Source organism: Burkholderia sp. A9 (assembly GCF_000801975.1).
Window position 1 is genome coordinate 230,687 of the sequence record NZ_JSZN01000007.1, and the last position, 56,528, is coordinate 287,214.

Genomic DNA, 56,528 nt, shown 5'->3' on the forward strand with positions numbered 1-56,528 from the left:
AGCGACGCGAGCTGCAGGCGCTGCGCGGCGATCTGCTGTTCGTACTGCACGCTGCCCTCGAGGTAGACCTTCGCCTCGTCGCTCGCGTTGATCGAGCCGGACGTGCGCTGATACTGCGTCAGCGCCGCTTCCGCGCGTTCGAGGTCGGCCTTCAGGCGCGGCTCCTCGCCCTTCAGGAAGTCGAGCATCTTGGTCGCTTCGGCCTGCTTCGCGATCACGTGCTGGTTCAGGTACGACTGTGCGAGCGCGTTCGCGATCGCGGCAGTCTGGTCCGGGTCCTTGCCTTCGAGCGAGATCTGGACGACGCCCGTCTGCTTGCCCTGCTCCGTCACCTGAATGCCCGCCTGGAAACCGGCGATCGCATCGAGATCGTTGTAGCGGACCACCGTAAACTGCGTGCCCGGACGCGCGACGAGCTTCTTCACGAGCATCGTCACGCCGCCGCTCTGCTCCGCTTCGCCGACGTGGCCCGACAGCAGGCGGCTGCCGTTCTGGTCGACGAGCGTGTAGGTGTCGTTCGGGCCGGCCGTCAGCGTCATCTTCTTGCCCTCGAGCGCGGGCACGACGTTGACCGTGTCGATGTCGGCGATTTCACCGCCCCATGCGTACGACTTCAGGCCGAGCCAGGCGCGCGACGGCTCGCCGGGCGTCGCGACGCGCGCGGCCAGGCTGCCGAGCAGCGGCATCGTCTTCGGCACGACCGAGAAGTTCAGCTTGAACTGCTCGACGACCGGCGCGACGACACCGCGGCTCTTGATGATCTCGATTTCCGCATCGGTCGGCGCCTGCTGCGGACCGCTGTTGATCATCGCGCCCGTCTGCGTCTGCGTGAGCGCCTGCGACGTGTTGTCGTTGCCCTCGACCCGCACGTGCACGTCGGCCTGGTAGACCGGCTTCGCGATGAAGCAGTAGAGACCGGCGAGTGCGATGACGGTCACCGCAATGCCGAGCAACAGCCAGATGTCGTCCATGATCACCTGGAGCAGCTGGCCGAGGACGACGTCCTCTTCCTCGGTTTTCGCGGTCAGATCCGCGTAGGAGTGTTTCGCTTGCGTGTTCACCATTCGTTCCCGCTTGAGTGGTGCCGGGGCGGACGCGCCGCCCCGGCGGGCTATCAGCGCGTGATTTGACGCATGAAGAAGATCGTCTGGATCGTCGGCAACACCTGCTGCAGCACACGGTTGAACTGCACCGAGCTGGCCGTGCTGACGTAGACGACGTCGAGCGGCTGAAGCGGGAAGCGGCTCGACAGCATCAGCGCATCCGGCTGCGTCATGTCGAGACGGAACACTTCCGGCTTCGTCGGGTTGTCATGCATCCCGCGCATCACGTAGATCTTGCGCGGGTTCGCATCGGTGTCGAGGATGCCGCCGCCGGACGTCAGCGCATCGGCGAGGGTCAGCTTGCCCTTGAGCATCGGCACGGTGACCGGCGTCTTGACCTCGCCCATGATGAACACGCGGCTGTCGCTGCGGTCCGGCACGTTGATGATGTCGCCCGGCTGCAGCATCACGTTCTGCTTCACTTCGCCGCGATCGAGCACGCCGTTCGCGTCGAGCGTGTAGAGCTTGCCTTCGCGCGTCAGGCGCACGCGCTGCAGGTCGGCCTCGTTGGTCGAGCCGCCCGAGCGCGAGATCGCGTCGACGAGCGTCAGCGGCACGTCGCTCACCGCGAGCGGGCCCGGCTGCTTCACCTCGCCCGTCACCTGCACCTTCTGGCTGCGGAATGACAGCACGCGCACGTCGAGCTGCGGATTCTTCACGTAGCGCGACAGGGTGGACGCCATCTGTTCACGGATCTGTGCAACCGTCTTGCCCGCCACACGGATGCGGCCGACGAACGGGAAGAAGATCGTGCCGTCGGCGGCCACGGTCTGGCCGTACGGATCGGCCTGGCCCGGCAGCGCGGTCGTATACGGCTGCTGCAGCGCGCCGGCGACCGACTGCGTCGTATTGCCGCCGCTCGAGAACGACTGGCCCTGCGGCGTCGTCAGCTCGGGGTGGTCCCACACCGTGACACCGAGGATGTCCTGCGGGCCGACGCGGTACACGTACTGCGACGGATCGGCGTAGCGGCCAGGCGGCAGCGGGTGCTCGACCTGCTGCTTCTGCAGCTGATCCATCACAAGCTTGGCGTCGATGTAATGAACCGGATAGGTTTCGGGCTGACCTTGCCGGCCTTCGTCCTTCAGGTTCGACGAGTCGAGATAGTTGCCGGGCGCGGTCGCGCAGGCCGACAGGAATGTCGTCAACGCGACGGCGAGCGCCAGCGGGCGCATGGGACGTTTCAGCATAGTTTTTGCAGCCATCCTTGAACCAGACGTTCGATCAGTGAGTAGCTCTCGCGATAGTCGGCCACGGGGCCGCCATGCGGATCAGCGATCTCGGCGTCCTCCCACTTGCCCAGCAGGTGGACCTTGCCGCGCGCGAACGGATCGACCGTTTCGACGGCCTTGATCTGTTCGCGCTCGCTGACGAGAATCAGGTCGGCGTCGCGCACGATCCGGCGCGACAGCCGCCGCGAGCGGTGGGGCGTCGCATCGACGCCGCGCTCGGCGAGCAGTTGCCGCATCACCGGATCGATGCCGTCGCCGTCGTTCGCACGAACGCCGGCGGAGTGGAACGTCACGCGCGGGCCGCCGCGCGACGCCGCGTGCGACTTGAACAGCATTTCCGCCGCCGGGCTGCGGCAGACGTTCGCGTGACAGACGATCAGGATGTTCCGGAACATGGCTTCTCGAATCGGGTTACGGGTAACGGTGACGCGCGGATTACGCGTTCGCGCGCACGGCGCCCGGCACGCGGGCGGCGACGGCCTGGCGCGAGCCAGGGCGACCGATCGGGTGGTATTCGATGCCCTGCTCGCTCATCGTCTCCGGCTCGTACAGGTTGCGGCCGTCGAAGATCACCGGCGACTTCCACTGCCGGCCGAGCGCGACGAAATCGGGGCTCTTGAATGCCTTCCATTCGGTGACGATCACCAGCGCGTCGGCATCGCGCGCGGCCTGCGCCTCGTCGTCGACGAAGCTGAGGCGCTCGAGCCAGCTCGGTTGATTCGCGAGATCGAGCGCGAGCACGCGGCGCGCTTCCTGCTGCGCGACCGGGTCGTACGCCGCGATGCGCGCGCCGCGCGACAGCAGTTCGGCGATCAGCTCGCGGCTCGGCGCTTCGCGCATGTCGTCGGTGTTCGGCTTGAACGCGAGACCCCAGATGCCGAACGTGCGGCCCGTCAGGTCCTCGCCGAAGCGCGCGATGATCTTGTCGGCCAGCACGCGCTTCTGGTTCGCGTTGACCGCCGACACGGCCTGCAGGATCTGCAGCGCCTGGCCGTGCTCGTCGGCGGTGCGGATCAGCGCCTCGACGTCCTTCGGGAAGCACGAGCCGCCGTAGCCGCAGCCGGCATACAGGAAGTGATAGCCGATGCGCGGATCGGAACCGATCCCGCGGCGCACGGCCTCGATATCCGCGCCGAAGCGGTCGGCCAGGTTCGCGAGCTCGTTCATGAACGAGATGCGCGTCGCGAGCATCGCGTTCGCCGCATACTTCGTGAATTCGGCCGAGCGCACGTCCATGTACAGCGTGCGTTCGTGATTGCGGTTGAACGGCGCGTAGAGCTTCTTCATCAGTTCGCGCGCGCGCTCGCCGGGGACGTCGTCGTCGCAGCCGATCACGATGCGGTCCGGCCGCGTGAAATCGTCGACCGCCGCGCCTTCCTTCAGGAATTCCGGATTCGACACGACCGAGAACATCTGGTCGGCACCGCGCTTCGCGAGTTCCTCGGCCACGGCCGCGCGCACGCGCTCGGCCGTGCCGACCGGCACCGTCGACTTGTCGACGATCACCTTGAAGCCCTTCATGTAGCGGCCGATGTTGCGGGCCGCCGCGAGCACGTATTGCAGGTCGGCGGAGCCGTCCTCGTCGGGCGGCGTGCCGACCGCGATGAACTGCACGTCGCCGTGCGCGACCGCGGCCTCGATGTCGGTCGAGAAGCGCAGACGGCCCGCCGCGCGGTTGCGCGCGATCACTTCCTTGAGGCCCGGCTCGTGGATCGGCACGCCGCCGTTGTTCAGGACGTCGATCTTTGCCTGGTCGACGTCGAGACAGAACACGTCGTGCCCGATGTCGGCGAGACAAGCGCCGGTGACAAGACCTACGTAACCGCTGCCGATGATAGTCAGATTCATGATGTGTCGGACCTCTTGACTAGTGATTCGAAATTCGTAAAAACCGGAGTGACTGCGCGGCGCGGTGTCTCAAGAAAACAGCGGGCCACCCCACGTTCCCCGCCCCGCATGAAGTCCCCTTGGGGGATGCCCCGTCGGGGGCCTGGCGCACCGCGACAGGCTAGTAAGCGTTGCTGCCGGTGAAGCCTTTCCAGAGTGTCAGCACGACGATCTTGATGTCGAGCCAGAACGACCAGTTCTGCATGTAGTACAGATCGAGCTTCACGCGTCCCATCATCTTCTCGATCTGGTCGGTCTCGCCGCGAAAGCCGTTGATCTGCGCCCACCCGGTGATGCCCGGCTTGATCCGGTAGCGGAACATGTAGCCCTTCACCAGATCCTTGTAGATGTCGTCGTGCGCGAGCGCATGAGGCCGCGGGCCGACGACCGACATCTCGCCCTTCAGCACGTTGATGAACTGCGGCAGTTCATCGAGGCTCGAGCGGCGCAGAAAGCGGCCGACCGGCGTCACGCGCGTGTCGTTCCTGGTCGCCTGCGTGACGTGCCCGGCCGCTTCCTGATGCACCTTCATCGAGCGAAACTTGTAGATCTCGAACTCGTGCCCGTCGATGCCCTTGCGCTTCTGGCGGAAGAACACCGGCCCGCGCGACGTGAACTTGATCAGGCATGCGATCAGCAGCATCAGCGGCGCAAGCATCGTGAGCGCAGCGAGCGCGAACAGCCGGTCGAACACGAACTTCGGCAGGATCCGCACATCGGTGATCGGCGACGCTGCGAGGTTGATCGCCGGCACGCCGAGCAGCTCGACCACTTCCTGGTTGAAGAACGACAGCGTGCGCACGTCCGGAATGAAGCGGATATTCACGAAGTCGTGGCGGAACACCGTCACGATCTGGTGAATCCGGCGCTCTTCCGTGATCGGCAGCGTGAGCCACAGCTCGCTGATTGCCCGGCTGCGCACCAGCCACACCAGCGATTCGAACTGGCGCTCGATGCGCACGTCGTCGAGCGCGACTTCGCCCGGCACGTCGCTTTCGTCGTACACGCATGCCGGCTTGAAGCCCGCTTCCGGGCGCGCCCGCATCTGCGCGATCAGCCGCCGCGCCGCCGGCGTGCCGCCGACGATCGCCACTGCCTTCAGGTTGTAGCCGCCACGGCGCAGTTGTCGCAGCACGACGTGCACGCAGGCCTTCGAGCCGACGAGCAGCACCATCGTCACGAGCGCCCAGTAACCCAGCCACAGCCGCGACAGGTCGCCCGACTGGTGAAAGCTGAAGCTCATCAGGATGCCCGCGAGCTCGACCACGAGCCACGCGAACGCGACGCGGCCCACCAGCCCGACGAGACGCTTGCCGCGCCACGACTGGTAAATGCCGATGGCCGGAAAGAACACGACGACGAGCAGGCAGTCGAACAACACCGTCGTGCGCTGCAGGTCGTTGAGCCAGATGCTGCCGCCGTGCAGCGCGGCGGCGATCAGCGCCCCCATCACGACCATCGCGATATCGATGACTCTCGCCAGCACGCTCAACATGTCTGCTTCCTCTTTGAACAGGCGTTTGCCGAACAGCTCCTTGTGCAGCCCGTGCCGCACATTCGATTCAAACGTTGCATGACGCTATTGAAGCGGTAAGAAAATCCGCCCTCAAGTGCACAAGTATTTCGAAAAATAATCGGAAATTCTTGCCGCGATATTCCCGAATTAAATCGGCACGTTTTCCCGAATCGACCGTGAATCGGGAAGTTTTCGGAAACTTTACGGATTCCGCCAGCCCTTTACGGGATGGGGCTCCATGGCGATTCGCCGAATTATTTTTTATTTTTTTATTTGCATCCTCCGCTATCGCGGAAAATTTTCCCGGATACGGATTCAACAAACGTGCCCAACAAATATCGGCCAATGAGCCCGGTTTTATTGTCGATTTACTTCATGCTACAAACAGGCACTGACTTCAATCGAGGAGAGTGTCATCATGAATGCTCCGGCCGTGGTAGCCGATACCCGCCCTTCTTCTTCCGCCGCAACCGACGCCGGCACGCGCGTCGCAGTGCAGCCGGTGATCCTTGCCGGCGGTTCGGGCACACGTCTGTGGCCGATGTCGCGCGAACACTATCCGAAGCAGCTGATCGGCCTGCTCGGCGATCTTTCGCTGCTGCAATCCACCGCGCTGCGGCTCGACGGTCTTGCGACCGGCCATCCGCTGAACGACGACGTGCTGATCGTGTGCGGTGAGGATCACCGCTTCACGACCGCGGAACAATTGCGCCTGACGGGCAAGCGTGCATCGATCATGCTCGAGCCGCTCGGCCGCGACACCGCGCCCGCGCTGACGCTGGCCGCGCTGCGGATCGTCGCCGGCGGCGGCGATGCCGTGATGACCGTGATGCCGGCCGACCACGCGGTAGCCGACCTGCCGCGCTTTCACGCGGCCGTCGCGGCCGGCGTGCAGTGCGCGGCCCAGGGCAAGATCGCGACGATGGGCATCGTGCCGGGCCGCGCCGAAACGGGCTACGGCTACATCCGCGTCGGCGCGCCGCTCGGCGATGCCGCGACCGGCAACCTCGACGTGCGCCGCCTCGACCGCTTCGTCGAGAAGCCGCATCTCGAACTCGCGCAGCAGTACGTCGCATCCGGCGAATACTGGTGGAACAGCGGCATCTTCATCGTGCGCGCATCGGTGTGGCTGAACGCGATCCGCCAGCTCGAACCCGAGATCTACACCGCCTGCGCGCAGGCTGTCGCACAGGGCAAGGAAGACGGCGACTTCTTCCGCGTCGATCGCGACGCATTCGCCGCGTCGCCGTCGAACTCGATCGACTACGCGGTGATGGAACCGCTCGCGAGCCTGCCGCAGCTGTGCGAAAGCGTCGTCGTGCCGCTCGACGCCGGCTGGTCGGACGTCGGCTCGTGGGACGCGATCTGGCAGATCCTGCCGAAGGACGATGCCGAGAACGTCGGCCGCGGCCACGTGCTGTTCGAAAACGCCGAATCGACTTTCGCGCATTCGGAAAGCCGGCTCGTCGCGTGCGTCGGCACGCAGAATCTCGTCGTGGTCGAAACGCCTGACGCCGTGCTCGTCGCCGACAAATCCCGCGTGCAGGACGTGAAGAAAATCGTCGGCCGCATCAAGGCCCAGCGCGGCGCGGAAGCGACCGATCACCGCAAGGTCCATCGTCCGTGGGGCCATTACGACTCGGTCGACATGGGTGAGCGCTTCCAGGTGAAACGCATCGTCGTGAAGCCAGGTGCGCGACTGTCGCTGCAGATGCATCATCACCGCGCCGAACACTGGATCGTCGTGCGCGGCACCGCGCGCATCACGCGCGGCGAGGAAACCTTCCTGCTGTCCGAAAACGAATCGACGTACATCCCGCTCGGCGTATCGCACCGTCTCGAGAACCCGGGCAAGATGCCGCTCGAGCTGATCGAAGTGCAGTCGGGCGCGTATCTCGGCGAGGACGACATCGTCCGCTTCGACGATACCTACGGACGCGAATGACGCAATGCCTGCCGGGCGCGCCGTCTCGACGGTGCGCCCGGCATCACGGGCATGCGGAGGCAAAAAAATAACGCGCGGGCGCCGTGACACACGACGGCCCGCGCGTTTTCGTTGGGACGACGATCAACCTACGCGGTACGCGTACTCGCGACGATCCGACTGAACCGGGTCGTTGCGGCTCTCGGTCAGCACGCCCGCGCGACGCTCCGCGATGAAACGCTTGATGTCCGACTCCGCACGCGCCAGCGCGGACAAGCCGGCCAGCACCTCGCTTTGCGGCGCACGCACCGGCTCGTCGCTCGCGCCATGGCGATCGATCCACTGACGTGCCCAGTCGAGCGCGTACTGCTCCGCTTCTTCCGCGTCGGTGAAGCGCGGGCCGATCAGGCCCGAGCGCTCGACGCGCCGGTCGTCCTGCATGATCTCGGCCCACGCGCGAAACATCAGGTTCTGCACCGGCTGCGCGCTGCCGTAGACCGTATAGCCGCGATATTCGTCGACTTGCGGTTCGGCCGATCCGAAGCTCGCGGCAGACGGACGCCCATGGCGCAGCCCCGCTGGCTGCGCGCCGGGCACGGCGAACGACGCACCGGACGATTCGTCCGTGTCGACGCTCGACATCGGCGCCAGCGCCGCGCCCTCGCCCTGCCAAACGTTTGCCTGGGCGACCGGCAATTGCCACGATTCGGGGTTCTGCCAGAACACGCCGCGCAGACGGTCATTGTCGGGCACGGGCTCGGCACGGCACACCGGCGCCACCGGCACGGGCGGCGGCGGAACGTACGCGAACGTGCGCCCGCTGAACTGGGTCAGCACGTCGATCATCTGCAGCAGCGTGCCGTTCGCCAGCCACTCTTCGTAGCGACGACGGCACGTCGGCCCGGACGGATAGCGTCCGGGCAGTTTGGACCACGCTTCACCGGTCGTCAGGATCCAGAGAACCGCATTGGCAACAACGCGCGGTTCGGCTCGCGGACGGCCTCGACGGTTCAGCCGGATCGGTTCATCGGCGATCAGCGTTGAAAGACGAAACCACTCTTCATCGTTAAGCTCATCGAAGAACATAGTAGATCTCTCCACACAGCCAGGCCGGGGCTGCGATTGTCGGCGCCGCCGTCACGCATCGCGTCACGGGGCGGCCCGGTTGCACATTATGGTTATCCGCTTGTTGTGCATGCCGATGCAGCACCGCACTTTCACGGTGCCGCCATTCCCGGCAATGGCGCACAAATCACGGTCTCACTCCAATGTGGGAATTTTTGTGCACGAAGCATACCATCCTCAGGGTTTATCTCAATATGACAATGACTTAATGTTACGCACTGAAACATCCTGCCATGGATGCGCAATCTATTTACGCTTGAATTTTTTTACGCGATCGTTATGCCCAGCGCCGGGAAGCCCCGTCTGGCGGGGCTTCCCGGAGTGCACCCGTACCCGACTGAAGGGCTTCTGAAGGCGTTCCGACCCTGCCCGGTAACAATCCCGAGAATGGTTGCCTAAAATCGGTAAATCAGGGGAAATTTGGTAACAAGATATTCACGGATCGGTAAATCATTCAAATTCGGCACAACCGGATTATCTCCATGCACAATCTTTTTATTGTTTCTCTGCGGGTGATGAAAGCAAACTGACGTGCAGTGCACATTGTTTCCCGGCATGCAAGCGCTGATGGGTTTGTTACATCCTCGCGGTGCGCGGCCGGCACGGCACGCCCGCGCCGCCCGGACGGCCTGGTTTCGGGTCGGACCCGCAGCCCACGCGTGCCGCGTGCACCCGGCGTGCGATGCGAACCGCGGAATGGGCGACGTGCGGCCCGCCTCAGCGCAGATCGCCGGCCAGCGACGCGGCTACGTCCGCCGCCACGCGCTGCGGCGGCAGCGCATAGGCCGGATGGTCGCAGCCGATCGACAGCGCCGCGCCATCCTTGAGCGCCGCGCGCATCGGCCCGCTCAATTCGAAGCGCACGAAGTGCACGGCCGAGGTCTTCTCCGCGTTGTCGCGGTCGAGATCCTCGTCGGCGATCGCATAGACGTCCGGATGCCCGTCGACCCGCAGGTACACGCGATCCTCCACGCCGATCAATCGCGCGAGCGCCGCACGCCGTTCGGCCTCGTGCTCGTACTCGATCTGCAGCGTCGCCTTCAGGTTGGTGCCGTCGGGCACGAGTGGCAGATAGGCCTCCAGCTCGCCCTCGATGCCCGCCTCGTCGAAGATCTTCTCGATGTGGAGCATCTCCTGGATCTGGTAGCGGATCGTGGTCTCGTCCTCGAACAGGAAGCGCAGATGGTTGCCGAGCGCCACCGCGCGGCGGCGCTTGTACGCGACGAGCCGTGTATGTTCGGTCGTGCGGATCTTGGCGTACGCTTCGAGGGTCAGCAGCGAGTCGCGGGTCAGCGTCATGGGATGTCCTCGGATGTCGTCGATGTCTTCGGGGCGCGGCCGGTTCAGATGCCGTACGCGCGGCGCAGCAGCGTCAGCGGATGCGCAAGCGGCGCGGCGGGCAACCCCTTCTCGTCGATGCCCTGCGCGATGTGATGGCCGGCGAGCGCGCAATCCGACGACACGAAATCCGGCTTCGGCTCCGCCATCGCCTTGAACACGGGTGCGCCGATCCGCATCGCGTCCGCATGGAACCCCTTCTTCACGCCGAACGTGCCCGCGTGCCCCGAACAGCGCTCGACGACCTTCACGCGCGTATCGGGCACGAGCGACAGCGCGTCGGCCGTCTTGCGGCCGATGTTCTGCACGCGCGCGTGGCACGGCACGTGATACGACACCGTGCCGAGGCCGTTCTTGAAATCGGTCTTCAACAAGCCGTCGCGATGCCGCGCGATCACGTATTCGAACGGATCCCAGAAGGCATCGGCCACTGCGCGCACGGCGGCGTCGCCGGGGAACATCAGCGGCAGCTCGCTCTTGTACATCAGCACGCAGCTCGGGATCGCGCCGATCAGCGCATAGCCTTCGCGCGCATAGCGCTCCAGCACCGGCATGTTGACGGCCTTCTTCGCGGCGACGCCCGCGAGGTTGCCCTGCTCGAGCAGCGGCATCCCGCAGCACGCTTCGCGCGTGACGAGCTCGTACGGGATCTCGTTGTGCGCGAGGATCGCGAGCAGGTCGTGGCCGATGCCCGGCTCGTTGAAATTCACGTAGCAGGTCGCATAGATCGCGACCTTGCCGGGCGTGCGTTCGCCGTCGCGTACCGGCGGGCCGTCCGAGCGCTTCGCCGCGCGCCTGAACTTGCGCGGCGCGAACTCCGGCAGCCATGCGGTGCGATCGACACCCAGTACCGCTTCGAGCGCGTGACGCGCGGGCGGCGTGCGATTCACCGCGTTCACCGTCTGCGTGACGATCGGGATGCCCGCGAAATGGCCGAGCGCATCGGTATTCGACAGCACCTTGTCGCTCAGCGGCGCTTCGCCGCGCTGGTAGCGCGCGGCCTTCGCGCGCAGCATCAGGTGCGGGAAGTCGACGTTCCAGGCATGCGGCGGCACGTACGGACACTTCGTCATGTAGCAGAGGTCGCACAGATAGCACTGGTCGACGACCTTGCCGAACGCATCCTTCGGCACTTCCTCGATGTCGCCCATCGGCGTGTCGTCGACGAGATCGAACAGCGCGGGAAACGCGCCGCACAGCGACACGCAGCGCCGGCACCCGGCGCAGATGTCGAACACGCGCGTCATTTCCGCGTCGATCGCCGCCTGGTCGTAGAACGTATCGGACTGCCAGTCGAGCGGATGCCGGGTCGGGGCTTCGAGACTGCCTTCCTTGTGGGGCATGGGGCGCTCCAGCGTGGCGCGCATGCGCGCGGGCACGCCGCCCGCGCGATGCGGGCAGCGATCAGCGAACGGCCTGCCGCGCGAAACGCCCGGCCGGGCCGTGCGGCCTTGACGGGGCCGCGTCAGTCGACCAGTGCGTCCAGCGCCTTCGTATAGCGGTTCGCGTGGCTGCGCTCGGCCTTCGCGAGCGTCTCGAACCAGTTCGCGATTTCGTCGAAGCCTTCGTCGCGCGCCGTCTTCGCCATGCCCGGATACATGTCGGTGTATTCGTGCGTTTCGCCGGCAATCGCCGATTCGAGGTTCAGCCGGGACGACCCGAACGGCAAGCCCGTCGCCGGATCGCCGACGGCTTCGAGGTATTCGAGGTGGCCGTGCGCATGGCCCGTTTCGCCTTCGGCAGTCGAGCGGAACAGCGCGGCGACGTCGTTCTGGCCTTCGACGTCGGCCTTCGAAGCGAAATACAGATAGCGCCGGTTCGCTTGCGATTCGCCCGCGAATGCGAACTTCAGATTCTCTTCGGTCTTGCTGCCCTTGAGTTGAGCCATTTGCGCCTCCGTTCGAGTCGGCGCGGCCGCGTGTGAAGCCGGGCCGAGGATATATGTGGGGAACGATGCGTTTGCCGGACGCGCACGCATCGTGCTCTTTAATCTAGGCGCTGGCGTTCGCATCCCCCAATAGGCTTTTTCAATCCGCGCGATAGCGGCGGGCGGGAATGGGTTCGCGGGTTCGCGGGCTGGACGAACGGTGAACGGTGGCATGGCTGCGTTGCGCGGAACGTTCAGCGCTCACCGTTCGGCGCCACGCGCGGCTGGCTCACACCGCACGCCCGCGCCCGGCGTCACGCATCCGTCGCCCGCTTGAGCAGCAATTCCCTTTCGCGTTCGTTACGGGTCAATTCCGCCGCGCGCCGGAATTCGGCCTTCGCCTCGTCGGCACGGCCGAGCTTCGCGAGCAGGTCGCCGCGCACGCTCGGCAGCCAGTGATAGCGCGCCAGCGCGGGATCATCGCGCAGCTCATCGACGAGCTCGAGCGCGGCGGCCGGCCCGAACGCCATGCCCACCGCCACCGCGCGGTTCAGTTCGACGACCGGCGACGGCGCGACTTCGGCGAGCGCGTCATACAGCGCGACGATCTGCGCCCAGTCGGTGTCCGACGCGTGCCGCGCACGCGCATGGCAGGCCGCCAGCGCGGCCTGCAGCGCATACGGCCCGCGCACGCCGCCGAGCTGCGTCGCCCGCTCGAGCGCCGCAAGGCCGCGCCGGATCAGCAGCGGATCCCAGCGGCTGCGGTCCTGGTCGAGCAGCAGCACGGGGCGCCCCTGCGCATCGGTACGCGCATGCATGCGCGACGCCTGCAACTCCATCAACGCGACGAGCCCGAGCACTTCGCTTTCGTCCGGCGCGAGCCCGGCCAGCACACGGCCGAGGCGCAGCGCCTCGTCGCACAGCGCCGGGCGCGTCCAGTCGTCGCCCGCGGTCGCCGCATGGCCTTCGTTGAAGATCAGGTAGACCACTTCGAGCACCGACGCGAGCCGCGCGGGCCGCGCATCGATGGCCGGCACCTCGAACGGCACGCGCGCCGCCGTGAGCGTGCGCTTCGCGCGCACGATGCGCTGCGCGATGGTCGGCTCCGGCGCGAGGAACGCCCGCGCGATCTCGCCCGTGGTCAGCCCGCCGAGCAGCCGCAGGGTCAGCGCGACGCGCGCATCGGTCGACAGCACCGGATGGCACGACGTGAAGATCAGCCGCAGCAGGTCGTCGCCGATGTCGTCGTCGCGTGCCTCGGCGAGCGCATCCACGATGTCGGGGACGACATGCGCTTCGAGCGCGTCCATTTCATGACCGAGCTGGTCGCGCTTGGCCGCATGCAGCGACTCCTGCCGGACCCGGTCGAGCGCGCGACGCTTCACGGCCGTCATCAGCCACGCGGCCGGGTTGTCCGGCACGCCGTCGACGGGCCAGTGCTCGAGCGCGGCGACGAGCGTGTCCTGCGCAAGCTCCTCGGCCACGCCGACGTCGCGCACCACGCGCGCGGCGCGCGCGATGATCTTCGGTGCCTCGATGCGCCAGACGGCCTCGATCGCACGATGAGTCGCCTCGCGCGTCACGACGCCGGCCCCTGCGTGGCGGCTTGCTGCTCCACGCAGATCAGCCCCCATTCGTGGCCGTCCGGGTCGGCAAAATCATGGCTGTACATGCCCGGATACGCCTGTGGCTGACGCGGCACGGTGCCGCCGGCCGCGCGCGCTTTCGCGACGACCGCGTCGACCTCGGCACGGCTGTCGCACGACAGGCACGGCAGCACCTGCACGTGCGTCGCCGGTTCGACCACGGTCTTGCCGGTGAAGGTCTGGAAGAACGGCCGTACGAGCAGCATCGCGAAAATGGCGTCGCTGATCCGGATGCAGGCGCCCTGCCCCGTCGTGTAGGCCGGCACGACCTCGTAGCCGAGCCCGACGTAGAACGCCGTCGCGCGCGGCAGGTCGGCCACGGGCAGGTTGACGAAGATCATCTGGTGCATGAGGTCGCTCCCGGTGACGACGGGCTCAGCCGGCGTGGCCGCGCCCGACGTTGAGTTCGCGGAACCGCTCGACCGCGTCGCTGGGCGTCAGGTCGTCCAGCTCGAACAGCGGACGCACCTCGATCTCGCAGTCCATCTCCGCGCCGAACGGTGCGGGGAACCGCCGCGTCCATTCGAGTGCCTCGTCGCGCGAGCGCACCTGGATCAGCGTGTAGCCGGCAATCAGTTCCTTGGTTTCCGCGAACGGGCCATCGACCACCGTGCCCTTGCCGCCCGTGTACCGCACGCGCCAGCCGCGCGCGCTCGGCCGCAGGCCGTTCGCGTCGAGCAGCACGCCGGCCTTGGCCAGTTCCTCGTGATAGACCGTCATCGCCTCGACCAGCCGGTTGTCCGGCAATGCATCGGATTCGCTGACGGCGTTCGCACGGATCATGATCATGAATCGCATTGCTCACTCCTTGTCGTCGGTGGAAAGGGGCATCCGTTCATCGGCGCCTTATCCGGACGACGGGCGGCAGACTGCCGGATCGACGCGCGGCGCGAAGAACCCGGGTAAATACCTAAAAGCCGCATTCACAGGAAGCACGGGCCGAGCGCGCGCACCTCGACCGTGCACCATTGCGCGGCCGGGCACTGGCGCGCGATCTCGATCGCTTCGTCGCGCGTGTCGACGTCGACGATGAAGAAGCCGCCGACCATCTCCTTCGCCTCGGCGAACGGGCCGTCGACGAGGCGCGTCTCGCCGTCGCGCACCTGCACGCGCGTCGCGCGTTCGGAGCGCTCCAGCGACTCGACGCCGCGCAGCACGCCGCGCGCTTTCAGCGTCTCGGCGAAATCGACCATCCGCGCGTAAAGCGCCTGCCCGTCTTCGAGCGTGCGTTCGGCGCGCTGGCCGGTCGGTTCGACAATCAACAGCATGTAGGACATGGAACTCTCCGGTGAGGGCCGTGCGCGACAGCGTCGCAAGCGTCGGCCGGAATGATGCGTCAGGTGCGCAGCGTAACAGCCCCGGCCGGTCGTGCCGTCATCGTTGGCCATCCGGCACTGGCCGAACGGCCATTTCGATCGCAGCGCGCGATTTTGCCGTCAAGATGCTTTCCCGAACCTTCGGATTTTCTTCCTGTGGACCGTTCCATGTCACGCCTGCTGCCGCACCTGGCCTTCGCCGCATCGCTTGCCTTTCCCGTCACGCCTGTCGCCGCCGCACTGCCGGTCAGTGTGCACTGCGGCGGCGCAACCCTGCCGATCGCCGACATCCGGCACCCGGGCGGCACGTCACCGCTGGCCGGGCAGACCACGTCGATCGAAGCGGTCGTCACCGCGGCATTCGGCGGCCCCGACGGCTTCGGCGGCTTCTTCGTCCAGCAGGCGGACGCGCAGCGGCGGCAGCGGCCGGGCGTCCCGGAAGGCCTGTTCGTCTACGCGCCGCGCGCACACGCGAGCGCCGGTGATCTCGTGCACATCACGGGCAGGATCGAGCAGAAGTACGGCCGGACGCAGCTCGCGCTGTCGGGGCACGTCGCCGTCTGCGCGCGCGGCCAGACGGTCACGCCGGCAGAGCTCGTACTGCCGGTCGCCAGCGAGTCCGTGTTCGCCGCGCATGAAGGCATGCGCGTGCGGTTTCCGCAAACGCTGACGGTCAGCGATACCTCCGCACTCGGCCGCTACGGCAGCATCGCGCTCAGCCACGGCCGGTCGTACGTGCCGACTCATGTGGTCCCGCCGGCCGAGGCCGCTGCGCAGGCGGCGGCCAATGCGCGCAACCGCATCGTGCTCGACGACGGTTCGAGTCGCGTGAACCCCGCGATCGTCCGCTATCCGCCACCCGCACTCGGCGCCGCCAACACGCTACGCGCGGGCTACACGGTACGCGGCGTCGACGGCGTGCTCGAACAGCGCTACGGCTCGTGGCGAGTGCAGCCCGTAGCGACCGCGGCGCCGGTCTTCGAGGCCGCGTCGAATCCCCGCGCCGATGCGCCGGCACGCCATGCGCGGGCCGACGTGCGGGTCGTATCGTTCAACGTATTCAATTATTTCAACGGCGACGGCAGCGGCGGCGGCTTCGACGATCCGGCCAACCGCGGCGCGAAGACACCCGCCGCATTCGCGCGGCAGGAAACGAAGATCGTCGCCGCGCTGCGTGCGCTGCGCGCCGACGTGATCGGCCTGATGGAGATCGCAAACAACGGCCATGGCCCAACCAGCGCCGTGCAACGGCTCGCGGCCCGGCTCGGCGGCGGCTGGCGCGCGGTCGACCCCGGCACCGCGCGGCTCGGCCGCGACGCGATCGCGGTCGCGCTGCTGTATGACAGCCGGACGATCGAGCCCGTCGGGCGCGCGGCGAGCGTCGCGCTCGAGGGTCCGAACCGCCCGCCGCTCGCGCAGACGTTTCGTCGCATCGGCGGCACCCGCGCGTTCACGGTCACGGTCAACCATCTGAAATCGAAGAACTGCCCGCGCGCGACCGGCCCGGATCTCGACCAGTCGGATGGCCAGGGCTGCTGGAACGCGACGCGCACGCGCGCGGCCGAACGCGTCGCCGCGTGGCTCGCCACGTCCCCGACCGGCGCCGCGGCCGATGGCGTGCTGCTGATCGGCGACCTGAACAGCTACGCGAACGAGGATCCGCTGCGCGCGCTCGCGTCGCGCGGCTACGCGAACCTCATCGCCCGCTTCCTCGGCCATGCCGGGTACAGCTACGTATTTCGCGGCGAAGCAGGCAACCTCGACCACGCACTCGCGACGTCGCCGCTCGCCGCGCGCGTGAAGGCGGTGCATGTGTGGCACATCAACGCCGACGAGCCGGTTGCCCTGCAATCCGTGCCCGATTACAAAACCCCGGCGCAACGGGCAGCGTATTACGCACCCGACGCATACCGTTCGTCGGATCACGATCCGCTCGTCATCGACCTTGCGCTGGCGGAAGACGGCTCATGAGCCCCTGCGGGCACAAACCCTGCTCCACCAAGCACGGCGATTGGTGCAATTGCATCAACACCCCGCGTGCAACGGCACTATTTACCTGGCGGCCCGGGCGACGCCATATTTACCGGACACTCGCTTCATGCAATTGCCCGCCTCGCTTCATTGCGATTTTTTTCAATGGCCGTGCGGCCCCGTGCGGCGGGGCTTCCCGGGAAGCCTGCCGACGAATTGAAAATTTGTCTCGAAACTCAATTGGATGATGTGAATCACACTGGATGCTGGGATTCGTCTTATCTTCAAATTGGCCTGTAAATCAAATCGAAGGAGGATAAACACCATGGCGCTCACCGACTCGATCGAACACAAGCTGGATCGCGGCCTGTCCGACATCCGTCGCACCGGCCGGCGCGTGGGACGCACGACGCGCTCCGCGGTCCGCGATCTGCATGCGGACGTCACCGACGATCTGCGCGGGCTGGTCGACGAACTCGAAGATCTGCTGAAGAACGATGGCGACGGCGATATCGCCGCGCTGCGCAAGCGCGTGCAGTCGCGGCTCGACGAAGCCCGCAGCACGCTCGACCACGCGTCGGGCACTGCGACCGCCCGGCTGCGCGATTCGGCCGAACGCGTATCGCAAGCCGTGCACGACAACCCGTGGCAGACCGCCGGCGTCGTAGCTGGCCTCGCGTTCGCCGTGGGCCTGCTCCTTGCCCGCCGTTGAACGGGGCTGCCCGCACCGCCGCCCGCCCCGCCCGTCCTCAATCCGACAACGAAGGAGAATCGCCATGCAAAAGTCCCTCGCACTGAAAGCAGCCGCCGCCGTCATGCTCGGCAGCCTCGCGCTTGCCGGCTGCACCACCACCCCCGACAAACCGGACAATGCAGCGGCCAGCGCGTCGAAGCGCCAGTCGATCGACGCGAGCGTGAATGCAACGCTGTCGCGCCTCTATTCGACGGTCCCGGGTTCGCGCGAACTCGTCGCGAAATCGCGCGGCGTGCTGGTGTTCCCGACCGTGCTGCAGGCCGGCTTCATCGTCGGCGGCCAGTCCGGCAACGGCGCGCTGCGCGTCGGCGGCAGCACCGTCGGCTACTACAACACGTCGTCGCTGTCGGTCGGCCTGCAGGCCGGCGCGCAATCGAAAGCGATCGTGTTCCTGTTCATGACGCAGGATGCACTCGACTCGTTCCGCAAGTCCGACGGCTGGGCGGCCGGCGCAGACGCGTCGGTCGCGGTCGTGAAGGTCGGCGCGAACGGCGCGCTCGACACCACGACGGCCACCGCGCCGGTCGAGGTGCTGGTCCTGACCAACGCGGGCCTGATGGGCGACCTGTCGGTGAACGGCACCAAGGTCTCCAAGCTCAACATCTGACGATCCGGCGCGGCAGCGTCGCGTCCGCCCCCCCGGCAACGCCGCGGCCCCGCCGCGGCGTTTTCGCGTGCGCCGCGTGCAGCGGCTATGATGGCGGCACCTTTGCGGGCATACTGCCCATCGGGCCGCCCCTGCGGCGCGCCGCGAACCCGTGACGTTCGCGAGCCGATCGCGCCCGAGGCAACGAGATTCAATCAAACCAGGCATCAATCTGCGCGAACCATCCATGGATAGCGGACACGATCACCAAAAATTCTTCTATTTCCTGCTGTTCGCGGTCACCGTCGGACTGTGCTGGATTCTCGCGCCGTTCTCCGGTGCCGTCTTCTGGGGCACCATTCTCGCCATCCTGTTCCAGCCCGTGCAGCGCTGGCTCGCCGCGCGCTTCGGCAAGCGGCGCAATCTGGCCGCGCTCGTGACGATGTCGCTCATCATCCTGATCGTGATCCTGCCGCTCGTGTTCGTCATGGCGACGCTCGTACAGGAAATCGCATACGTGTACCAGGAACTGAAGAGCGCGCAGCCGAATTATTCGCAGTACTTCCACGACATCATTCACGCGCTGCCGACGTCGATCCAGAACCTGCTGCAGAAATACGGGCTGACCAACATCCCGGGCATCCAGAAGAAACTGACCGACGGCGCCGCGCAGATCAGCCAGTTCGCCGCGGCGCAGGCGCTCAGCATCGGCCAGAACACGTTCCAGTTCGTCGTCAGCTTCGGCGTGATGTTGTACATGGTGTTCTTCCTGCTGCGCGACGGCGGCGAGATCGGCCGCCGCGTGCGCCGCGCGATGCCGCTCGACGAAGAGCACAAGAACCTGCTGCTGGCGAAGTTCACGACGGTCGTGCGTGCGACCGTGAAGGGCAACATCGCGGTCGCGCTCGTGCAGGGCGCGCTCGGCGGCCTGATCTTCTGGATCCTCGGGATCGAGGGCGTCGTGCTGTGGGGCGCGCTGATGGCGTTCCTGTCGCTGCTGCCGGCGATCGGTGCAAGCCTCGTGTGGGTACCCGCCGCACTCTACTTCCTCGCGATCGGCGCGGTCTGGAAATGCGTGATCCTCGTCGCGTTCTGCGTCGGCGTGATCGGCCTCGTCGACAACCTGCTGCGCCCGATCCTCGTCGGCAAGGACACGAAGATGCCCGACTGGGTCGTGCTGATCTCGACACTCGGCGGGATGGCGCTGTTCGGCATCAACGGCTTCGTGATCGGGCCGCTCGTCGCCGCGCTGTTCATGGCGAGCTGGGACATCTACGCTCGCTCCGAACAGGGCGAATGACGCGGCGCGTCACGGATGACGAATCCTGATCACGACGGGCGCCACGGCGCGCGTCGTCATTTCCGGCACTGCCACCGTCATCACGCCGCCATACGGGCCGACACGATGCGCACGATCCGGGTCCAGCGGCACGCTGCGATCGTCGCGCGCATCGCGCCATGTCGCACGAACCTCCGCCTCCGCGGTCCGCGCAAGCGGCTGGCCGTCCAGCCCCACGAGCGCCACATGCGCGCCGGCCAAGCGCCGGCCATGCGCATCGAACCGGAGCGTCGCCGCCGTCGCGCTGGCTGACGCGTCGATCGACGGCGCATCGAATGTCACGTCGTACAGATCGACGAGTGCGCCGGTGAATCGCATGACGCCACCTGCATTCGCCTGCCCAGCCGCGCCGGCGCCCGACATCGCGCACGCGATGCCGATCCCCGTTGCGACGATCCTCAGCCGGTTGGCAACGCGTCGCATCGTTCGATCACACACCAACGCCGATGCTTCCTGCCCAGCTTTCATTCGCATGTTTCGCCTCCCTTCTCGCCGCGCAAATAAAAACGGCGGCGTGACGCACATGTCACGCCGCCGGTTGCTGGCGATTACTTTAAGGAGAGCGGCCGGAACAATATATGGGACAAGTCCTAAATCGATGTCCGCCTGTTCGAACTCAAGGCGCGCGAACGCTGCCGCTCACGCATCCGGATCGACGCGCAGCACGAGCTTGCCGCGATGGTCGCCGTCGAACAGGCGATTCAGCACGTCGGGGGCGTTTTCAAGCCCGTCGGCGACCGTTTCCTCGGCCTTGAGCCGGCCGTCGCGCAGCCATCCGGCAAGCGTCTGCACCGCTTCGCGGCTCTTGCGATAGTCGAGGATGAGGAAGCCGCGCATCGTGATCCGCTTCGAGATCAGCACGCCGACGTCGTCCGCCGCGCGCCCGCTGTTGTAGTTCGAGATCACGCCGCACAGCGCGACGCGCCCGCCGATCACCATGCGCGACAGCACTGCGCGCATCACTTCGCCGCCGACGTTCTCGAAGTTCACGTGCACGCCGTCCGGCGTCGCCGCCTTCAGCTGCTGACGGAAATCGTCGGCCTTGTAGTCGACCGCCGCGTCGAAGCCGAGCGTCTCGGTCAGGTAGCGGCACTTGTCCGCGCCGCCCGCGATGCCCACCACCCGCGCGCCGTGGATCTTGCCGATCTGGCCGGCGATCGAGCCGACCGACCCGGCCGCCGCCGACACGACGAGCGTCTCGCCGGGCTGCACCGGCGCGATGTCGGTCAGCCCGTAGTACGCGGTCAGGCCGCTCATCCCGCACGCGCCGAGCAGCGTCGGCAGCGGCAGGCCCGACTGCGCAGGCAACTTCACGAGTTGCGCAGCCTGGTCGGCCGGTACGACCGCGTAATCCTGCCAGCCGACGAGCCCCTGCACGAGATCGCCCGGCGCGAACCCCGCATGACGCGACACGATCACGCGCCCGATGCCGAGCGCGCGCATCACCTCGCCGATCGCGACGGGCGGCAGGTATTGCGGCACGTCGCTCATCCACACGCGATTGGTCGGGTCCATCGACAGATACAGCACGCGCACGAGCACTTCGCCGTCGGCGAGCGCCGGCACGGGCGTTTCGACGAGCGAAAAGTGTTCACGACCGACCCGCCCTTCCGGGCGGGTCTTCAGCAGCAGCTGGCGGTTCACGGGTGTCGACACGATGTTCTCCTCCGGTTGTGGTTGTCGATGCGCGTCAGACCGCGCACATGCCGCCGTCGATCACGAGTTCGGCGGCCGTCACGAAGCGGCTTTCGTCGGATGCCAGATAGACGGCCGCATGCGCGACGTCGTCCGGGTCGCCGAGCCGGCGCAGCGGAATGCCGCGCGCGAGCTTGCGCGTCGCATCGCGTTCGCCGAGCGACTGGAACAGCGGCTCGACGATTCCCGTGCGGATGAACGCCGGGTGAATCGAGTTGCAGCGCACGTCGAGTTCGCGGCGCGCGCAGTCGATCGCGACCGACTTCGTCAGCGACGCGACCGCGGCCTTCGACGCGTTGTACGCGGTGAAATCCGGCTCGACCTTGAACGCGGCCACCGACGAGATATTGATGATCGACGCCGGGCGGCTTGCGCCCAGGTACGGCAGCGCATGCTTGCAGCCGAGCACGATGCTCTCGACGTTGATCGCCATCACGCGGCGCCACTCGTCGATTTCGATCTGCGCGGGCGCGCCGATCGACCCGACGCCCGCGTTGTTGACGAGCACCGACAGCGCACCCATCGCTTCGTTCGCCTGCGCGAGCAGCGCCTGCCAGCGCGCTTCGTCGCGCACGTCCTGCGTGGCCGCGAACGCGACCGGTGCCGCCTGTCCGGCATTGAGTTCGTGCGCGAACGCGTCGAGCACGGCCGCGTCGGCGATGTCGGTCAGGAACACGCGCGCGCCCTGCTCGACCATCCGGCGCGCGATCGCGCGGCCGAGGCCGCCGGCGGCGCCCGTGATATATGCGCACTTGCCTGCGAGGCGCGGGGAAACGACTGTCATGGAACCTGCTCCTATCGTGAATCGTCGTTGCGGACCGGTGCCGCGACGGCGGTTGCCGCATGCCGGCCGACGCGGGGTTTGCGCGAGTATAGCGAGCCGGCCGCACCGCGCCGGACCAATCAGGCCGGCGACCGCTGCCGGACCCGATCGAACGAGCGCCAGCGTACGCGAATGCCGCCAATCGATGAAATGAATATTCTTAATGCCCGGTCATAGACTCAGCTGATGACCTTCGCATCCGCGGTTGACGCAGCGACGCGGCACGGCCGATCCCGCGGATCAAGCCTGCGGCGTATCGATTCGACCAAAGCTGGGCGCCGGCGGGTGCCGGGGACGGGAAACAACCGGACTGAGGCACGCCATGGCCGCCGTGCGACGACCGCTTGCTCGATCGGGGCGCCGATGCCCCGGGGCGCGCAATCGTCAGAATCCGTCGCCGGACCCGCGCACGAACGCGCAGAACTGCGGGGAATGCGTGTCGATCATCTGCTGGAACGGCGCGCGATGCCCGTATGCGATGCCGGACACGAGAAGCAGGCAGACGGCCGCAATGCGCGGCGAGAACGCGCGCTTGCGGGCGCGGTCGTACGCGTGCAGGAACACCAGCGCGACCAGCGCGCCGAGCAGCCAGCCGACGACGACTTCCGGAGTCGTGTGCGAATGGTCGAACACCCGCGCGACGGCCGTCACCGCGCCGACGGCGAGACCGGCCGCCACGCCCGGCGCCTTCCCCGGGCGGAATGCGTGCCACAGCATCGACAGCGTGACCGTCCACACGGACGTCGACAGCATCGTATGGCCGCTGATCACGCGAAAATCGAACTGCGGGATCTCGACGCCGCAGCCCGCGTAGAGGATCTTGGTGGCCCCGACCAGGCTCATGCCGGCCGCGAGCAGCACGATCCAGCGCACCGCGAGCCGCCAGTTGGACAGCGCGAGCCAGACCGCGCACGTCAGTGCGACCGGCAGGGTCAGCGCGGCATCGCCGATGTTGCTGATTTCACTCCACATAACGGACTTCGAACGGCTAGCGAAAGGCCGCAGTTTAACGCAAGCGCGCCACGGGCCCGTTTCAGCCTGTGACAGGCTGTATCAGCCCACGACACCCGTGATCAGCAGCAGGTTCGTGCCGGTGATGGCGGCGAACAGCGTCCACGCGGCCAGCTGCATCCTGCGGCCGATCGCGTGCTCGCCCATCAGGTTGCGATCGCTGACCGACCGGATCAGCGGCCACATCGCGAACGGCAGCTGCAGGCTCAGCAGCACCTGGCTCCAGACGAGCAGTTGCCCGACCGAGCCTTCGCCGAGCCACAGCACGCCGATCAGCGCCGGCACCAGCGCCAGCCCGCGCGTGATCAACCGGCGCTGGTAGCACGGGATCTTCGTGTGCAGGAAGCCGTCCATGATCACCTGGCCGGCGATCGTGCCGGTCAGCGTCGAGCTTTGCCCCGACGCGAGCAGCGCGATCCCGAACAGCAGCGCGGCCGCGCCGCCGGCGATCGGCGTGATCAGCCGGTACGCCTGTTCGATGTCGGTGACGTTGTGCTGGCCGGTCGCATGGAACGCGGCCCCCGCGACGACCAGGATCGCCGCATTGACGAGCATCGCGACGAACAGCGACACGCAGGTATCGATGCGCACCAGCGCGAGCGTGTCGCGGACCATGCCGCGCGCGCCGCCGACGACCTGCCGCGTCTGCACGACCGACGAATGCAGATACAGGTTGTGCGGCATGATCGTCGCGCCGACGATGCCGAGCGCGAGCACGATCGCGTCCTTGCGGTCATGGCCCGGATCGCCCGGCATGAGCCCCTTCGCGACCGCGTGCCAGTCGGGCGGCGTGATCGCGACCTGCGCGACGAAGCAGAACGCCATCGTCGCGATCAGCCCGAGCACGATCGCCTCGATCTGCCGGACGCCCTTGCCCTGCAACCCGAGTACGATCACCGTGTCGAGCGCGGTCAGCACGATCCCCCACGCGAGCGGCACGCCGAGCAGCAGCTTGAACGCGAGCGCGCAGCCAAGCACTTCGGCGATATCGCACGCGATGATCGACACCTCGGCGGTGACCCACTGCACGACGCGGCCGAAGCGGCCATAACGGTCGTAGCTGGCCTGCGCGAGATCCTTGCCCGCGACGAGGCCGAGCCGCGCGGCGAGCATTTGCAGGAAGATCGCGGCGAGGCTCGAGAACGCGACGACCCACAGCAGCGAATAGCCGAATTGCGAGCCCGCCTGGATGTCGGTGGCCCAGTTGCCGGGATCCATATAGCCGATCGCGACCAGCAGGCCCGGGCCGAAGAAGCGCTTGAGCTTCAGCCAGCGCGACGCGCCGGCGTCGATCCTGATGCTGCCCTTTACTTCCGACGGGCAGAAGGGGGCGGTGGCGGTGGTGGGGAGCAGGGGCATGGAAACCGGGGATCGTGATCGCGACACGGTGATTTTACGGTCATCCGTCCCATTTTCTCCCGTGCCTCGGTGCGCACGCCCCGGCTGGCCCGCTCGCCGTCGGCTTTCGCCGGCCGCGGCGCGGCCTGCGGATCGGGCGACCCCGCGCCGTTCGTCAGGATCCGCTCGCGCTCGGCGACGCGAAATTCGGTCGGCGACATCAGCAGGCGCTGCCGAAACAGCTTCGCCAGACGCTCGCCGCTGCCGAAGCCCGTGCGCCGCGCGACCTTGTCGGCCGGCAGCGTCGTGTGGATCAGCATGTGGCAGGCGCGCTCGAGCCGCACGTGCTGCACGAACTCGGTCGGCGTCACGCCGATTTCCTTCTTGAAGCGCCGCAGGAAATTGCGCTCGCTCATCGCGGCCGTCTGCGCGGCCTCGGCGATCGAGATCCGGTTTGCGCTCTGTGCGCGCAACCGCTGCGCCGACATCCGGATCGACGGGCTCGCGCTCAGTTCGCGGAACGCCCACATCGACTGGGCATAGCGTTGCTCGACCGGCCGCAGCAGGTTGCTGGCGATCTCCTGCGCGGCGCTGTCGCCGAGATCGGCGCGGAACATGTCGAGCACGGCAGCGAACACGTCCGCTTCGCCGGCCTGCAATTCGACCGTTACCGCCGCGCGGCGCGCGCGATCCGGGCGCGCGTGATTCGCGTCCGATGGCCGCTGCGATGCCGCGAGCGCCGACAGGTCCATCGCATCGACGATCCAGCGCGCATGCCGGCGGATGTCGCCCAAGCGGCGCCGCAACGCATCGTTCCAATTGATCGACGCGCGCTCACCGTGAAGATGAAAGAACGCGAGTGCACGATGGCTGTGCTCGTCGCCGAGCGGATCGGCGGCGATCTGGACACCGGACGACGACTGCAGCAATCCCCCACTTTCGGATACGTACTTCAGCTGGTAATCGGCACTGAACGCGTGCAGGCGATTCGCCAGGTTGAAGGCCTCGCCGAGACGCGCGGCCTGGGCCAAAGAAAACCCCGTACTCAAATAGATAACGACCCACCTTTGATCTGCTTCTTCCACTAGCCAAGCCCCCGGACTGTTTCGAATTCTTTTAATACCGTCGAACTGTCAGGCTTATATTTGGTTTGAACACGTGCGACAGGACGGCTATCTCGAAATATGAAGCGACGGCATCTTAGCCGAACGGGTAACGCCTTTGGGCGAAATGGCCGACAGTGACAGCATGATGGCGGATTTCTACAGGCTGTCGCCGCCCGATGGCGGGGGTCTCGCGGAAATCCGCATGCCGATGTGGCCGGCTCGCCTCGCATGCAGGCGCTGCCGCGTATCGGGACGAACGTCGTCGACGTGCATCGAATGGCATCGCTCGTCCCGCACGTACGCGGCCCTCACGGCATGGCCGGCACGCGCGGCAACGCCAGCGCAAGCGAACGCATGCACGCGCGTTCCGTTGTCTGCGCATCCTTTAGAATCGCTCCACCGCCCACCCCGCCGACTTCGTCCGTGCCCGCCGACCATCGTCTCGACCTGAATCTGTTCCGTGTGCTCGACGCCGTCTACGTGCACGGCGGCATCGGCGCGGCCGCCCGCGCGCTGCACCTGACGCAGCCTGCCGTCACGCACGCGCTGAACCGCTTGCGCGCGCATTTCGACGATCCGCTGTTCGTGCGTCAGGGCAACCGCGTCGTGCCGACCGAACGCACGCGCGCGATCATCGCGGACGTGCAGCTTCACCTCGCCGGCCTGCAACGCACCGCCCGCGACCCGTCGGCGTTCGATCCCGCGACGCTCGACCTGAGCATCGCGGTCGGCATTCGCGACGTGCTCGAATCGATCGCGCTGCCGCAGATCGTTGCCGCGTTCGCCGACGAAGCGCCGGGCCTGCGCTTCGTGAGCCGGCGCGTCGCGGTGCACGACATAGAGCGCGAACTCGCGTCGGGCAATCTCGATCTGGCCGTCGATCGACGCGTACAAACCGGCCCGCGCGTCGCGACCGAACACCTGCTCGACGATTCGCTCGTCGTCGCGATGCGGCTCGATCATCCGCTGGCGGGCAGTCCGCTTCGACGCAGTGACTATTTCGCCGCACGGCATATCGCCGTGTCGGCGCTCGGCGAACCACAGTCGCTCGATGTCCTGCTCGGCAACGACGGGCGCTTCCGGCACATCCAGCTCGTCTGCCAGCATTACTTCGCCGCGTGCGAGATCGCCGCGGCGGGCGACCTGCTGCTCACGCTGCCGCGCACGTATGCGCTGCGAATGGCCGCGCTGCTGCCGATCGCGGTGCAGCCGCTGCCGCTGCGGCTCAAGCCGTTTCCGCTGCTCGCGTACTGGCACGAGTCGCGCGAGACCGATCGGGCGCACCAGTGGGTGCGCGAACGCGTCGCCGCGCTCGTGCGGCGCAGTGCCGGCGTCGCCGTCTGATCCGGTCGAGTGTCGTCGACACTCATTGGGCCCGCGATTTCCGTCGAGACGGTATGCTGACGGCTCGAACGCCGCGCATCGTCGCGGCCCCCTCTTTCCCGCTTACCGGAGACTCGCCATGTCGCTCATCCACGCTGCCGCCACCCTCGCCGCCGACGCGCCGAACTACGTCGTCCAGCTGCAGGCCGGCACGCACGCGCTGACCGGCGACGAAGCACCGCGCGAAGGCGGACAGGGCCTCGGCCCGGCCCCGTTCGACTTCGTGCTCGCCGGCCTCGCGCAATGCACGGCCGCGACGCTGCGCATGTACATGCAGCGCAAGACGTGGCCGGCCGTGCGCATCGACGTGCGCACCGAGCTGCATGCCGATCGCGAAGGGCTGCAATACGTGCGTCGCGTCGTGACGCTCGACGGCCCGCTCGACGACGCGCAGCGCCAGCGTCTCGCGGAAATCTGCGAAAAGACGCCAGTCACGCAGTTCATCAAGCGCGGCACGCGCATCGAAACGACGTTGAACTGACGGATGGCGTGCGGCGCACGCGGGGCGGGACGCGCACCGCGCCGCGTGCGATCGACCGCCTGAAAAGCAAAACGGGCGGGCCGCGCGTCATGCGCGGCCCGCCCGTTCGCCGCTATCGTCCGGCGCTTACAGTCCGAGCGCGGAGAGATCCAGCTTGCCGTCCTTCACCGGCGGGCACCAGAAATACGCGCCCGTCAGCGGCCGTGTGAAGCGGAACAGGCCATCGACGATGCCGTCGTCCGCCCCGCTCATCCGGCGCATCTGCACGTCGAACGCACGGAACGAGCAGCCGAACGCGACGAAGTAGAGCCCCGCGCGGCGTGCATCGGACCACGGCGACGAACGGCGCAGCATGAATGCCTCCGGCTCGAAGCTTTCCTGCGCGGTGCGCTTCACGTGCGCGAACTCCGGTGCGTCGTCGAGCTCCTCGTTGTCCGAGCGGCGACGGCCGATGATGTGATCCATGTCGCCCGACGCGATGCGCTCCATCCGGTCGAAGTCGTGCAGCCATTGCTGAACCGCGACGAAGCTCGAGCCGTCGAGCCCCGCGCCCTGCCCCGTGACGATCGCCGCGGCCACCGCGTCGTCGCCGGTCGGGTTTTCGGTGCCGTCCTCGTAACCGGACAGGTCGCGATCGGTCGAATAGCGGAACCCGTCGACCGCATCCTGCAGCGCGAACGCCGGCGCCAACGCGCGCTCGATCGCCCGCGCGCGCAGCACGATTTCGCCGCGATCGTCGCCGCGCAGCCAGATCCACACGTCGGCCGGCGTCACCGGCAGCGCGCGGTCGTTCACCGCGAACGCCGGGTATTCGGTGAGGCCCGGAACCGGGCGCCCGAGGTGCGCGGCCAGCGCCTGGCCAAAACCGGCGACCGCGTCGTGGCCGTCGACGAGCTCGCGCAATGCCGTCAGCGCCGCCGCGACATTGCCGTCGCTCGACATCTTGAAAGTGAGGTATCGGGCCGCCGTGTCGATCGGAGCCAGGATGCCTTGCTGAACGTCGCTCATCGTTTCCTCAGGAATGTATCGTGGTGTATCGGCGGGGCCGCAGCGGCCGGCGCGCAACGCCGCAGTGTAATCGATGCGGCCCGCCACCCCGTGCGGCACCGCACCGCGGAACGCGCACGAAAACAGGGCCGAAACCCTTAATACTAACCGTATCGACGCAGCAACGCCGTATTCGTCAGACGTTGCGGCGCGTCCGGCTCTGCTGATAAACTCCCTACACGTCTTTTCGGCGTCCTTTCAACCGTTCACTTCAGGGAGGTGCAGATGTTCCGAATGCCAGCAACCTTCCCGAACGTGGTCCCACGACGCGGCTGATCCAGCCCGTCGTCCGCGCCGGCTCCCGGGTTCTCCGATAACCCGCCAGTCCGCGCGTATTTCCCGACAGCCCGTTTCGTTTCGCCGCGCATCGTCCGTGCGGCCCGGCTGTTGCGTTTTCGACGTTCTCCGAACCGGAAAGTCCCGTCGCGCGATGCGCCGGGCAACGATACATGACCAGAACAACCACCCATCTGGGCGGCCAGGCATTCCAGGCCGTCTTCGGCTTCACTTTCCGCTACTGGCGCAAGCAGCCGGTGCGCATCGCGACGATCGCGGGGCTGGCGCTGCTCGCCGCGCTTGCCGACGTGCTCACGCCGCTGTTCGCCGGGCGCCTCGTCGATGCGCTGTCGACCGGCCTGACCGACCGCGCCGCCGCGTGGCATTCGGCCGTCACCGCATTCGGCACGCTGGCCGCGCTCGGCATCGGCGCGACGCTGCTGCGGCAAGGCGTCTACCTGAACATCATCACGCTCACGCTGAAGATGATGAGCGAGATCGCCGCCGCGTCGTTCCATCGCGTGCAGCGCTTCTCGACCGACTGGCACGCGAACAGCTTCGCGGGTTCGACCGTGCGCAAGATCACGCGCGGGATCTGGGCGCTCGACCTGCTGAACGACACGGTGCTGATCGCCCTGCTGCCGTCGGTCACGATGCTGGTCGGCGCGACCGTGCTGCTCGGCACGCACTGGCCGGTGATGGGGCTCGTCGTCGGCGCGGGCTCGCTGCTGTACATCTCGGTGACGGTCGCCGTGTCGCTCGGCATCGTCGCGCCGGCCGCGCGGCTCGGCAACCTGTGGGACACACGGATGGGCGGCGCGCTCGCGGACGCGGTGAGCTGCAACGCGGTCGTCAAGGCGTTCGGCGCGGAAACGCGCGAGGAAGCGCGGCTCGCGCGCGTGATCGGCAAGTGGCGTCAGCGCACGCGCCGCACGTGGGTGCGCGGCACATTCAACGGCGGGTTGCAGGGCGCGATGCTCGTCGCGATGCAGGCGGCGATGATCGGCGTCGCGCTGCGGCTGTGGGCGAACGATGAAGCGAGCGTCGGCGACATTGCGTTCTCGCTGACGATGTTCTTCATGCTGCAGGGCTACCTGCGCGACGTCGGCATGCACATCCGCAACCTGCAGCGTTCGGTCAACGACATGGAAGAACTCGTCGCGCTCGAGCGCCAGCCGCTCGGCATCGACGATCGCCCCGACGCGCCGGCGATCCGGATCGGCCAAGGCGAGATCCGTTTCGAGCACGTGACGTTCCGCTACGGCAACCATCCGGTACCGTTGTACGACGACTTCTCGATGCGCATCGCGCCCGGCGAACGCGTGGGCCTCGTCGGCCATTCCGGGTCGGGCAAGACGACGTTCATCAAGCTGATCCAGCGCCTGTACGACGTCTCGGGCGGCCGCATCACGATCGACGGCCAGGACATCGCGCAGGTGCGGCAGGATTCGCTGCGCAGCCAGATCGCGATCGTCCAGCAGGAGCCCGTGCTGTTCCACCGCACGCTTGCGGAGAACATCGCGTATGCGCGTCCGGACGCGAGCCGCGCCGACATCGAGCGCGCCGCGCGTCTCGCCAGCGCACACGACTTCATCGTCGCGCTGCCGGACGGCTATGACACGCTCGTCGGCGAACGCGGGATCAAGCTGTCGGGCGGCGAACGCCAGCGCGTCGCGATCGCGCGCGCGTTCCTCGCCGATGCGCCGATCCTGATCCTCGACGAAGCGACGTCGAGCCTCGACAGCGAAAGCGAGGTGCTGATCCAGCAGGCGATGGAACGGCTGATGATCGGCCGCACGACGCTCGTGGTCGCGCACCGGCTGTCGACGGTGCGTGCGCTCGACCGTCTGCTCGTGCTCGATCGTGGCAAGGTGATCGAGCAAGGCAGTCACGACGCGCTGATTCGCGTCGACGGCGGGATCTATCGCCGCTTGTTCGAGCGGCAGGCGCTGGAGCTGGCAAAGGGCTTGATCGATTCGCCGCGGCCCATGGCGGACGATGATGCCGGGCCGCTGGAGGAACCGGCGGAGTCTGATGCAGGCAGGTCGTGAGGTGGCCCGGCGAGACGGTTTCGATCGCCGGGCCAGGTCGGCGATCGGGATCGGGTCGAGGCCGTGCTGATGCACGGCCTTTTTTTGGTTCGTCTCAGCCGCTCGCGCCCGGGGCCGAATGAACCAGCATCGAACCGCGTCGCGCCGCGCCCCGCTCCCGCTCCGTTCGATGAACCCGAACACACTGTTCGACGTGCCTGTGCTACCCACGTCAACGTGGCTGGCCTAAGCTACCCGAGCCCGCTGCCGACGTCGCAGCATCCGCATCCCGGTACACGCATGCTTGCGCGTCGCAGGCACCGTGTCCGCAACCGTCGACTCCGGCACTGCCGCGCCTCCCGCCGGCCAGGTGAATTCAATCGCGATCGCAACCGGACGCCGCACATGCCCGATAGCACTCACCCGCCGCTGGTCGCTGCCCGGCTTTCACGCACCGTCTCCCCGACGCTCGGCTACGATCTCAACGACCTCTACTATTTCGTGCAAGTCGTCGATTACGGCGGATTCGCACCGGCCGGGCGCGAACTGCGCCTGCCGAAATCGCGGCTGAGCCGGCGCATCGCCATGCTGGAACAGCAGCTGGGCGTCAAGCTCATCCACCGCTCCACCCGCTCGTTCGCGATGACGGAATACGGCCGTGCGTACTATGCGCGCTGCAAGACCATGCTCGCGAGAGTCGACGCCGCGCAAGCGGTGATCGAATCCGCCCATACGCAACCGTGCGGAACCGTTCGACTGTCGTGCCCCGTCGCCCTGCTCCATGCTCACGTGGGCACGATCCTGACCGCCTTCGCGGCCCGCTATCCCGACATCAACATCGAACTGGTCGCGATGAACCGCCGTACCAACGTCATCAGGGAACGGCTGGACCTCGCGCTCCACTCCGATCCGGAGCCGTGGATTGCCCAGGACCTCGTGGCCCGCACGCTGGGGCATTCCCCGCAGTGCCTGGTCGCGGCGGCCACGCTGTGCGAACGGCTGGGCCAGCCGCGCGATCCGTCCGAACTCCGGTCGTGGCCGAGCCTCGCCTTTGGCCTGCCGGCGCCCGATCACGCGTGGTCGCTCGCTGCGCCCGACGGCACGCTGGTGGCGGTGCGCCATGCGCCGCGCTTCGTGACGACCGATTTGCTGACCCTGCGCAAGGCGGCCGTCGCCGGTCTCGGCGTCGCCCAACTACCGGCCGCGATGGTGCGTGACCTGCTGGACGACGGCACGCTCAAGCGGATCCTGCCGCGCTGGTCGCCGCGTCGCGACGTGATTCACGCCGTGTTCTCGACGAGAAAGGGCATCCCGCCCGCGGTCCGACTGCTGATCGATTTCATCGCGCAACGCTTCGAGGCGCTGCAGGATACCTGACCGCAAGCGACCACCACGCGGCGGTCGATAACCGGTCAGGATTCCTCAATGCGCGCAAACTCGTCGGCCAGGAAATCCAGCAGTGCGCGCACCGACGGCAGCAGGCCTCGGCGGGACGGGAATACCGCGTGGACGATCCCGCCTTTCGGCAACCAGTCGGGCAATACCCGGATCAACTCGCCGCGGCGCAGTTCTTCGCTCACCATCATCACCGGCAGCTGAACGACGCCTGCCCCCGCCACGGCAGCCTCACGCAACGCAATCATGTCGTCCGTCACGAACCGCGGCGTGTGACGCACCGTCGCCCGAGCGTCATCGGGGCCGTCGAGGTGCCAGACATGCTGCGGTTGCGGCGGCCCGAAATCGAGGCTGGGCCACTCGGACAGTTCGGCCGGCGCCGCGAGCGCATGCTGCTGCACGAGGGTCGGACTCGCGACCAGGCACCAGGTGCGCGTGCCAAGCACGCGCATCACGAGATCGCTGTCCTTCAGCGGCGGCGGACGCACGCGAATCGCGATGTCGATCCCTTCACCGATCACGTCGACGACCCGGTTGGTCGCCTCGAGTTGCACGGTGACGCGCGGGTTGCGCGCCATGAATTTCCCCAGCATCGCGCCGATTCGGGCGTGCAGCATCGCGACCGGGCAGGTCAGCCGAACCACGCCCTGCGGTTCCGCGCGCATCTGCTCGATCGCCTCCTGCGCCGCCTCCGCCTCAACGAGCATCGCCTTGCAGTGGTTGTAGTAATGCTGGCCGATCTCGGTGACCGAAAACTGGCGAGTGGAGCGCTGCACGAGCCGCACACCGAGATGCTGCTCGAGTGTCGCGATCCGTCGGCTCAAGGTGGATTTCGGCACGCCGAGCACCCGGCTGGCCGGCGCGAAACCCTTGTGGTCAACCACCTGCGCGAAAAAATAGAGATCGTTGAGGTCCTGCATCGGCGCGCTCGATCGTTCCATAAATGAGACGCTGAGGATAACTCGCGCAGTCTACCGACGCAAAACCGCTTCCTCTACGCTTCGGTCATGCGGTCCCCACGCAATCGACCGGTTGAACCGCCCCGGCCGCGCGCCCCGATGTCGCCCGGTCCGGCCAGGCTCGCGCCAGGCCGAATCGCGGTGAAAAACCGCATCTGCTCCACGTCCGATGACCACCGAGATCGCCTCATGAAATCGCTGAACCATGACGATATCCAAGCTTTCCTGCTCGCCGTCGAGCGGCACAGCATTTCCGAGTCCGCACGCCGGCTGGGGTTGTCGAAATCCGTCGTCAGCAAACGTATCAGCGACCTGGAGCGCACGCTCGGCGTCCAGTTGTTGACGCGCTCCACGCGCAACGTCACGCCGACCGAATCCGGACTGACGTTCTACCGCACCGCATCGGAAGCGATCCGCCAGCTCGTCGACGTCGCCGAAGCGATGGCCGAGCAGTCGCACGGATTGTGCGGCGAATTGCGCATCACGTCGCCGGTGAGCCTGACACGGCTCTGGCTCGGGGCCGCGATCGCGCAATTCGCCGCCGCCCATCCGCAATTGCGCGTCACGCTCGAGACCGACGATCGCATCGTCAACCTCGGTGCCGAGCGGTTCGATGTCGCGATCCGCTCCGCGCGGCTTTCCGACAGCACGCTGGTCGCCCGCCGCATCGCCGCCTGCGAACGTGTGGTCGTATGCAGCCCGGACTATCTCGCCACGCACGGCGAACCGGAGTCGATCGACCGGCTGCTCGAACACAAGTGCCTGAACTACAGCCATGCCGCGCCGTCCGCCACGTGGTCCTTCGTCCCGCCGGCCGGCATCGGCAAGCCGCGGACGATCAGCCCCGCAAGCGCCTTCCTGTCCAACAACGTCGAGACGCTGCGCGACGCGGCGATACAAGGTATCGGCATCGCGATGCTGCCGCGCTACATCGCGGACGAAAGCCTGCGCGACAGCCGGCTCGTGCGCGTGCTCGGGGCGGAAACGCCCCAGGACGAGATCATCCATGCCGTTTACCCGCGCAGCCCGTTCGCTAATCGCAAGCTCAGACTGCTCATCGAGCATGTCCGTATCGCTTTGCCAGATCCGCTGTGGCCGGGCATCGACGGCCATGACCAGCCCGTCGATGCGCTCACCGAAGATGTGCTGTGACCTCCGCCACGTCAGCCGAACCGGCACGACGTCGATTGAGCGAGTCGAAACCATTGGCGATCGATGCATATCCAATCGATCAGTTATCCCTATCGACTAGATGGCGTCATCCCAACCGGAATCCGCACCCGACCATGTCCATCATGAACGTTCTTTCATTCGCAGCGAAGGCCTCCGGCGTACTCGCGTTCGCGGCTGCCATCGCCGCAACCGAAATGGCCCTGATCAAGATCTTCTCGGACGAGGTCGGCTATCTCGTGCTGGTCGCGTTCATCGCACTCGCGATCGTCGCCTGGCGCCGCACGGAAACCGACTGAACACCGCCAATCGCCATGCTGATTCACATCAAACGAGGTCGTAGATGGATACCGTGATGCTGGCTCGCATCCAGTTCGGATTGACCGTCACCTTTCACATCATCTTTCCGACCATGTCGATCGGCCTCGCGACCTTCCTCGCCATCGTCGAAGGATTGTGGCTCAAGACACGCGACGCGCTCTATCTGAAGATCTACCGATTCTGGGTGATCATTTTCTCGCTCGGATTCGGCGTCGGCGTCGTCAGCGGCATCGTGCTGTCGTTTGAATTCGGCACCAATTTTTCCGGATTCGCACGGCTGGCCGGCCCCGTGATCGGCCCGCTGATCGCGCTCGAGGTGCTCACCGCGTTCTTTCTCGAAGCCGGATTCCTCGGCATCATGCTGTTCGGCATGACGCGTGTCGGCCCGAAGCTGCACTTCTTCGCGACCACCATGGTCGCCGTCGGCACGACGATCTCCGCGTCATGGATTCTCGCCGCCAATTCGTGGATGCATACGCCCGACGGCGTGACCTTCGATGCCGCGGCCCGCGCATTCCACGTCGTCGACCGCTGGCGCGTCATCTTCAACCCGTCGTACCTGGTCCGGCTGCCGCACATGCTGCTCGCCGCCTACCTGTCGGCTTCGTTCTTCGTCGCAGGCGTGGGCGCGTGGTATTTGCTCCGACGCACGCATGTCGCATTCGCGAAACGCACGCTGTCGATGGGGCTCGGCTTCGCCAGTATCGCGATCGCGCTGCAGCTGCCGCTGGGTGATTCGGTCGGCTTTCGCATGTTCGACTACCAGCCCGCGAAATTCCAGGCCATGGAGGGCTACTGGCAACCGACGAAAAGCGCGCCCTATCTTCTGTTCATTACGCCGCATCAGCCGCAGGCACGCAACGGAACACAGGTCGGCATCCCCTATCTCGGCAGCCTGATCGTCACGCGCTCGATCCACGGCACGGTTCCCGGGTTGAGCGCGACGCCGGCCGCGAACCGGCCACCGATGGCGCCGGTGTTCTATGCGTTCCGGGTCATGTTCCTGCTCGGCCTGCTGATGTTCGCCGTTGCGTCGATCAGCCTGTGGCTTCGCTTCAGGGGCACGCTGTTCTCGACCCGATGGTTCCTGCAGGTCGTCCGGACGATGATGCCGGTCGGCTTCATCGCGACGATCGCAGGCTGGTACACATCGGAAATCGGCCGTCAGCCGTGGGTCGTGTACGGCTATTTGCGTACCGCGGACGCCGTGTCGCGCGTCCCGGCCCCCCATATCCTGTTCTCGACCGTGCTGTTTGCCGTCATCTATGCGCTGTTCCTGGCCGCGTTCGTTGGCATCACCGCCCGCGTGATACGGCGCGGCCCGGATGCGGCCGCTCACGCGTCGCCGTACGCCGCTTCGCTCAAGCCCGTCCTGATGCCCGACGCCGACGCTGCCGCCGACACCCGGGCCGGAGAAAAATCGTGAATACCGCCCTCAGCCACGTATGCATCCTCATCGCGATCTTTGCGATCGCGATGTACGTCCTGCTGGACGGCTTCGACCTGGGTGTCGGCATCCTGCTGCTGTCCTCGCGACACGGACCGGAACGCGACGCGCTGGTCGACAGCATCGCGCCCGTCTGGGACGGTAACGAAACGTGGCTGATTCTGGCCGCGATCGTATTGTTCGGCGCATTTCCACTCGCCTATTCGATCCTCGTACCGGCGTTCTATCTGCCGTTCATGGTGATGCTGGTGTCGCTCGCGTTTCGCGGTGTGGCGATCGAGTTCCGGGTGCATACGCCGTTTCCGCGCTTCTGGGACGGCGCGTTCAGTATCGGGTCGACGCTCGCCGCATTCGCGCAGGGTCTGGTTGCGGGTGCGCTGCTGTCCGGGGACATCGCCGTCGCAGACGGGCAATTTTCCGGCAGCACGCTGGACGTGTTCACCGGCTTCAACGTGCTGACCGGCCTGACCGCCATTGCGGCGTATGCCAGCCTGGGCGCCGCATGGCTCCGCTGGAAGACCCGCGCGGCGCTGCAGCACGCCCGGCTGCCCACGTTGCGCATTGCGATGCTCGCGTTCCTGCTGCTCGCCATCGCCTCCTGCTGCGCAGCCGGAACGCTGCCGGCCGTGGCCGCCATGTGGCATGCCCGTCCCGCCCTCATGGGCATGCTCGGTACGCTCGGCGCCGGACTGTGGATCGCTGCCTTCCGTGCGTCGTACACGGCGTCGGACCTGCGCCCCCTGCTTTGCAACCTGGCGACCGTCGCCATGCTGCTGATCGGCTTGATCGCGATCCTCTGGCCTTACGTGGTGCCGTTCAGTCTCGCATTCGGCGCTGCCGCGGCGGAACCTGGAAGCCAGCTCATGGTGGCCGCCGGCGCGCTGGTCATCCTGCCCGTGATCCTCGGCTACAACGCATTCGCCTACTGGGTATTCCGCGGCAAGGTCGACGCGCCCGGAGGAGAGTGAGCCATGGGCAGCCTGAAGCAGCTCGCCACCGAACTGCCGCGACGCTGGATCGCATGGGCAGCGCCTCCGCACGATCCTGCCGCCCCGGGAAAACTCGCGCGGCAGCGCGCAAGGTTCGCGTGTGGCCTGTATGCCGCATCGCTGCTGCTGTTCGCCTTGTTCTGCTGCCTGCTCCACCTGCTTTTCGCCGTGATTTTTCAACTGTAGTACCTGCACGCAACACAGCCATTCGCGCAACCGCGCCAACCCCGGGTCTAGCCGCTGCCCGTCCGGGAACGGTACACCGGACCCGCCCAACCAGGAGTATTGCCATGAGCGCACCTGCCAACTTCAACGGTCAACGCCCCGTCATCGACCCGAACGATACGGCGATGCTGTTGATCGACCATCAGAGCGGCCTGTTCCAGACCGTGAAGGACATGGAAATGACCGTCCTGCGCAATCACGCGATTGCACTGGCCAAGATGGCCACGCTCTGCAAGATGCCGGTGATCACCACGGCGTCGGTTCCGCAAGGCCCGAACGGCCCGTTGATCCCCGAGATCCACGAAAGCGCGCCGCATGCCACCTACGTCGCGCGCAAGGGGCAGATCAACGCCTGGGACAATCCCGACTTCGTCGATGCGGTCAAGGCGACCGGGCGCAAGACGCTGATCATCGCCGGCACGATCACCAGCGTCTGCATGGCGTTCCCGGCGATCTCGGCCGTCCACGAAGGCTACAAGGTGTTTGCCGTGGTCGACGCGTCGGGCACCTACTCGAAAATGGCACAGGAAATCACGCTCGCTCGCGTGGTGCAGGCCGGCGTGGTTCCGATCGACACCGCCGCGGTGGCCTCCGAACTGCAGCAGACCTGGCATCGCCCCGACGCGCAGCAATGGGCCGAGGTCTACGGGATGATCTTCCCTCCGTACCGCCTGCTGATCGAGAGCTACCTGAAGGCCCAGGAAGTCGTGAAGAACAACGAGCAGCTCGACTCGGAACGCGCATAATCCGTTCGAGCGAGCCGGTCCGCGCCAGCGGGCCGGCTCCTTTCGACGCATCCCGATTCATCGGCCGCCCCGCATGCGGCGGCCTCGCCCGAGACTCACTCCGGCCGAATCAACAGGTCGTTCCTGACTGCCGTGACGCCGCTCACCGAGCTCGCGACCGCGGTTGCGATTTGAGACTGGGCGCTATCCGTCACTGAGCCGCGTAACACGACGGCACCGTCGCGCGCGATGACGCCGATATTGGCCGCATTGAGCCCCCTGGCACTGCCGAGCGCGCGAACGACGGCTTTCTGGAGCCGGCGATTCGCGGCCTTGACCTCCTTCTTGCCGGGCGTGACCGCCTGCGGCGCGAGATCGGACCCGGCCGGATCCACCTGAGCGTTGACATTCCCCGCAACGGACAACGCGGTCGCCAGGTAGAGCGACAACAGGGCGTGACTGGTTTTCATGTGTGATGTTCCGGTTGTGCGGTCCGGTTCCGGTCGAGCCCGGTGCCGGACCGCGATCGAGATGATTAGAAAAACTTCCGGATGCCGACCGTACCGCCGAACGTCGTGCCCGCGGGGCCATACAGCGCCCCGATCATCGACAGCCCGGTATTCATTGCGCCGTGATTGTTGACCACGCCGCATTGCGCATAGAGCGTCGTGCTCTTCGACAGGAAATAATCGGCGCCGACGGCCGCCATGACGGAATGATTGGTCGTATGGTTGCGATCGCTCGTCAGCCACACGCCGCCGTTGATCCCGAGCGTCGGCGATGCGAACCAGTTGATGCCGCCGCCGAACACGGCGCTGTCGAACGAACCGGCGACCTTGAAGTTGACGAACGAGGCCTTTGCGGTGAGCGAGCCGAACTGATAGCCCACCCCGATCATTCGACCGTCGAACGCGACATTGGTCGGCACCGGCGTGCTCTGCGCAGCGCCCGCGTTGCCGCTGTAGAGCGCGGCATTGACCGTCAATCCGCCGCGCTGGTAACGGACGCGCGCGGCATATTGCTTGCCGGCGCTGAAATCGCCCGGCTTACCGCCGAACGCGAACATGGTACTGACGGTCAAGCCGGCGAACGTCGGGCTCGTATAGCTCACCGCATTCGGGTTGAAAATGCTGGTGCCCAGCACGGTCCCGACGTAAATGGTCGACGCGCTGCCGAACAGCGAGAGATCGCGCGGATCCGAATCGTAGACCGCCTGAAAGAACGGGGAAAACTGCAACCCCATTTTCAGCTCGCCGGCGCTGCCCGACAGCGCAATCCACGATTCGCAGCCGAACAGGTTGCCATTGCAGTGGAACAGGCTGCCGTTCGTCGCGCTGATGCCGCTCTGCAGACGAAACTTCGCCTTCAATCCACCGCCGAGATCTTCGATTCCCTGCAGGCCGAACTGCGAATAATAACGGCCGCCATCGATCATCGACACCTGGCTTCCATCGTTGAGACCCGTGACGGGATTGCGCGTCTTGTTCGTATAGAGCATCGCCACGTCCACCACGCCGAATAGCGTGACACTGCTCTGGGCGTGCGCGGGCGCACACACGGCGGTCGCCATCAGACAGCCGGCAAGTCCCAGCGAAACATGCTTTCTCGCTGACATCATCATCTCCATGCCTTGCCGCGATATAGACGGCAATGATTTGTTATCCTGAATTTATCGAATGGCCGATGGCCCGGTCGAACGACATGCTTGATGCAGGCATTCGTACCGTCCGGATCAACCTGGACGGTTCGACAACGTCATCCGGTGTCGTGCGATCGGAATCAGTAACGGCGCAGCGGATTTGTCGCGAGCCACGGGTAGCGCTCCGTATCGCCCCCCGCATAATCCGGATCCAGATAGACGTGACATCGCTGGATCCTGAAGTCGCGAATCTCGAACACGTCGCACCAGCGACCTGCGTGCGTGACACCTGCCTGCCAGGCCGCACCGTTTTTCAACGTGCCGCTCGACAGCCCCTCGACACACACGAGATCGCCATGCTGAATGACGTTCAGACAGGAAGTCTCGTGCGAGACACCGGCCAGTATCGTCATCAGATCGCGGAACAACTGACCGATTTCCTCCTTGCCGCGTGCCACGCCCCATTTCGGGAAATACATCTGCGCGTGGTCGTCGAACAACTCGAGCAGATTTCCGCCATGATCCAGCCGCCTGAAGTACTCGAGTGCGATCGCCTTGCGTTGCTCGTCGTTCATCGTCTTGATCTCCATCCCCTTCTCCCTTCGTTGAAAAATTCCGTGCATTCCGGCAATAACTATGGATTCCTTAAAGATATGAATGAACCTTCTTCCCGGCACGACTCACTCGGAACGTCACGCGTTCATTGCATGCGGGAACGGCGACGCATCGACGGAACGGATCGACGGCTTCACCGCGCACCCCGGGCCTGGGTGGGAACAGCGCACGTCAGGAAAGGGGCGACCGTACCGGCGGATTGCGTGCCGGCAATCCGGCGCTGCCGCGATCGATCAGGGCTCGACGAAGATCGGCGACATGTCGGCCACCGGCGACGGCCGGAGCAGCACATGCGTGATGTCCAGCAGCACCGGTGCGAGTTCATTCAGCAGCGTCTTCCATACGCCGGGCCAGGACCGCACCGCCTGCTTGACGACCCAGTCGTCCACGCTCGCCAGATGCGTGTAGACGCGCACCCGGTTCAGCGGGCCGACCATCACGTTGAACGCGCCCAGCAAACCGTCGACGAACCACGCGTCGTCGGCCACACCCTGTTGCGCGAAGGCCTGCCAGAAGCGCGGCACGCCGCCCGCGCGGAAGGTCAGCGTCGTTTCCGCGACGACCGCGCGTTGCGCGGACACCGGTATCGGCGCGCCGTGCGCCGGCAGCCAGTCGTTGCCGTTGCCCCACATCGGCGTCGCCCGATCCACGCCGGCCGGCAGAAGAAATTCGTTTTCCTGGCGCAGGATCATCGAGCGTACTCGCCCGAAGTAGGCCAACAGGTTCGTATCGCCGGACAGACCGCCCAGCCGCGTTTGCCAGTCCGCGAAGTCGTCGTAGCGATAGAGGCAAACGATCGACTCGGGCATGCCCGCCACCGGCGCAAACGCGGCGATCAGGCGCTGCAGGATCGGGCGCAACCCGTCGGCACGCAACTGCTGTGCGTCCCAGAAGTCATTCAGCATGCCCGGCTGCAGCGTATAGGTGCGGCGCTCGATCAGCATCGGTTTCTCCACTTCGCGGCGATGACGGCCGCTATCGCGTTACAGGGGATCGGCGCCTTCATAAGCGCGCTCCAGCAGCGCGCGAATCGCGTGCCGCTCGATCGGGCGTGGATTCGGATAGGCTTGTTCGACAATCAGGTCGGCCGCACGATCGATGCCGTCCCGCGGCATCCCGATCTCGCGCAGCGAGCGCGGCGCGTCGAGCGAATCGCTCAGGCCGCGCAGCCCCGCGATCGCGTCCGCGGCACCGATCGCACGCCCGACACGCGCGAGCGCGTGCGGGGCGTGGGTCGCGTTATAGCCCAGCGCATACGGCAGGATGACGGTGTGGACCTCGGCATGAGGAAGATTGAAGGTCCCGCCGAGCGTGTGGCAAATCTTGTGATGAACGCCCATCTGCACATTGCCGAGCACTGTCCCGCAAAGCCACGCGCCGTAGAGTGCGTCGCCGCGCGCCTCGACATCGGCAGGCGACGCGTACAGGCGCGGCAGCGCACTCGCGAGGGCACGTATGCCCTCTTCCGCCATCAGGCTGTATACCGGGCTGCCATCGTGCGCATACATCCCCTCGACGGCGTGCGCGATGGCATTCATGCCGCTCGTCACGCTCAGCTTCACCGGCAGCGTGAGCGTCAGTGCCGGGTCGTACACGACGCACCGCGGCAGCACGCGCCAGTCCTTGCCGGTTTTCTTCACCCCCGCCTCGGTCAGGCCGTAGAGCGGCGTCATCTCGGAGCCGGCATAGGTCGTCGGCAACGCGATGATCGGCAGATCGGCTTCCAGCGCAATGGCCTTGGCGAGGCCGATGGTCGACCCGCCGCCCGCCGCGATGCACGCATCGGCACCGGACTCCCGCATCGCCCGCACGGCGTCGCGCGCCACTTCCACGGGGACGTGCATGACCGCCCTGGCCAGCACGCCCGCGCTGCGCGTTCCGAGTACACGATCGATTCGGCGCCCCAGTTCCGCCTGTTCGGGCGTCGTGATCAGGAGTGCGCGCGCGACACCGAGCGAATCGAGAATCGCGGGAAGGGTTTCCAGGCTGCCGCTGCCGAACACGACCCGTCCGCCGTGGCTTTCATGATTGAACGACTGCATGATGTGATTCCTGCTCAGAGGTGGGTACGACGCGCTGCCGGATCATGTGCCGAGCGCGCGTCTCGCGTATTCGATTTCCGCATCGCGTATGCCGTGCTCGGTCGCCGGATCGACGTGCAGTACGACGGCAGCGCCGGCCGCATCGAACCATGCCGCCGACCGGCGGACGTCCTCCGCCGGGACGTGGGGATCGTGCTCCCAGGTGGAAAACAGCACCGGCATGCCGGAAAAATCGCGTGCGTCCGGCGCACGCTGCAGGTCGGGCGGCCCGATCAACGCGCCGGTGAAGGACACCAGCGCGCGGTACCGCCGCCGGCTGCGCCACACGAACTCGCTGCACAGGCAGGCACCTTGCGAAAACCCCATCAGCACCTGCGATGCGTACGGGATACCCTGCAGCCGCAGCCGCTCCGACAGCGCTTCCAGACACGCGAGCGCGTCGGACAGACGCGGTTCGTTCAGTTCGACGGGCGCGAGAAAGCGCTCCGGATACCACGAGGCCCCGTCTGCCATCGGCGCCCGCCACGCAAGATCCGGCCGGCCGAAACGGCGCACGACGTGGTCGTGCATCCAGCCCGGCGACTGGCCGCGCCCGTGCACGAGAATCACCGCGGTCGCGGCACGATCGACCGACTCGCCATAGTCGGCCACCGGCTGTTCGAGATGCGCATTCGTCATGAGATCGACACTTCCAGACAATCGCAGCGGGTGCCGCGTACGCCACCCGACCTGCTCGCGTTTCAATAATTGAGGGCTTCGAGCGATTCGAGGATCACCGCGCGCTGGCTTTCGAACTGCGGCGCAAGCTGCACCGTCTGCCCCATCTGTTCGTACGATTCGTCGATCAGGAACGCGTCCGGCTTCGATACGGTCGCCTCGAACATCGCGCCGCTCGGGGTGCGAACGTAGATCGATTCGAAGTAACCGCGGTCCTTGCGCTCCGACGTGTCGGTAAAGCCCAGACCTTCGAGGTTGGCCTTGACCCGATCCTGCACCGAGCGGTCGGCAACCTGGAACGCGCAGTGATGCACGATCCCCTCGCCGTAGGTCCAGCTCGCCTGCGGCATGTCCGGCTCCAGCGCGTAATCGACGAATTTGCCGGAGCCGCCGTCGCCGAACGCATAGCGCGAGAACTTGCCGTCCTTCTCGACCTCGTGCGCCGACCAGCCCTGCTGCATGAATTCCTGGGAAGCCTCCATGTCGCGCACGTTCACGCCAATCGTGTGCAGACCGCGGATCGCCAGCTCGGCCGGCACTTCGCCGTTCGAATAGGGCTTGCGTGCGTCGTCGGCAATGCCGATCAGCTCGTACGGGATGCCGCACGGATGGGAAAACGACAGGACCTGCTCGCCGAAACGTTCCGACCGGCGAACCTCGAACCCGTGCGCGGCGAGCCGTCGTTCCCAGAACGGGATCGCCGATTCGGGAACCGACAGCGCCAGGCCGCCAATCTGCCCTGCACCGCGATGGCCCTTGCGCCCGAAGTGCGCGACCGGAAAACAGGTGATCAGCGTGCTTTCCTCGCCGAGATCGTTGCCGTAGTAGAGGTGATAGAACGGCGCCATACCGTCGTAGATGAGCGTCTTCTTCACGCTTTTCAGCGACAGCACCTTCGTATGGAAGTCATAGTCCTGCTGAGCGGTACCGACGCACAGCGTGATGTGATGGTGGCGCATGATCGCCTGGTTGATCTGGGTCATGTTTGTCTCCTTCATGGAATCGAATGCGATACGAATACACAGCGGACCGGCACCTGCCGACGCACTAACCGGTCATCGCGTCGTCGACGAGTTGCCAGATGAAACGCCCCGACGGACGCTTCTGCTCTTCCGCGATATGCGCGATCAAGCCGGCCGCGCGACTGAGCACGGCGAAGCCGCGCATCAACGACGGTGGAATGCCGAGATCGCCCAGCAGTGCCGCGATCGCGCCAGTCGCATTGATCGTGATGTGCTTGCCGGCCGCCGCATCGACTTCCGCCGCCAGCCAGGCGAGCGCCTCGCAATGCCGGCCATTCGTGCCGGCATCGCGTGCGAGCGCCAGCAATGCGACGGCACGCGGATCGTCGGGCCGGTGCAGATGGTGGCCAAATCCCGGCACGGGCTCGCGCCGCGCACGGTACTCGCGTGCAACCGCCGCCGCTTCGCGCTGCCCCTCCGGCTGCGCCGCGACGATTCTCGCGAGCAGCTCCGCGGCCGGCTCCATCGTGCCGACGAAGCGGCTGGCCACGGCGAGCAGGCCTGCTGCCACGCCCGCCTGCAGATTCTCGGGCGAGCTCGAGTAGACCATCCGGGTCGCGATCGCACTGGGCGTCATGCCGTGCTCCATCAGCGTCACGAGAATCGCATCGACGACGCGTCGCTGGTTCTGCCCGAGCGCGATACCGAAGGTCTGCTGCATGAACACGTCGATAAAACCCGCCTTGCCGATCAGGTCGTCGACGAGGTTGCTGTCGCCGTAGTACACGGCATCCGTGGTGTAGCGACAGAGCCGGCTATCCGGCACATCGGTCTTGCCCGCCATCACTGCCCCCTGGTCCCGAGGATTGCATCGCGCACCGCCGGCTTGAGCACCTTGCCGACCGCGCTACGCGGCAATTCGTCGAAGAAATGCACGACCTTCGGTGTCTTCACCGAACCCAGCTCGCGCTTGACGAAGGCGATCAGTTCGTCCGTGTCCACGCTTGCGCCCGCGCGCAGTTGCACCGCGGCATGTACCGCTTCGCCCCACTTGTCGTCCGGCACGCCGACCACCGAGCAGTCCGCGACGGCCGGGTGTCCCGACAGGATCACTTCGACGTCGCCGGGATAGACATTGAATCCGCCGGTGATGATCACGTCGCGAATCCGGTCGCGCAGGAACAGATAGCCGCGTTCGTCGAACACGCCCGCATCGCCGGTACGCAGCCAGCCGTCGATCAGGGTCTTGCGGGTTTCTTCGTCCGCGTTCAGGTATCCGCTCATGACGAGGCCGCCGCGCACGGCGATTTCGCCCTCCTCGCCCGGTGGCAACGGTGTCCCGTCCTTGCCGACGATCGCCACTTGCGTCAGCAGCGTCGGCCGGCCGACCGACGCCAGGTTTTCACCGGTCATTTCCGACGGTGGCAGGAACGTGATGATTTGCGGTGCTTCGGTCTGCCCGAACGACGTACAGACGATCGGACCGAACACGGCCTGCGCATCGCGAATCTGCTCGGGCCGCATCGGCGCGCCGCCATAGACGAGATAGCGCAGCGCACCCAGCGCGCGCGGTGCGCGACGCTGCTCCTCCGCGAGCGCCTGGATCAGCGTGGGCGGTGCAAAGAAGAGCGTTACGTCGTGTGCGCTCGCGGCATCGAGCAATGCGCCCGGCTTCGCATGGTCGGGAAACACCAGCGCACCGCCGGCGCCGAGGATCGGCAGCATGTACGTCGACGTGCCGTGCGTGATCGGCGCCGCGACGAGATACCGATCGTGCGGCTGCAGCCCGAGCTCGTGAATCTGCGTAGCGATGTTCGCCGTCCATGCACGCAGCGGCTGGAGGACCCCTTTCGGGAATCCCGTCGTACCGCCGGTGAACTTGATCGCCTGGGTTTCATCCGCAGAAATTCCTGCCCGCGACAGCGGCCCCATCGCAAGCGCGCCGCGCTCCCCGGCTTGACCCGCCAGCACCTCGAGCGGCTGCAACGGCGCATCGAGCGGTGCGAGACGTTCCAGCATCGCCGTATCGGCGAGCACCAGCGACGGTTTGACGAACTCGACGATGCGGCGCAGTTCGGGATCGCCGTTGCGCGGATTGAGCGGCACCCAGATCTTGCCGGCCGCGAGAATCGCGAGAATCGCCACGAGATGGTCGACCGAGTTCGCGGCCCCCACGCAAACGCGGCTGCGCGGCTGCGGATCGATGCGATCGAGCGCGGCGGCACGATCGAGCACGAGGTCCGCGAGCGCCGAAAACGTCAGGTTGCGCTCGGGGCTGATCACCGCGAGGCGGTCGGGATGCCGCTGCACGGCACGCCACAAATAGTCGATTGGATACATGGGACGGACTCCGGATTCAGGGTGCGCTCGATGCGAGCGCCATCAGTACGTGGCTGAACTTTATGAATTGTTCAAATGTTCGAACATTCGGATATACCCGAAGCCCCGGTGATGTGCCCCCCTTGGCCTGGCGGTCGGCACGCCCGCTGGGCGGCCGCGACGAACATTCGAACAAAGCGACGGAGCCGCCCGCTATACTGAAAGCCGCTCAATCATGCGTCGCCCCCAATGAACGCCCCTGTCCAAGCGTCCGACACCGTCTCGCTCGAATCACCCCAGCCCCGTCACGTCGATCTGGCACGCACGCTGATGCAGGACATCGGCAGCGGCCGCTACCGCGTCGGCGACATGCTGCCGACGGAAGCCGAGCTGTGCGCCCAGTGGAACCTCAGCCGCTATGCCGTGCGCCAGGCCATTCTGAAGCTTTGCGAGCTCGGCCTGATCAGCCGCCAGGCAGGGATCGGCACGCGCGTGATCGCGAGTCATCCGCACACGCGCTATGTGCAGTCGATGGATTCGTTATCGGATCTCGCCCGCTACGCGCAAGGCACGCGGCTCGACGTCATATCGCGCAGCATCCGTCCCGCGAGCGACGCCGAATCCGGGCTCCTGCACTGTGCGCCGGGGACGAAGTGGCTGCATATCGAGGGCATCCGCCACGATGTGTCGGGGGGAGACGAGCCGATCGCGCTCGTCGATCTCTATGTCGCCGAACGCTACAGCCGCCTGAAAGGCGTCACGGAGACGCTCGACACACCGATCCACACGATGCTCGAGCAACAGTTCGGCATCAAGGCGACGCGCGTCGAACAGGAGATCCAGGGGCTGCTGCTCGCCGGTGACCAAGCCGTCGCGTTGCGGGTGCCGGACCAATCGGCCGGGCTGCGCATCGTGAGAACCTACTACGCTCAGGACACGGTGATCGAAGTCACGTCCGGCATTCATCCGGCCAGCCGCTTCAGTTATTCGATGACGTTTCAGCTGACCCATACGTCGACCTGATACGCGACGTCCGGCCTGCCATGGCGAACGCAGGCGTCGCGTTCGTTCGACAAAAACGCTCTGTTCGACCAATCGTGTCTACCGCGCTCGCCGCGATTCGCTTAACGTAGCGTCTGCAATCCGCCGGCTGCTGCGCGACACATGCTTCCGCTTTGCGGCCCGTCCGGCGCAACGCGCTATCGCACAATGATCAGTAGTGCGTATATTCATGTCGAATTCGCGATGCCGCGCAGGCCTGCCACGCGATCGATCATGCAGCGAAATCATGAAAGGAGACGACGATGGACCTCAATCTCAGCGGACGTACGGCACTCGTATCCGGAGCAAGCAAGGGCGTGGGCAAAGGCATCGCTCGGGCACTGGCTGCCGAGGGCGTGAACCTGGTGCTGCTGGCCCGCGGCACGGACGAACTGACCCGCACGGCCCGCGACATCGCGGACGAGTTCGGCGTGCGGACGCTGCCCGTGGCCACCGATATCAGGAAGGCGGACGAAGTTCGTCATGCCAGTTCAGAAGCCCGCGCGCACTGCGGGAACGTCCATATCGTGGTCAACAACGCCGGCGCTGCGATCCAGCGAAGCGACCGCGAGATTCTGTGGGACGACAGCGACTGGCTCAGTCAGATCGAGATCAAGAACCTCGGTGCGTTGCGGGTGATCCGGGAGTTTCTGCCGCTCGTGCCGACCGACGGCACCGGACGAATCATCAACATCACGGGCGCATCCGGAGCCATGACGTGGAATCCGGCCCTGACGTACGGGATGAACAATGCCGCGCTGATTCACATGACCGGCTATCTCGCGGCCGATCTCGCCAGCCAGCGGATCAACGTCAATGCGGTGGTGCCCGGACTGGTCGGCACCGAATGGCGAGAGGAATGGGCGCAGTCGATGGCCGCCAAGGCGGGCAAGCCGGTCGACGCATGGTTGCGCGAATTCTGCGTCGGGAAGGGCATCCTGTCCGGACGCTGGGCGCACGTGGAAGAAATCGGCAGCGTGGTTGCCTATCTGGCTTCCGACCACGCGCGCTATATCAACGGGGCACGCATCGCAGTCGACGGCGGCCTCACGGTGAATGCGCGATAGGCGGTCGATACGCTGCGTCGTCGACGCCGCCGGCAACGGGCCGGGCCCAAGGCATCCGGCCCCGACACCTTCGCCCGGGATCACTTATCATACCGGCCAGGCAATTCGCGACGAAAGGCAGACCATGTTTACAGGCATTGTTCAGGGTGTTGGCGTCATCAAGGCCATCAAGGATCACGGCGAACTGAGAACGTTCAGCATCGAATTCCCCGAGCGGTTCACCACCGACATCGAGATCGGCGCGAGCGTCTCGGTCGACGGCGTGTGCCTGACGGTAACGACCATCCATTCCCCGGTGCTGGTCGACTTCGACGTGATGTTGCCGAGCCTGAGAATCACCACGCTGGCCGACCTGGCGACCGGCGCCCGGATCAACGTGGAACGGGCCGCGAAGGACGGCGCGGAGATCGGCGGGCATCCGCTGTCCGGTCACGTCGATTTCATGGGGACCATCCTGCACATCGCGTCGTCCGAGCACAACCGGATGATCCGCATCGGCGTGCCGGCCGATTTCAAACGATATGTCTTCGCGAAGGGCTATATCGCGATCAACGGCTGCAGCCTCACCGTTTCGGACGTCAATCGCGACGAAGGCTGGTTCGAAGTCTGGCTGATTCCCGAAACGCGACGCGCCACCACCTTCGACGCAAAGGGTGGCGACGACAAGGTCAACATCGAGATCGAGCGCAGCACCCAGGTCGTCGTGGATACGATCCGCGAGTCGGTCAAGGAAACGCTCGGTGAGTTGACCGGCGTCGTCACGACGTTGTTGGCCGACAAGGGCATCGATATCGAGGAATTGCTCGCGCGGAACGTCGCGAAGCTGCCGAAGCAGTAACGGCAACGGGCACCGCCTTTCCCGGTGATGCCCGGGTGTCGGTTTCCGTCCCCATGCGTGCGGTTGGCCGCCCCGCGTGCCGGCTTCACTCCGGCTCCGCCTGCGCGCCCTTCCCCACGGCCACCCGCTGCGACCGATAAATCCCCGCGTGGCCTGAAAACAGATAGGCGACCACGCACGCCACGATCGCATACACGCCGATATCCGCGCCGAACAGTTCGATCGCCATGATCGTCGACGCGATCGGCGTGTTGGCCGCGCCCGCGAACACCGCGACGAAGCCGAGGCCCGCGAGCACCGGCACCGGCAGCGCGAGCACCTGGCCGAGCGCGTTGCCGAGCGTCGCGCCGATGTAGAACAGCGGCGTCACTTCGCCGCCCTTGAATCCCGACGCGAGCGTGACGACGGTCAACGCGAACTTGCCCGCGAAATCGTACACGGGCAGCGGCCCGTGAAACGCGGCCTCGATCGTCGGAATCCCCAGACCGAGATACTGCGGCACGTTCAGCACGGTGGCGGCCACGGCCACCATCACGCCGCCCAGCACCGGCTGCAGCGGCGCATAGCGGACGACACGCCGGAACCATGCGGTCAGCGCGTGCGTCGCGAACGCGAACAACCGGCCGACGACGCCGAACGCGATACCCGCGACGACCGTCGCGGCCAGCCCCGTCGCCGACGCGGCCGGCACGAACGGAATCGCATAAACAGTGTGATGCACGCCCCACGCGCGGCACACGACATCCGCGACGATCGCCGAGGCGACGCAGGTCAGCAGCGCGTCGTACCGCACGCGGCCGATCGAAAGCACCTCGAGTCCGAACACGGCGCCCGCGAGCGGCGTACCGAACACCGACGAGAAGCCGGCCGCGATGCCGCCCATCAGCAGCACGCGCCGATGCTCGCGATCGAGGCGGAACAGGTGCGTGACGCGATCGGCGAGCGCGCCGCCCATCTGCACGGCCGTGCCCTCGCGGCCGGCCGAGCCGCCGAACAGGTGCGTGACGACGGTCGCGACGAGCACGAGCGGCGCCATCCGCTTCGGCACGAGCGCCTTCGGGTCGTGAATCTCGTCGATCAGCAGGTTGTTGCCGCGCGCGACCGACTGGCCGAACCGATGGTAGACCCAGCCCGTCGCGAAGCCGGCGGCCGGCAGCCCCCACAGCAGCCACGGATGCGCGACGCGCGTGCCGGTCGCCCAGTCGAGCGCGATCAGGAACAACGCGGAAGCCGTGCCGGCCAGCGCGCCGAGCAGGGCCGAAAGCGCGAGCCAGCGGCACACGTAGCGCACGGTCGCGAAAAAATCGGCAGAAGTCGAGAAAAACATGATTTCCAGGTTCGACAGGACATCAAAACCTGGGCGGCAGAACACCGCATGGACGGCCTGCGACCTCCTGACAACCCAGGAACACGCAGGCATCATCAGCCGGGCAACCCGGCGGTTGAGGGCCGCACCGCACGCGCCACGCGCCGGGATCGACCGCAGGGAGGCATGCCATCTCCGCAGGGCGCCATTGTACGCGCCGCGCCGCGTCGCGCGCAATGCCACCCGGCGGAGCCGCTGAGCGCCGTCAGTCGAGCGGCATGCGCGTCACGCGCGAGATCAGTTGGGGCGCGATGCGGTCGAGCGGCAGGATCGCCGACGCCGCGCCGATCGCCGCGGCCGCTTTCGGCATCCCGTAGACGGCGCTGGTCGCCTCGTCCTGCGCGATCGTATAGCACCCCTTCGCACGCATCGCCTTCAGCCCGAGCGCGCCGTCACGCCCCATCCCCGTGAGCAGCACGCCGAGCGCATCGCCCTGCCAGCCGTCGGCGACGCTGTTGAAGAATACGTCGATCGACGGCCGGTACGGCGTCTCGGCCGGATGCCTCGTATAGCCGAGCAAGCCGCGCGGCGACAGGCACAGGTGGTCGTTGGTCGCCGCGAGCAGCACCTCGCCCGCCTGCGGCACGCTGCCTGGCAGGGCGACACGCACGGGCAGCCGCGCATAGCCGTCGAGCCACTCCGCCATGCCGAGCGCGAACGCCTGGTCGACGTGCTGCACGATCACGAGCGCGGCCGGGAAATCGGCCGGCAGCGCGCGCAGCAGCGCGGTGAGCGCGGTCGGCCCGCCCGCCGACGCGCCGATCGCGATGAGCGTCGGCTGGCCGCGCGTGAGCGCCGGCCCGGGCGGCACGAGCGTTGCGGTCCGGCTTGCGAGCAGCCGGCCGATCTGGTCGATCTTCGCGAGCAACGGCTGCCGCGCCGCATCCGACGGCAGGCCGAGTGCGAGCGTCGGCGTGTCGACCGCATCGAGCGCACCGGCGCCCATCGCCTCGTACACCGACGACGTGTTCGCGCTGACGCTCGCGGTCACGATCAGGATAGCGCAGGGTGCACGCGCCATGATCCGGCGCGTCGCGGCCACGCCGTCGAGCCTCGGCATCACGAGATCCATCAGCACGAGGTCGGGCGGATGCGCGACGCAGAAATCCACCGCCTCGTCGCCGTCGGTCGCCACCCACAGCACGCGGTGATCGGTGCGCAGCGCGATCACGCGGCGCAGCGCTTCGACGGCAAGCGGCAGATCGTTGACGATGCCGATGTTCATCCGCGCGCGTCCCCGATCAGGTCGTGCACCGCGTCGAGCAGCGCCTCGTCGTGGAAACTGCTCTTCGCGAGGTAGTAGTCGGCGCCGGCATCGAGCCCGCGCCGGCGATCCTCGTCGCGATCCTTGTACGACACGATCATCACCGGCACGCGCTTGAGCATCGGATCGTTCTTGATCAGCGTGACGAGTTCGATCCCGTCCATGCGCGGCATGTCGACATCGGTGACGACCAGGTCGAACGCGTCGCTGCGCACCGCGTTCCAGCCGTCCATCCCGTCGACCGCGACGGTCACGTCGTAGCCGCGCTTTTCCAGCAGCTTGCGTTCGAGCTCGCGCACCGTCAGCGAATCGTCGACGACCAGCACGCGGCGGCGCCGGTCGGCGAGCGCGAGCTGCGGATCGCGCATGAGCTTTGCGAGCTGCCCGCCGCGCACGAGCTTGTCGACCGAGCGGATCAGGTCCTCGACATCGACGATCAGCACCGGGTCACCGTTCTCGAGCAACGCGCCGGCCGCGATGTTCTGGATCTTGTGCAGGCGACTGTCGAGCGGCTGTACGACGAGCATGCGTTCGCCGAGGAAGCGGTCGACGGCGACACCGTACAGCTCAGGCTCGCCGCCGACGACCACGACCGCCGTGCTCGCACGCGCGGCGTCGGGCTCGCCCGCGTCGAGCAGCTGATGCGCGGCGACGAGGCCCGCACGCCGGCCGTCGAACGGAAAATGCGGCTGCCCTTCGAGCACGTCGATGTCGTCGTGCGCAAGCTCGAGCGTGCGGCGCACGTGCGCGAGCGGGAACGCGTACGGCTCGCCGCCGACCTCGACGAGCAGGCTGCGGATCACCGACAGCGTGAGCGGCAACTGCAGCACGAAGCGCATGCCCGCGCCCGGCTCGTTGAAGATGCGTACCGCGCCGCGCACGCCGCGCACCATCTCCTGCACCGCGTCGAGGCCGACGCCGCGCCCCGACACGTCGGTCACCGCGTCGCGCATCGAGAAACCCGGCAGCAGCAGGAATTCGAGCAGCTCGGGATCGGACAGCCGCGCGGCCGTCTCGTCGTCGGTCAGCCGCTGCCGCACGACGGCCGCACGCAGCGCGTCCATGTCGACGCCAGGCCCGTCGTCGATCACGCTGACGAGCAACGATCCGGCGCTGTGACGCGCCTCGAGCGTCACGCTCGCCTCGGCCGACTTGCCGCGCGCGCGGCGGGCGTCGGGCGACTCGACGCCGTGGTCGATCGCGTTGCGCAGCAAATGCCCGAGCGGCGCGTCGAGCAGGTCGAGGATGTCGCGGTCGACCTGCGTGCCTTCGCCGACGATCGAGAAGCGCACCTGCTTGCCGAGCGAGCGCGCGAGATCGCGGACGATGCGCGGATACGCGCGCGTCGCGTCGCCGAACGGCCGCATCCGGCACTGCAGCGCTTCATCGTACAGTTGCTCGGCGATATGCGTGCTGCGCCGTTCGAAGCGGTCGAATTCGTCCATGCGCTCGGCGAGCGACCGCTGCAGGTCGTTGAGCATGTGCCGCACTTCGTTCATCGACGCGAGCACGCCCGCGTCGAGATCGTCGGCGAACTGCTCATACACCAGATCGAGCGAACGGGCCGCGTCGCGCTGCGCACGCTTCACGCGCAGCATCGATTCCGCGAACGGCTTGAGCCAGCGCGATTCGACGAGCGACTCGCCGGACAGGCTCAGCAGCCGGTTCAGCGTATCGGCGCGCACGCGGCGCATCGCGCCCGCGCCGGCCGCACGGCCGGCCTGGACCGGATCGGGCACGGCCGCCGACACCGCGAGCGGCGGCACCGCGGCGCCGGCGCCTACCGGCTCGTTCGCGGCGCCGTCGTGCTCGCGAAACGGCACGACGGACGGCGGCATCGACGACGGCGCATCCGTCGGTGCCGGCAGCGCGTGCGCGCCGTCGGCACCCGTCAGCGCCAGCGCGAACGCCTCGATCTCCGCCGACGACACGGGCTGCGCCTGCGGATCGGCGACCCGCACCAGCAGGTCGACGCCGGCAAGCAGCACGTCGACATGCGTGGCCGTCAGCGCGATCGTGCCGGCTTGCGCGGCGACGAAGCATTCCTCCATCCGGCCCGCGATGTCGACGCCGAGCGGCACGCCGACGATGCGCGCGGCGCCCTTCAGCGAATGCGCGGCGCGCATGCACGCCTCGAGCGCGGCGGAATCGGGCTCGCCGGATTCGAGCGCGAGCAGGCGCTCGGACAGCGCCTGGGTCTGCGTGCGCGTCTCCTCGCGGTACAGCTCGAGCAACGACAGGTGGCTCAGATCGTCATCGCCGCTCATCGCATGCTCCGTGTGACGGCGTCGAACAGCCGATCGTCGTCGAGCAACCCCACCGACTTCCCGCGCCACGACAGCACGCCGCGCGACAGGCCGGCGCTCGCACGCCCGACCGTCGCCGGCACGGGCACCCATTCGGATGCGCCGAAGCGCAGCACGCCCTCGACTTCGTCGACCGGGAACACCACCGGCTCGCCCTGGTGCGCGGCCACGAGCAGTCGCGTGAAGCGGCCGTCCGCGCGGCCGTTGCCGCCGTTGCCACCCTTGCCCGCGTCGAGGCCGAGCAGCGCGCCGATCGAGATCGCGATGCGCAGCGTGCCGCGAATGTTGACCACGCCGCGCACGGCCGAATGGCGGCGATGCGGCAGCGAATGGATCGGACGCGTGCCGGCAATCTCGCGCAGCACGTGGATCGGCAGCGCGAGCCATTCGTCGGCGACGCGAAATGCCAGCGCCGCCTGACGCGTATCGTCGTCGCCATGCGCGCGGTTCGCGTCGAACGCGCTCAGCCGGTGCGTGGTGTCAGCCAGCTCGGCGACGTCGAGCGGGCGCTCGAGCAGTTTCGCCGCGTGATACGCGTAGACCGGGCAGTTCAGGCAGCGCAGGCAGTCGGCCAGCCGCTCGCACGAGCGGTCGCCGCGCGTGCCGATCCGGTTCCAGCAATCATCGACGCCGATCGTCGTATCGTCAGTGGCAATGGCGTCGCGGTTCATTCTTTCCTCGATCATCCCCGTGTCGGCTCCCAACCCTTACTCTCATTATCCGGCCGAGCGCCGCGCACGCTCGAGCAACCATTGCGCGCCGGCGCCATCGCCGCCGACGTCGAGCAAGGTCGCGAGATGCGTCAGCGCCTCGTGGTGCGTAGGCCGCAGATACAGCGCCTTGCGGTAGAAGTCGCCCGCTTCCGCGGCACGCCCGCGCGCATCCGCGATCAGCCCGTTCAGGTAGAACGCGTCCGCGTGCGGCCCGGCGTGCGCCGAGAACTGCGCGAGCACGCGCTCGGCCTCGTCGAACGCGCCCGCGTTGGCAAGCGCCTGCGCCTCCTCGAGCGTCGGCGCGGCGCTGGCGGCAGCCGGCGTCACCGGCACGGCCGTCGGTGTGTCGGCGCGCAGGTCGGCCTGCACGGCGGCCCGCGGCTGGTACGCCCGCAGGCGCTCGGCCGGCGCGAGCGCGGCGAGCGACGGCGCGGCACCGCCCCACGTCGGCGGCACGACGGTCAGCAGCGGGCGCGTCGCAGCCGGCGGCGCTACTTTGAAGCGCTCCGCGCGCCGGTATGGCGCGATCGCGGGCATCGGCGCCGCATGCCGGGCAGGATACCCGTCCGCCGCCGCGCCGCCGCGCACGCGATGAAACGCGAACGCCAGCGGCACGCGCGCCGAGCACATCCCGTGGCGCATCGCGACGCCTGTTTCGGCCGGACCGACGAACAGCACCCCGTCGTCGGCGAGCCAGCTTGCGAGCGAACCGATCACGCGGTCCTGCGCGTCGCGGTCGAAATAGATCAGCACGTTGCGGCAGAACACGAAATCGTAGCGGATGCCCGGGTCGACGCCCGGCTCGACCAGGTTCGCCTGGCGAAACTGCACGCACGCGCGCACGCGCTCGTCGAGCAGCCAGCCGTCGGCAACGGGCGTGAAGTGGCGGGCGCGAAACTCGGTCGCCGTGCCGCGAAACGCATTGCGCCCGTAGCAGCCGAGCCGCGCCTGTTCGATCGCGCGCCCGCTCAGGTCGATCGCGTCGATCGTGAAGCTCGCCGGCTCGAGGCCGGCATCGAGCAGCGCCATCGCCGCCGAATACGGCTCCTCGCCGGTCGAGCACGGTGCGCTCAGTACGCGGATCACGCGCCCGGGCATCCCCGCAAGCCGCTCGGCCGCGAGCCGCGCGAGCATCGCGAACGCCTCGCGGTCGCGGAAGAACCACGTCTCCGGCACGATGAACAGTTCGATCAGCGCACGCCGCTCGTCGGCCGACGCGTTGAGCTGTTGCCAGTATGCGTCGAGCGCCTCCGGCGTCACGGGCGGCCGCGCCGCCGACGGCAGCCGCTCGCCGTCGCCCTGCAGCGCCTGGATGCGCTCGGTCAATGCGCGGCTCAGGAACTCGTTGCCGAGCGAATCGGGGTCGATGCCGGTCTCGCGCAGCAGCCAGCCGCGAAATCGCGAATCGGACTCTTTCATGCGGACTCCCCTTCGTCGCCCGGCAGGCCGTCGAACAGATACAGGCGCGCAACGTCGTCGATCAGGTCGGACACCGAGACCTGCTGCACGATCCCGTCGGGCGTGTTCGCGACGCGCCCGAGCCAGCGCGTGCGCGTGGTCGATACGCCGCTGGCGCGGAACGCCGTGCGGTCGATCCGCAGCGTCTGCGTCGCG

Annotated in this window: 54 protein-coding genes and 1 riboswitch (2 of these 55 running past the window's edge); of the genes, 18 read left to right on the plus strand and 36 right to left on the minus strand. The window is 66.9% G+C overall.

The features are described from left to right. The 5 genes from PI86_RS04785 to PI86_RS04805 all read right to left on the minus strand — a co-directional run. A protein-coding gene (locus tag PI86_RS04785; protein WP_039319233.1) for a polysaccharide biosynthesis tyrosine autokinase crosses the window boundary here: on the minus strand, nt 1-1,064 show its 5' end (the start). Its footprint begins 1,162 nt before the window's first position; only the first 1,064 of its 2,226 coding nucleotides appear in the window; the start codon lies at nt 1,062-1,064; its stop codon lies off the left edge, out of view. Nucleotides 1,065-1,114: 50 nt separating this feature from the next. Then, entirely contained in the window at nt 1,115-2,293 is a 1,179-nt protein-coding gene (locus PI86_RS04790) for a polysaccharide biosynthesis/export family protein (RefSeq protein ID WP_039319235.1), read from the minus strand. Then, nucleotides 2,287-2,730 (minus strand): low molecular weight protein-tyrosine-phosphatase, encoded by a 444-nt coding sequence (locus PI86_RS04795; RefSeq protein ID WP_039319238.1) that lies wholly within the window; start codon nt 2,728-2,730, stop codon nt 2,287-2,289. The genes PI86_RS04790 and PI86_RS04795 overlap by 7 nt, the downstream gene beginning before the upstream one ends. 40 nt (nt 2,731-2,770) lie before the next feature. Beyond that, complete coding sequence (locus tag PI86_RS04800) at nt 2,771-4,183, minus strand: UDP-glucose dehydrogenase family protein (RefSeq protein ID WP_039319240.1); 1,413 nt, start codon at nt 4,181-4,183, stop codon at nt 2,771-2,773. Nucleotides 4,184-4,343: 160 nt separating this feature from the next. Continuing rightward, nucleotides 4,344-5,717: an undecaprenyl-phosphate glucose phosphotransferase gene (locus PI86_RS04805; protein WP_039319390.1), complete on the minus strand. Its 1,374-nt coding sequence runs from the start codon at nt 5,715-5,717 to the stop codon at nt 4,344-4,346. A 439-nt stretch (nt 5,718-6,156) separates the two neighbouring features. On the opposite strand from PI86_RS04805, the gene PI86_RS04810 reads away from it, so the two are divergent. Further along, complete coding sequence (locus PI86_RS04810) at nt 6,157-7,683, plus strand: mannose-1-phosphate guanylyltransferase/mannose-6-phosphate isomerase (RefSeq protein WP_039319243.1); 1,527 nt, start codon at nt 6,157-6,159, stop codon at nt 7,681-7,683. Nucleotides 7,684-7,806: 123 nt separating this feature from the next. Here PI86_RS04810 and PI86_RS04815 read toward each other — a convergent pair whose 3' ends face one another. The 8 genes from PI86_RS04815 to PI86_RS04850 form a co-directional block, all read right to left on the minus strand. After that, a complete protein-coding gene (locus PI86_RS04815) occupies nt 7,807-8,748 on the minus strand; it encodes a transposase (RefSeq protein WP_039319245.1) in 942 nt (313 codons plus the stop codon). 756 nt (nt 8,749-9,504) lie between these two features. Continuing rightward, nucleotides 9,505-10,086 (minus strand): DUF3501 family protein, encoded by a 582-nt coding sequence (locus PI86_RS04820; protein ID WP_014900077.1) that lies wholly within the window; start codon nt 10,084-10,086, stop codon nt 9,505-9,507. Between the two features lie 44 nt (nt 10,087-10,130). Continuing rightward, on the minus strand, nt 10,131-11,468 hold the full coding sequence (locus tag PI86_RS04825) for a (Fe-S)-binding protein (RefSeq protein WP_039319247.1): 1,338 nt from the start codon (nt 11,466-11,468) through the stop codon (nt 10,131-10,133). A gap of 122 nt (nt 11,469-11,590) precedes the next feature. After that, nucleotides 11,591-12,013, minus strand: coding sequence for a rubrerythrin family protein (locus tag PI86_RS04830; RefSeq protein WP_014900079.1), 423 nt, complete (start codon nt 12,011-12,013; stop codon nt 11,591-11,593). Between the two features lie 293 nt (nt 12,014-12,306). After that, complete coding sequence (locus tag PI86_RS04835) at nt 12,307-13,575, minus strand: RNA polymerase sigma factor (RefSeq protein ID WP_039319249.1); 1,269 nt, start codon at nt 13,573-13,575, stop codon at nt 12,307-12,309. After that, entirely contained in the window at nt 13,572-13,988 is a 417-nt protein-coding gene (locus PI86_RS04840) for a VOC family protein (protein ID WP_039319252.1), read from the minus strand. Before PI86_RS04840 ends, PI86_RS04835 begins: the two co-directional genes overlap by 4 nt. A 25-nt stretch (nt 13,989-14,013) precedes the next feature. After that, nucleotides 14,014-14,436, minus strand: coding sequence for a YciI family protein (locus PI86_RS04845; RefSeq protein ID WP_014900082.1), 423 nt, complete (start codon nt 14,434-14,436; stop codon nt 14,014-14,016). 125 nt (nt 14,437-14,561) lie between these two features. Continuing rightward, entirely contained in the window at nt 14,562-14,915 is a 354-nt protein-coding gene (locus tag PI86_RS04850; RefSeq protein WP_039319255.1) for a YciI family protein, read from the minus strand. 207 nt (nt 14,916-15,122) lie between these two features. Between PI86_RS04850 and PI86_RS04855 the strand changes: the two genes are divergently transcribed. From PI86_RS04855 to PI86_RS04870, 4 genes are all read left to right on the plus strand, one after another. Beyond that, complete coding sequence (locus tag PI86_RS04855; RefSeq protein ID WP_039319257.1) at nt 15,123-16,925, plus strand: ExeM/NucH family extracellular endonuclease; 1,803 nt, start codon at nt 15,123-15,125, stop codon at nt 16,923-16,925. 325 nt (nt 16,926-17,250) lie between these two features. Then, entirely contained in the window at nt 17,251-17,637 is a 387-nt protein-coding gene (locus PI86_RS04860; protein WP_014900085.1) for a DUF883 family protein, read from the plus strand. A 64-nt stretch (nt 17,638-17,701) separates the two neighbouring features. After that, complete coding sequence (locus tag PI86_RS04865) at nt 17,702-18,286, plus strand: BPSL1445 family SYLF domain-containing lipoprotein (protein WP_039319260.1); 585 nt, start codon at nt 17,702-17,704, stop codon at nt 18,284-18,286. Nucleotides 18,287-18,512: 226 nt separating this feature from the next. Next, a complete protein-coding gene (locus tag PI86_RS04870) occupies nt 18,513-19,565 on the plus strand; it encodes an AI-2E family transporter (protein ID WP_039319262.1) in 1,053 nt (350 codons plus the stop codon). Between the two features lie 9 nt (nt 19,566-19,574). Here the strand turns inward: PI86_RS04870 and PI86_RS04875 are convergent, their stop codons facing one another. From PI86_RS04875 to PI86_RS04900, 6 genes are all read right to left on the minus strand, one after another. Next, nucleotides 19,575-20,027, minus strand: a complete 453-nt coding sequence (locus PI86_RS04875) for a hypothetical protein (RefSeq protein WP_052319366.1) — start codon at nt 20,025-20,027, stop codon at nt 19,575-19,577. Between the two features lie 216 nt (nt 20,028-20,243). After that, on the minus strand, nt 20,244-21,260 hold the full coding sequence (locus tag PI86_RS04880; protein ID WP_039319267.1) for an NADP-dependent oxidoreductase: 1,017 nt from the start codon (nt 21,258-21,260) through the stop codon (nt 20,244-20,246). A 34-nt stretch (nt 21,261-21,294) separates the two neighbouring features. Further along, a complete protein-coding gene (locus PI86_RS04885) occupies nt 21,295-22,083 on the minus strand; it encodes an SDR family oxidoreductase (RefSeq protein ID WP_014900090.1) in 789 nt (262 codons plus the stop codon). Nucleotides 22,084-22,506: 423 nt separating this feature from the next. Continuing rightward, entirely contained in the window at nt 22,507-23,094 is a 588-nt protein-coding gene (locus tag PI86_RS04890) for a phosphatase PAP2 family protein (RefSeq protein ID WP_039319269.1), read from the minus strand. 81 nt (nt 23,095-23,175) lie between these two features. Beyond that, nucleotides 23,176-24,492, minus strand: a complete 1,317-nt coding sequence (locus PI86_RS04895) for an Nramp family divalent metal transporter (protein WP_039319272.1) — start codon at nt 24,490-24,492, stop codon at nt 23,176-23,178. Next, a complete protein-coding gene (locus tag PI86_RS04900; protein WP_039319275.1) occupies nt 24,441-25,502 on the minus strand; it encodes a helix-turn-helix domain-containing protein in 1,062 nt (353 codons plus the stop codon). Before PI86_RS04900 ends, PI86_RS04895 begins: the two co-directional genes overlap by 52 nt. Nucleotides 25,503-26,000: 498 nt before the next feature. Here PI86_RS04900 and PI86_RS04905 point away from each other — a divergent pair, with 498 nt between their 5' ends. Both PI86_RS04905 and PI86_RS04910 read left to right on the plus strand, forming a co-directional pair. Beyond that, nucleotides 26,001-26,921 carry a LysR family transcriptional regulator gene (locus PI86_RS04905; protein WP_039319393.1) on the plus strand — a complete coding sequence of 307 codons (921 nt, stop codon included), beginning with the start codon at nt 26,001-26,003 and terminating at the stop codon, nt 26,919-26,921. Nucleotides 26,922-27,039: 118 nt separating this feature from the next. Then, nucleotides 27,040-27,441, plus strand: a complete 402-nt coding sequence (locus tag PI86_RS04910) for an OsmC family protein (protein WP_039319277.1) — start codon at nt 27,040-27,042, stop codon at nt 27,439-27,441. Nucleotides 27,442-27,567: 126 nt separating this feature from the next. On the opposite strand, the gene PI86_RS04915 is transcribed toward PI86_RS04910, so the two are convergent. Further along, the gene (locus PI86_RS04915; protein WP_039319280.1) at nt 27,568-28,449 is read right to left on the minus strand and encodes a Dyp-type peroxidase; all 882 of its coding nucleotides are present in this window, start codon (nt 28,447-28,449) and stop codon (nt 27,568-27,570) included. 488 nt (nt 28,450-28,937) lie between these two features. Between PI86_RS04915 and PI86_RS04920 the strand changes: the two genes are divergently transcribed. Beyond that, nucleotides 28,938-30,815, plus strand: a complete 1,878-nt coding sequence (locus PI86_RS04920) for an ABC transporter ATP-binding protein (RefSeq protein ID WP_039319283.1) — start codon at nt 28,938-28,940, stop codon at nt 30,813-30,815. A 384-nt stretch (nt 30,816-31,199) separates the two neighbouring features. Continuing rightward, nucleotides 31,200-32,171: a LysR substrate-binding domain-containing protein gene (locus PI86_RS04925; protein WP_082012140.1), complete on the plus strand. Its 972-nt coding sequence runs from the start codon at nt 31,200-31,202 to the stop codon at nt 32,169-32,171. Between the two features lie 35 nt (nt 32,172-32,206). Here PI86_RS04925 and PI86_RS04930 read toward each other — a convergent pair whose 3' ends face one another. Then, nucleotides 32,207-33,109, minus strand: coding sequence for a LysR family transcriptional regulator (locus tag PI86_RS04930; protein ID WP_039319285.1), 903 nt, complete (start codon nt 33,107-33,109; stop codon nt 32,207-32,209). Between the two features lie 228 nt (nt 33,110-33,337). Between PI86_RS04930 and PI86_RS04935 the strand changes: the two genes are divergently transcribed. The 6 genes from PI86_RS04935 (at nt 33,338) to PI86_RS04960 (ending at nt 38,046) form a co-directional block, all read left to right on the plus strand. Continuing rightward, entirely contained in the window at nt 33,338-34,300 is a 963-nt protein-coding gene (locus tag PI86_RS04935; protein WP_200885181.1) for a LysR family transcriptional regulator, read from the plus strand. Nucleotides 34,301-34,443: 143 nt separating this feature from the next. Further along, a complete protein-coding gene (locus PI86_RS17300; protein ID WP_161792355.1) occupies nt 34,444-34,617 on the plus strand; it encodes a hypothetical protein in 174 nt (57 codons plus the stop codon). A gap of 44 nt (nt 34,618-34,661) precedes the next feature. Then, nucleotides 34,662-36,065, plus strand: coding sequence for a cytochrome ubiquinol oxidase subunit I (locus PI86_RS04945; protein ID WP_039319291.1), 1,404 nt, complete (start codon nt 34,662-34,664; stop codon nt 36,063-36,065). After that, complete coding sequence (locus PI86_RS04950) at nt 36,062-37,054, plus strand: cytochrome d ubiquinol oxidase subunit II (RefSeq protein ID WP_052319367.1); 993 nt, start codon at nt 36,062-36,064, stop codon at nt 37,052-37,054. The genes PI86_RS04945 and PI86_RS04950 overlap by 4 nt, the downstream gene beginning before the upstream one ends. Before the next feature lie 3 nt (nt 37,055-37,057). Beyond that, nucleotides 37,058-37,261 (plus strand): hypothetical protein, encoded by a 204-nt coding sequence (locus PI86_RS04955; RefSeq protein WP_039319294.1) that lies wholly within the window; start codon nt 37,058-37,060, stop codon nt 37,259-37,261. A gap of 104 nt (nt 37,262-37,365) precedes the next feature. Then, nucleotides 37,366-38,046 (plus strand): hydrolase, encoded by a 681-nt coding sequence (locus PI86_RS04960; RefSeq protein WP_039319296.1) that lies wholly within the window; start codon nt 37,366-37,368, stop codon nt 38,044-38,046. A gap of 95 nt (nt 38,047-38,141) precedes the next feature. Here the strand turns inward: PI86_RS04960 and PI86_RS04965 are convergent, their stop codons facing one another. The 9 genes from PI86_RS04965 to PI86_RS05005 all read right to left on the minus strand — a co-directional run bounded on the left by PI86_RS04965 (nt 38,142) and on the right by PI86_RS05005 (nt 46,340). Continuing rightward, nucleotides 38,142-38,495, minus strand: coding sequence for a BON domain-containing protein (locus PI86_RS04965; RefSeq protein WP_039319298.1), 354 nt, complete (start codon nt 38,493-38,495; stop codon nt 38,142-38,144). 65 nt (nt 38,496-38,560) lie between these two features. After that, on the minus strand, nt 38,561-39,640 hold the full coding sequence (locus tag PI86_RS04970; protein WP_039319403.1) for a porin: 1,080 nt from the start codon (nt 39,638-39,640) through the stop codon (nt 38,561-38,563). Between the two features lie 164 nt (nt 39,641-39,804). Then, on the minus strand, nt 39,805-40,254 hold the full coding sequence (locus PI86_RS04975) for a nuclear transport factor 2 family protein (protein WP_014900108.1): 450 nt from the start codon (nt 40,252-40,254) through the stop codon (nt 39,805-39,807). 258 nt (nt 40,255-40,512) lie between these two features. Then, nucleotides 40,513-41,223, minus strand: a complete 711-nt coding sequence (locus PI86_RS04980; protein ID WP_039319301.1) for an NIPSNAP family protein — start codon at nt 41,221-41,223, stop codon at nt 40,513-40,515. A gap of 39 nt (nt 41,224-41,262) precedes the next feature. Further along, nucleotides 41,263-42,321, minus strand: a complete 1,059-nt coding sequence (locus PI86_RS04985; RefSeq protein ID WP_039319303.1) for a maleylacetate reductase — start codon at nt 42,319-42,321, stop codon at nt 41,263-41,265. A 42-nt stretch (nt 42,322-42,363) separates the two neighbouring features. After that, the gene (locus tag PI86_RS04990) at nt 42,364-42,999 is read right to left on the minus strand and encodes an alpha/beta hydrolase (RefSeq protein WP_014900111.1); all 636 of its coding nucleotides are present in this window, start codon (nt 42,997-42,999) and stop codon (nt 42,364-42,366) included. Between the two features lie 62 nt (nt 43,000-43,061). Continuing rightward, nucleotides 43,062-44,021, minus strand: a complete 960-nt coding sequence (locus PI86_RS04995; protein ID WP_039319305.1) for a VOC family protein — start codon at nt 44,019-44,021, stop codon at nt 43,062-43,064. Between the two features lie 64 nt (nt 44,022-44,085). Then, nucleotides 44,086-44,844 (minus strand): citryl-CoA lyase, encoded by a 759-nt coding sequence (locus tag PI86_RS05000; RefSeq protein WP_039319307.1) that lies wholly within the window; start codon nt 44,842-44,844, stop codon nt 44,086-44,088. Then, a complete protein-coding gene (locus PI86_RS05005) occupies nt 44,844-46,340 on the minus strand; it encodes a class I adenylate-forming enzyme family protein (protein ID WP_039319309.1) in 1,497 nt (498 codons plus the stop codon). Before PI86_RS05005 ends, PI86_RS05000 begins: the two co-directional genes overlap by 1 nt. A gap of 228 nt (nt 46,341-46,568) precedes the next feature. On the opposite strand from PI86_RS05005, the gene PI86_RS05010 reads away from it, so the two are divergent. From PI86_RS05010 to PI86_RS05020, 3 genes are all read left to right on the plus strand, one after another. Next, nucleotides 46,569-47,342, plus strand: coding sequence for a GntR family transcriptional regulator (locus PI86_RS05010; RefSeq protein WP_039319311.1), 774 nt, complete (start codon nt 46,569-46,571; stop codon nt 47,340-47,342). A gap of 281 nt (nt 47,343-47,623) precedes the next feature. After that, on the plus strand, nt 47,624-48,427 hold the full coding sequence (locus PI86_RS05015; RefSeq protein ID WP_039319314.1) for an SDR family NAD(P)-dependent oxidoreductase: 804 nt from the start codon (nt 47,624-47,626) through the stop codon (nt 48,425-48,427). Between the two features lie 124 nt (nt 48,428-48,551). Continuing rightward, entirely contained in the window at nt 48,552-49,265 is a 714-nt protein-coding gene (locus PI86_RS05020) for a riboflavin synthase (protein WP_014900117.1), read from the plus strand. An 85-nt stretch (nt 49,266-49,350) separates the two neighbouring features. Here the strand turns inward: PI86_RS05020 and PI86_RS05025 are convergent, their stop codons facing one another. From PI86_RS05025 to PI86_RS05050, 6 genes are all read right to left on the minus strand, one after another. After that, a complete protein-coding gene (locus PI86_RS05025) occupies nt 49,351-50,592 on the minus strand; it encodes a voltage-gated chloride channel family protein (RefSeq protein WP_039319319.1) in 1,242 nt (413 codons plus the stop codon). A 79-nt stretch (nt 50,593-50,671) separates the two neighbouring features. Further along, nucleotides 50,672-50,777: riboswitch (Fluoride riboswitch) on the minus strand. Nucleotides 50,778-50,836: 59 nt separating this feature from the next. Further along, complete coding sequence (locus PI86_RS05030; protein ID WP_039319321.1) at nt 50,837-51,856, minus strand: chemotaxis response regulator protein-glutamate methylesterase; 1,020 nt, start codon at nt 51,854-51,856, stop codon at nt 50,837-50,839. Beyond that, on the minus strand, nt 51,853-54,162 hold the full coding sequence (locus tag PI86_RS05035; protein ID WP_039319324.1) for a hybrid sensor histidine kinase/response regulator: 2,310 nt from the start codon (nt 54,160-54,162) through the stop codon (nt 51,853-51,855). The genes PI86_RS05030 and PI86_RS05035 overlap by 4 nt, the downstream gene beginning before the upstream one ends. Continuing rightward, on the minus strand, nt 54,159-54,872 hold the full coding sequence (locus tag PI86_RS05040) for a chemotaxis protein CheW (protein WP_039319326.1): 714 nt from the start codon (nt 54,870-54,872) through the stop codon (nt 54,159-54,161). Before PI86_RS05040 ends, PI86_RS05035 begins: the two co-directional genes overlap by 4 nt. A gap of 45 nt (nt 54,873-54,917) precedes the next feature. Further along, the gene (locus PI86_RS05045; RefSeq protein WP_039319329.1) at nt 54,918-56,333 is read right to left on the minus strand and encodes a CheR family methyltransferase; all 1,416 of its coding nucleotides are present in this window, start codon (nt 56,331-56,333) and stop codon (nt 54,918-54,920) included. Next, nucleotides 56,330-56,528, minus strand: the final stretch of a protein-coding gene (locus PI86_RS05050) for a chemotaxis protein CheW (RefSeq protein ID WP_039319331.1). It continues 314 nt past the right edge of the window; 199 of the gene's 513 nt are visible here — the last part of the coding sequence; the start codon falls outside the window, past its right edge; it ends in the stop codon at nt 56,330-56,332. The genes PI86_RS05045 and PI86_RS05050 overlap by 4 nt, the downstream gene beginning before the upstream one ends.

Excerpts from the sequence above, each read along its gene's own strand:
- PI86_RS05045 (WP_039319329.1), bottom strand. The coding sequence starts at position 56,333 with ATGAAAGAGTCCGATTCGCGATTTCGCGGCTGGCTGCTGCGCGAGACC.
- PI86_RS04920 (WP_039319283.1), top strand. The coding sequence starts at position 28,938 with ATGACCAGAACAACCACCCATCTGGGCGGCCAGGCATTCCAGGCCGTC.
- PI86_RS04990 (WP_014900111.1), bottom strand. The coding sequence starts at position 42,999 with ATGACGAATGCGCATCTCGAACAGCCGGTGGCCGACTATGGCGAGTCG.
- PI86_RS04830 (WP_014900079.1), bottom strand. The coding sequence starts at position 12,013 with ATGGCTCAACTCAAGGGCAGCAAGACCGAAGAGAATCTGAAGTTCGCA.
- PI86_RS04840 (WP_039319252.1), bottom strand. The coding sequence starts at position 13,988 with ATGCACCAGATGATCTTCGTCAACCTGCCCGTGGCCGACCTGCCGCGC.
- PI86_RS05015 (WP_039319314.1), top strand. The coding sequence starts at position 47,624 with ATGGACCTCAATCTCAGCGGACGTACGGCACTCGTATCCGGAGCAAGC.
- PI86_RS04915 (WP_039319280.1), bottom strand. The coding sequence starts at position 28,449 with ATGAGCGACGTTCAGCAAGGCATCCTGGCTCCGATCGACACGGCGGCC.
- PI86_RS04875 (WP_052319366.1), bottom strand. The coding sequence starts at position 20,027 with ATGCGACGCGTTGCCAACCGGCTGAGGATCGTCGCAACGGGGATCGGC.
- PI86_RS04810 (WP_039319243.1), top strand. The coding sequence starts at position 6,157 with ATGAATGCTCCGGCCGTGGTAGCCGATACCCGCCCTTCTTCTTCCGCC.
- PI86_RS04850 (WP_039319255.1), bottom strand. The coding sequence starts at position 14,915 with ATGTCCTACATGCTGTTGATTGTCGAACCGACCGGCCAGCGCGCCGAA.
- PI86_RS04805 (WP_039319390.1), bottom strand. The coding sequence starts at position 5,717 with ATGTTGAGCGTGCTGGCGAGAGTCATCGATATCGCGATGGTCGTGATG.
- PI86_RS17300 (WP_161792355.1), top strand. The coding sequence starts at position 34,444 with ATGAACGTTCTTTCATTCGCAGCGAAGGCCTCCGGCGTACTCGCGTTC.
- PI86_RS04885 (WP_014900090.1), bottom strand. The coding sequence starts at position 22,083 with ATGACAGTCGTTTCCCCGCGCCTCGCAGGCAAGTGCGCATATATCACG.
- PI86_RS04855 (WP_039319257.1), top strand. The coding sequence starts at position 15,123 with ATGTCACGCCTGCTGCCGCACCTGGCCTTCGCCGCATCGCTTGCCTTT.
- PI86_RS04945 (WP_039319291.1), top strand. The coding sequence starts at position 34,662 with ATGGATACCGTGATGCTGGCTCGCATCCAGTTCGGATTGACCGTCACC.
- PI86_RS05010 (WP_039319311.1), top strand. The coding sequence starts at position 46,569 with ATGAACGCCCCTGTCCAAGCGTCCGACACCGTCTCGCTCGAATCACCC.
- PI86_RS04910 (WP_039319277.1), top strand. The coding sequence starts at position 27,040 with ATGTCGCTCATCCACGCTGCCGCCACCCTCGCCGCCGACGCGCCGAAC.
- PI86_RS04800 (WP_039319240.1), bottom strand. The coding sequence starts at position 4,183 with ATGAATCTGACTATCATCGGCAGCGGTTACGTAGGTCTTGTCACCGGC.
- PI86_RS05025 (WP_039319319.1), bottom strand. The coding sequence starts at position 50,592 with ATGTTTTTCTCGACTTCTGCCGATTTTTTCGCGACCGTGCGCTACGTG.
- PI86_RS04870 (WP_039319262.1), top strand. The coding sequence starts at position 18,513 with ATGGATAGCGGACACGATCACCAAAAATTCTTCTATTTCCTGCTGTTC.
- PI86_RS04975 (WP_014900108.1), bottom strand. The coding sequence starts at position 40,254 with ATGGAGATCAAGACGATGAACGACGAGCAACGCAAGGCGATCGCACTC.
- PI86_RS04820 (WP_014900077.1), bottom strand. The coding sequence starts at position 10,086 with ATGACGCTGACCCGCGACTCGCTGCTGACCCTCGAAGCGTACGCCAAG.
- PI86_RS04795 (WP_039319238.1), bottom strand. The coding sequence starts at position 2,730 with ATGTTCCGGAACATCCTGATCGTCTGTCACGCGAACGTCTGCCGCAGC.
- PI86_RS05020 (WP_014900117.1), top strand. The coding sequence starts at position 48,552 with ATGTTTACAGGCATTGTTCAGGGTGTTGGCGTCATCAAGGCCATCAAG.
- PI86_RS04790 (WP_039319235.1), bottom strand. The coding sequence starts at position 2,293 with ATGCTGAAACGTCCCATGCGCCCGCTGGCGCTCGCCGTCGCGTTGACG.
- PI86_RS04895 (WP_039319272.1), bottom strand. The coding sequence starts at position 24,492 with ATGCCCCTGCTCCCCACCACCGCCACCGCCCCCTTCTGCCCGTCGGAA.
- PI86_RS04985 (WP_039319303.1), bottom strand. The coding sequence starts at position 42,321 with ATGCAGTCGTTCAATCATGAAAGCCACGGCGGACGGGTCGTGTTCGGC.
- PI86_RS04980 (WP_039319301.1), bottom strand. The coding sequence starts at position 41,223 with ATGCTGATCGAGCGCCGCACCTATACGCTGCAGCCGGGCATGCTGAAT.
- PI86_RS04890 (WP_039319269.1), bottom strand. The coding sequence starts at position 23,094 with ATGTGGAGTGAAATCAGCAACATCGGCGATGCCGCGCTGACCCTGCCG.
- PI86_RS04815 (WP_039319245.1), bottom strand. The coding sequence starts at position 8,748 with ATGTTCTTCGATGAGCTTAACGATGAAGAGTGGTTTCGTCTTTCAACG.
- PI86_RS04965 (WP_039319298.1), bottom strand. The coding sequence starts at position 38,495 with ATGAAAACCAGTCACGCCCTGTTGTCGCTCTACCTGGCGACCGCGTTG.
- PI86_RS04860 (WP_014900085.1), top strand. The coding sequence starts at position 17,251 with ATGGCGCTCACCGACTCGATCGAACACAAGCTGGATCGCGGCCTGTCC.
- PI86_RS04935 (WP_200885181.1), top strand. The coding sequence starts at position 33,338 with ATGAAATCGCTGAACCATGACGATATCCAAGCTTTCCTGCTCGCCGTC.
- PI86_RS04925 (WP_082012140.1), top strand. The coding sequence starts at position 31,200 with ATGCCCGATAGCACTCACCCGCCGCTGGTCGCTGCCCGGCTTTCACGC.
- PI86_RS04955 (WP_039319294.1), top strand. The coding sequence starts at position 37,058 with ATGGGCAGCCTGAAGCAGCTCGCCACCGAACTGCCGCGACGCTGGATC.
- PI86_RS05040 (WP_039319326.1), bottom strand. The coding sequence starts at position 54,872 with ATGAACCGCGACGCCATTGCCACTGACGATACGACGATCGGCGTCGAT.
- PI86_RS05035 (WP_039319324.1), bottom strand. The coding sequence starts at position 54,162 with ATGAGCGGCGATGACGATCTGAGCCACCTGTCGTTGCTCGAGCTGTAC.
- PI86_RS04845 (WP_014900082.1), bottom strand. The coding sequence starts at position 14,436 with ATGCGATTCATGATCATGATCCGTGCGAACGCCGTCAGCGAATCCGAT.
- PI86_RS05000 (WP_039319307.1), bottom strand. The coding sequence starts at position 44,844 with ATGGCGGGCAAGACCGATGTGCCGGATAGCCGGCTCTGTCGCTACACC.
- PI86_RS04825 (WP_039319247.1), bottom strand. The coding sequence starts at position 11,468 with ATGCCCCACAAGGAAGGCAGTCTCGAAGCCCCGACCCGGCATCCGCTC.
- PI86_RS04930 (WP_039319285.1), bottom strand. The coding sequence starts at position 33,109 with ATGCAGGACCTCAACGATCTCTATTTTTTCGCGCAGGTGGTTGACCAC.
- PI86_RS05005 (WP_039319309.1), bottom strand. The coding sequence starts at position 46,340 with ATGTATCCAATCGACTATTTGTGGCGTGCCGTGCAGCGGCATCCCGAC.
- PI86_RS04865 (WP_039319260.1), top strand. The coding sequence starts at position 17,702 with ATGCAAAAGTCCCTCGCACTGAAAGCAGCCGCCGCCGTCATGCTCGGC.
- PI86_RS04995 (WP_039319305.1), bottom strand. The coding sequence starts at position 44,021 with ATGACCCAGATCAACCAGGCGATCATGCGCCACCATCACATCACGCTG.
- PI86_RS05030 (WP_039319321.1), bottom strand. The coding sequence starts at position 51,856 with ATGAACATCGGCATCGTCAACGATCTGCCGCTTGCCGTCGAAGCGCTG.
- PI86_RS04960 (WP_039319296.1), top strand. The coding sequence starts at position 37,366 with ATGAGCGCACCTGCCAACTTCAACGGTCAACGCCCCGTCATCGACCCG.
- PI86_RS04970 (WP_039319403.1), bottom strand. The coding sequence starts at position 39,640 with ATGTCAGCGAGAAAGCATGTTTCGCTGGGACTTGCCGGCTGTCTGATG.